Origin of the sequence: Frigidibacter sp. MR17.14, from assembly GCF_037095735.1 — a bacterium.
GTDB lineage: Bacteria > Pseudomonadota > Alphaproteobacteria > Rhodobacterales > Rhodobacteraceae > Frigidibacter.
Map to the genome: position 1 here is coordinate 56,859 of NZ_JBAWKD010000003.1, position 52,162 is coordinate 109,020.

The 52,162-nt window shown below is 69.8% G+C and carries 48 protein-coding genes and 1 pseudogene (1 of these 49 running past the window's edge); 28 read left to right on the top strand and 21 right to left on the bottom strand.

What is annotated here, in order from left to right; all coding sequences use genetic code 11:
• Nucleotides 1-338, bottom strand: partial view of a cytochrome-c peroxidase gene (locus V8J36_RS08875; RefSeq protein ID WP_336466937.1) — the beginning only. It extends 844 nt beyond the left edge of the window; the window shows 338 of its 1,182 coding nt (coding positions 1-338); it begins with the start codon at nucleotides 336-338; the stop codon falls past the left edge of the window.
• A gap of 67 nt (nucleotides 339-405) precedes the next feature.
• The gene (locus V8J36_RS08880) at nucleotides 406-1,446 is read right to left on the bottom strand and encodes an ATP-binding protein (RefSeq protein ID WP_442902480.1); all 1,041 of its coding nucleotides are present in this window, start codon (nucleotides 1,444-1,446) and stop codon (nucleotides 406-408) included.
• Nucleotides 1,447-1,648: 202 nt separating this feature from the next.
• Here V8J36_RS08880 and V8J36_RS08885 point away from each other — a divergent pair, with 202 nt between their 5' ends.
• Nucleotides 1,649-2,044 carry a hypothetical protein gene (locus tag V8J36_RS08885; protein WP_336466939.1) on the top strand — a complete coding sequence of 132 codons (396 nt, stop codon included), beginning with the start codon at nucleotides 1,649-1,651 and terminating at the stop codon, nucleotides 2,042-2,044.
• Nucleotides 2,045-2,129: 85 nt separating this feature from the next.
• On the opposite strand, the gene V8J36_RS08890 is transcribed toward V8J36_RS08885, so the two are convergent.
• Both V8J36_RS08890 and gmk read right to left on the bottom strand, forming a co-directional pair.
• The gene (locus V8J36_RS08890) at nucleotides 2,130-2,648 is read right to left on the bottom strand and encodes a gamma carbonic anhydrase family protein (protein WP_336466940.1); all 519 of its coding nucleotides are present in this window, start codon (nucleotides 2,646-2,648) and stop codon (nucleotides 2,130-2,132) included.
• Nucleotides 2,649-2,695: 47 nt separating this feature from the next.
• Nucleotides 2,696-3,361, bottom strand: a complete 666-nt coding sequence (gene gmk / locus V8J36_RS08895) for a guanylate kinase (RefSeq protein ID WP_336467545.1) — start codon at nucleotides 3,359-3,361, stop codon at nucleotides 2,696-2,698.
• Nucleotides 3,362-3,735: 374 nt separating this feature from the next.
• Between gmk and V8J36_RS08900 the strand changes: the two genes are divergently transcribed.
• Nucleotides 3,736-4,401, top strand: coding sequence for a PAS domain-containing protein (locus V8J36_RS08900; protein ID WP_336466941.1), 666 nt, complete (start codon nucleotides 3,736-3,738; stop codon nucleotides 4,399-4,401).
• A 103-nt stretch (nucleotides 4,402-4,504) separates the two neighbouring features.
• Here the strand turns inward: V8J36_RS08900 and V8J36_RS08905 are convergent, their stop codons facing one another.
• Nucleotides 4,505-5,875: a class II 3-deoxy-7-phosphoheptulonate synthase gene (locus V8J36_RS08905; RefSeq protein WP_336466942.1), complete on the bottom strand. Its 1,371-nt coding sequence runs from the start codon at nucleotides 5,873-5,875 to the stop codon at nucleotides 4,505-4,507.
• Between the two features lie 353 nt (nucleotides 5,876-6,228).
• Here V8J36_RS08905 and V8J36_RS08910 point away from each other — a divergent pair, with 353 nt between their 5' ends.
• The 4 genes and pseudogenes from V8J36_RS08910 to uvrA all read left to right on the top strand — a co-directional run bounded on the left by V8J36_RS08910 (nucleotide 6,229) and on the right by uvrA (nucleotide 10,648).
• Nucleotides 6,229-7,164 carry a GlxA family transcriptional regulator gene (locus V8J36_RS08910; protein ID WP_442902481.1) on the top strand — a complete coding sequence of 312 codons (936 nt, stop codon included), beginning with the start codon at nucleotides 6,229-6,231 and terminating at the stop codon, nucleotides 7,162-7,164.
• A 34-nt stretch (nucleotides 7,165-7,198) separates the two neighbouring features.
• Complete coding sequence (locus tag V8J36_RS08915; RefSeq protein ID WP_336466944.1) at nucleotides 7,199-7,348, top strand: hypothetical protein; 150 nt, start codon at nucleotides 7,199-7,201, stop codon at nucleotides 7,346-7,348.
• A 47-nt stretch (nucleotides 7,349-7,395) separates the two neighbouring features.
• Nucleotides 7,396-7,656, top strand: a pseudogene (locus V8J36_RS08920) (amidohydrolase family protein); the annotation flags it as partial.
• Between the two features lie 118 nt (nucleotides 7,657-7,774).
• Nucleotides 7,775-10,648, top strand: a complete 2,874-nt coding sequence (uvrA, locus tag V8J36_RS08925; protein WP_336466945.1) for an excinuclease ABC subunit UvrA — start codon at nucleotides 7,775-7,777, stop codon at nucleotides 10,646-10,648.
• An 81-nt stretch (nucleotides 10,649-10,729) separates the two neighbouring features.
• Here the strand turns inward: uvrA and V8J36_RS08930 are convergent, their stop codons facing one another.
• Together V8J36_RS08930 and V8J36_RS08935 are read right to left on the bottom strand one after the other, a co-directional pair.
• A complete protein-coding gene (locus V8J36_RS08930) occupies nucleotides 10,730-11,146 on the bottom strand; it encodes a hypothetical protein (protein WP_336466946.1) in 417 nt (138 codons plus the stop codon).
• A gap of 102 nt (nucleotides 11,147-11,248) precedes the next feature.
• Nucleotides 11,249-12,811 carry a helicase HerA-like domain-containing protein gene (locus tag V8J36_RS08935; RefSeq protein WP_336466947.1) on the bottom strand — a complete coding sequence of 521 codons (1,563 nt, stop codon included), beginning with the start codon at nucleotides 12,809-12,811 and terminating at the stop codon, nucleotides 11,249-11,251.
• 497 nt (nucleotides 12,812-13,308) lie between these two features.
• Here V8J36_RS08935 and V8J36_RS08940 point away from each other — a divergent pair, with 497 nt between their 5' ends.
• Nucleotides 13,309-13,959, top strand: a complete 651-nt coding sequence (locus tag V8J36_RS08940) for an invasion associated locus B family protein (protein WP_336466948.1) — start codon at nucleotides 13,309-13,311, stop codon at nucleotides 13,957-13,959.
• A gap of 75 nt (nucleotides 13,960-14,034) precedes the next feature.
• Here the strand turns inward: V8J36_RS08940 and V8J36_RS08945 are convergent, their stop codons facing one another.
• Genes V8J36_RS08945 through V8J36_RS08960 form a run of 4 tightly spaced genes read right to left on the bottom strand, consistent with a single transcriptional unit; the run spans nucleotide 14,035 to nucleotide 18,265 of the window.
• The gene (locus tag V8J36_RS08945) at nucleotides 14,035-15,243 is read right to left on the bottom strand and encodes a beta-ketoacyl-[acyl-carrier-protein] synthase family protein (protein ID WP_336466949.1); all 1,209 of its coding nucleotides are present in this window, start codon (nucleotides 15,241-15,243) and stop codon (nucleotides 14,035-14,037) included.
• Between the two features lie 2 nt (nucleotides 15,244-15,245).
• On the bottom strand, nucleotides 15,246-15,506 hold the full coding sequence (locus tag V8J36_RS08950; protein WP_336466950.1) for an acyl carrier protein: 261 nt from the start codon (nucleotides 15,504-15,506) through the stop codon (nucleotides 15,246-15,248).
• A gap of 35 nt (nucleotides 15,507-15,541) precedes the next feature.
• Nucleotides 15,542-16,645: a UDP-3-O-(3-hydroxymyristoyl)glucosamine N-acyltransferase gene (gene lpxD, locus V8J36_RS08955; protein ID WP_336466951.1), complete on the bottom strand. Its 1,104-nt coding sequence runs from the start codon at nucleotides 16,643-16,645 to the stop codon at nucleotides 15,542-15,544.
• A gap of 60 nt (nucleotides 16,646-16,705) precedes the next feature.
• On the bottom strand, nucleotides 16,706-18,265 hold the full coding sequence (locus V8J36_RS08960) for a L,D-transpeptidase family protein (RefSeq protein WP_336467546.1): 1,560 nt from the start codon (nucleotides 18,263-18,265) through the stop codon (nucleotides 16,706-16,708).
• A 535-nt stretch (nucleotides 18,266-18,800) separates the two neighbouring features.
• On the opposite strand from V8J36_RS08960, the gene V8J36_RS08965 reads away from it, so the two are divergent.
• Both V8J36_RS08965 and rocF read left to right on the top strand, forming a co-directional pair.
• Nucleotides 18,801-19,370 (top strand): YcbK family protein, encoded by a 570-nt coding sequence (locus V8J36_RS08965; protein ID WP_336466952.1) that lies wholly within the window; start codon nucleotides 18,801-18,803, stop codon nucleotides 19,368-19,370.
• A 159-nt stretch (nucleotides 19,371-19,529) separates the two neighbouring features.
• The gene (gene rocF / locus V8J36_RS08970) at nucleotides 19,530-20,459 is read left to right on the top strand and encodes an arginase (RefSeq protein WP_336466953.1); all 930 of its coding nucleotides are present in this window, start codon (nucleotides 19,530-19,532) and stop codon (nucleotides 20,457-20,459) included.
• Nucleotides 20,460-20,473: 14 nt separating this feature from the next.
• On the opposite strand, the gene V8J36_RS08975 is transcribed toward rocF, so the two are convergent.
• The gene (locus V8J36_RS08975) at nucleotides 20,474-22,087 is read right to left on the bottom strand and encodes a GMC family oxidoreductase (RefSeq protein ID WP_336466954.1); all 1,614 of its coding nucleotides are present in this window, start codon (nucleotides 22,085-22,087) and stop codon (nucleotides 20,474-20,476) included.
• Nucleotides 22,088-22,296: 209 nt separating this feature from the next.
• Between V8J36_RS08975 and V8J36_RS08980 the strand changes: the two genes are divergently transcribed.
• The 4 genes from V8J36_RS08980 to V8J36_RS08995 all read left to right on the top strand — a co-directional run bounded on the left by V8J36_RS08980 (nucleotide 22,297) and on the right by V8J36_RS08995 (nucleotide 26,787).
• Nucleotides 22,297-23,289: a GlxA family transcriptional regulator gene (locus V8J36_RS08980; RefSeq protein ID WP_336466955.1), complete on the top strand. Its 993-nt coding sequence runs from the start codon at nucleotides 22,297-22,299 to the stop codon at nucleotides 23,287-23,289.
• 272 nt (nucleotides 23,290-23,561) lie between these two features.
• Complete coding sequence (locus tag V8J36_RS08985; RefSeq protein WP_336466956.1) at nucleotides 23,562-24,668, top strand: TRAP transporter substrate-binding protein; 1,107 nt, start codon at nucleotides 23,562-23,564, stop codon at nucleotides 24,666-24,668.
• 224 nt (nucleotides 24,669-24,892) lie between these two features.
• Nucleotides 24,893-26,056, top strand: coding sequence for a hypothetical protein (locus tag V8J36_RS08990; RefSeq protein WP_336466957.1), 1,164 nt, complete (start codon nucleotides 24,893-24,895; stop codon nucleotides 26,054-26,056).
• A gap of 110 nt (nucleotides 26,057-26,166) precedes the next feature.
• Nucleotides 26,167-26,787 carry a thiamine phosphate synthase gene (locus tag V8J36_RS08995; protein WP_336466958.1) on the top strand — a complete coding sequence of 207 codons (621 nt, stop codon included), beginning with the start codon at nucleotides 26,167-26,169 and terminating at the stop codon, nucleotides 26,785-26,787.
• Between the two features lie 60 nt (nucleotides 26,788-26,847).
• Here the strand turns inward: V8J36_RS08995 and V8J36_RS09000 are convergent, their stop codons facing one another.
• From V8J36_RS09000 to V8J36_RS09010, 3 genes are all read right to left on the bottom strand, one after another.
• Nucleotides 26,848-27,567: a Hint domain-containing protein gene (locus V8J36_RS09000; RefSeq protein ID WP_336466959.1), complete on the bottom strand. Its 720-nt coding sequence runs from the start codon at nucleotides 27,565-27,567 to the stop codon at nucleotides 26,848-26,850.
• 250 nt (nucleotides 27,568-27,817) lie between these two features.
• Nucleotides 27,818-28,099, bottom strand: coding sequence for a hypothetical protein (locus V8J36_RS09005; protein ID WP_336466960.1), 282 nt, complete (start codon nucleotides 28,097-28,099; stop codon nucleotides 27,818-27,820).
• Nucleotides 28,092-30,896 carry a glutamine-synthetase adenylyltransferase gene (locus V8J36_RS09010; RefSeq protein ID WP_336466961.1) on the bottom strand — a complete coding sequence of 935 codons (2,805 nt, stop codon included), beginning with the start codon at nucleotides 30,894-30,896 and terminating at the stop codon, nucleotides 28,092-28,094. The genes V8J36_RS09005 and V8J36_RS09010 overlap by 8 nt, the downstream gene beginning before the upstream one ends.
• A gap of 96 nt (nucleotides 30,897-30,992) precedes the next feature.
• Here V8J36_RS09010 and V8J36_RS09015 point away from each other — a divergent pair, with 96 nt between their 5' ends.
• From V8J36_RS09015 to V8J36_RS09060, 10 genes are all read left to right on the top strand, one after another.
• Nucleotides 30,993-31,469, top strand: coding sequence for a YbaK/EbsC family protein (locus tag V8J36_RS09015; protein WP_336466962.1), 477 nt, complete (start codon nucleotides 30,993-30,995; stop codon nucleotides 31,467-31,469).
• Between the two features lie 119 nt (nucleotides 31,470-31,588).
• Complete coding sequence (locus tag V8J36_RS09020) at nucleotides 31,589-32,035, top strand: DUF2852 domain-containing protein (protein WP_336466963.1); 447 nt, start codon at nucleotides 31,589-31,591, stop codon at nucleotides 32,033-32,035.
• Nucleotides 32,036-32,105: 70 nt separating this feature from the next.
• The gene (locus V8J36_RS09025; RefSeq protein ID WP_336466964.1) at nucleotides 32,106-32,567 is read left to right on the top strand and encodes an RDD family protein; all 462 of its coding nucleotides are present in this window, start codon (nucleotides 32,106-32,108) and stop codon (nucleotides 32,565-32,567) included.
• A gap of 154 nt (nucleotides 32,568-32,721) precedes the next feature.
• Nucleotides 32,722-33,558, top strand: coding sequence for an arginyltransferase (locus tag V8J36_RS09030; RefSeq protein ID WP_336466965.1), 837 nt, complete (start codon nucleotides 32,722-32,724; stop codon nucleotides 33,556-33,558).
• 136 nt (nucleotides 33,559-33,694) lie between these two features.
• A complete protein-coding gene (locus V8J36_RS09035; RefSeq protein WP_336466966.1) occupies nucleotides 33,695-34,621 on the top strand; it encodes a calcium/sodium antiporter in 927 nt (308 codons plus the stop codon).
• Between the two features lie 298 nt (nucleotides 34,622-34,919).
• Nucleotides 34,920-36,674: an acetolactate synthase 3 large subunit gene (locus tag V8J36_RS09040; RefSeq protein ID WP_336466967.1), complete on the top strand. Its 1,755-nt coding sequence runs from the start codon at nucleotides 34,920-34,922 to the stop codon at nucleotides 36,672-36,674.
• Between the two features lie 100 nt (nucleotides 36,675-36,774).
• Complete coding sequence (gene ilvN, locus V8J36_RS09045) at nucleotides 36,775-37,335, top strand: acetolactate synthase small subunit (RefSeq protein ID WP_336466968.1); 561 nt, start codon at nucleotides 36,775-36,777, stop codon at nucleotides 37,333-37,335.
• A 193-nt stretch (nucleotides 37,336-37,528) separates the two neighbouring features.
• Entirely contained in the window at nucleotides 37,529-38,029 is a 501-nt protein-coding gene (locus V8J36_RS09050) for a PRC-barrel domain-containing protein (protein WP_336466969.1), read from the top strand.
• A 125-nt stretch (nucleotides 38,030-38,154) separates the two neighbouring features.
• The gene (locus V8J36_RS09055) at nucleotides 38,155-38,397 is read left to right on the top strand and encodes a hypothetical protein (protein ID WP_336466970.1); all 243 of its coding nucleotides are present in this window, start codon (nucleotides 38,155-38,157) and stop codon (nucleotides 38,395-38,397) included.
• Entirely contained in the window at nucleotides 38,394-38,657 is a 264-nt protein-coding gene (locus V8J36_RS09060) for a hypothetical protein (RefSeq protein WP_336466971.1), read from the top strand. Before V8J36_RS09055 ends, V8J36_RS09060 begins: the two co-directional genes overlap by 4 nt.
• Here the strand turns inward: V8J36_RS09060 and V8J36_RS09065 are convergent.
• Nucleotides 38,654-38,890, bottom strand: a complete 237-nt coding sequence (locus V8J36_RS09065) for a hypothetical protein (RefSeq protein WP_336466972.1) — start codon at nucleotides 38,888-38,890, stop codon at nucleotides 38,654-38,656. The genes V8J36_RS09060 and V8J36_RS09065 overlap by 4 nt on opposite strands.
• Nucleotides 38,891-38,952: 62 nt before the next feature.
• Complete coding sequence (locus tag V8J36_RS09070; RefSeq protein ID WP_336466973.1) at nucleotides 38,953-39,291, bottom strand: DUF779 domain-containing protein; 339 nt, start codon at nucleotides 39,289-39,291, stop codon at nucleotides 38,953-38,955.
• 148 nt (nucleotides 39,292-39,439) lie between these two features.
• Here V8J36_RS09070 and V8J36_RS09075 point away from each other — a divergent pair, with 148 nt between their 5' ends.
• The gene (locus V8J36_RS09075) at nucleotides 39,440-41,290 is read left to right on the top strand and encodes an ABC-F family ATP-binding cassette domain-containing protein (RefSeq protein WP_336466974.1); all 1,851 of its coding nucleotides are present in this window, start codon (nucleotides 39,440-39,442) and stop codon (nucleotides 41,288-41,290) included.
• A gap of 19 nt (nucleotides 41,291-41,309) precedes the next feature.
• Here V8J36_RS09075 and xth read toward each other — a convergent pair whose 3' ends face one another.
• The 3 genes from xth to V8J36_RS09090 form a co-directional block, all read right to left on the bottom strand.
• Nucleotides 41,310-42,092 (bottom strand): exodeoxyribonuclease III, encoded by a 783-nt coding sequence (xth, locus tag V8J36_RS09080; RefSeq protein ID WP_336466975.1) that lies wholly within the window; start codon nucleotides 42,090-42,092, stop codon nucleotides 41,310-41,312.
• A gap of 205 nt (nucleotides 42,093-42,297) precedes the next feature.
• The gene (locus tag V8J36_RS09085) at nucleotides 42,298-43,566 is read right to left on the bottom strand and encodes a hemolysin family protein (RefSeq protein WP_336466976.1); all 1,269 of its coding nucleotides are present in this window, start codon (nucleotides 43,564-43,566) and stop codon (nucleotides 42,298-42,300) included.
• A gap of 127 nt (nucleotides 43,567-43,693) precedes the next feature.
• Nucleotides 43,694-44,038: a HesB/IscA family protein gene (locus V8J36_RS09090; RefSeq protein WP_336466977.1), complete on the bottom strand. Its 345-nt coding sequence runs from the start codon at nucleotides 44,036-44,038 to the stop codon at nucleotides 43,694-43,696.
• A gap of 143 nt (nucleotides 44,039-44,181) precedes the next feature.
• Here V8J36_RS09090 and V8J36_RS09095 point away from each other — a divergent pair, with 143 nt between their 5' ends.
• Together V8J36_RS09095 and V8J36_RS09100 are read left to right on the top strand one after the other, a co-directional pair.
• Nucleotides 44,182-45,396: a deoxyguanosinetriphosphate triphosphohydrolase gene (locus V8J36_RS09095; RefSeq protein ID WP_336466978.1), complete on the top strand. Its 1,215-nt coding sequence runs from the start codon at nucleotides 44,182-44,184 to the stop codon at nucleotides 45,394-45,396.
• Nucleotides 45,397-45,606: 210 nt separating this feature from the next.
• Nucleotides 45,607-47,553, top strand: a complete 1,947-nt coding sequence (locus tag V8J36_RS09100; protein ID WP_336466979.1) for a cation:proton antiporter — start codon at nucleotides 45,607-45,609, stop codon at nucleotides 47,551-47,553.
• Between the two features lie 62 nt (nucleotides 47,554-47,615).
• On the opposite strand, the gene V8J36_RS09105 is transcribed toward V8J36_RS09100, so the two are convergent.
• The gene (locus tag V8J36_RS09105) at nucleotides 47,616-48,488 is read right to left on the bottom strand and encodes an NAD(P)-dependent oxidoreductase (protein WP_336466980.1); all 873 of its coding nucleotides are present in this window, start codon (nucleotides 48,486-48,488) and stop codon (nucleotides 47,616-47,618) included.
• 122 nt (nucleotides 48,489-48,610) lie between these two features.
• Between V8J36_RS09105 and V8J36_RS09110 the strand changes: the two genes are divergently transcribed.
• Nucleotides 48,611-51,076, top strand: a complete 2,466-nt coding sequence (locus tag V8J36_RS09110; RefSeq protein ID WP_336466981.1) for a penicillin acylase family protein — start codon at nucleotides 48,611-48,613, stop codon at nucleotides 51,074-51,076.
• On the top strand, nucleotides 51,073-52,131 hold the full coding sequence (locus V8J36_RS09115; protein ID WP_336466982.1) for a lysine-2,3-aminomutase-like protein: 1,059 nt from the start codon (nucleotides 51,073-51,075) through the stop codon (nucleotides 52,129-52,131). The genes V8J36_RS09110 and V8J36_RS09115 overlap by 4 nt, the downstream gene beginning before the upstream one ends.
• Nucleotides 52,132-52,162: the final 31 nt, after the last annotated feature.

A 52,162-nucleotide genomic window follows, 5' to 3' on the forward strand; every position in this document is an offset into this window, starting at 1 on the left:
TGCGCATCCTTGTGGAATGGCGGTGCGAAAGCGGCGTAGGCGGCCGAGGGCGCGTTGCGGTCACCGATCGAGCGGCCGTCATCGCCAAGCGAGACCTGCCGCCCGACCACCGTTTCGCGCGGATCGGTAAAGGCCGAGGCCGGGTCGTGGCAGGTCGCGCAGCTTTGCGTGCGGTTCCGCGACAGGTCGGTGTCATGGAACAGCGCGCGCCCCAGCGCCTCGGGCGTGTCGAAGCCGGGCGTGTCCGCACCTCGCGTCTGCGCCGACGCCACGGCGGCAAGCGCCGCGATCGCGGCCCCGCCGATCACCGACCCAAGGATGCCAGCCCTGCCCCTCATGCGACGCCCCTTCCCCCGACTGGCGCGTCTTTTCGACGAAAACCGTCAGGCTTTCAAGCGTCGCGCGTCACATGTCCGGCAGGATGACGGTGAAGCGGCTGCCGATCCCGCGGGTGCTTTCGATCTTCAGCCGGCCGCGATGGCGGTTGAGGATGTGCTTGACGATGGCAAGGCCCAGCCCGGTGCCGCCCTTCTCGCGCGAGCGGTGGGCGTCGACGCGGTAGAAGCGTTCGGTCAGGCGCGGCAGGTGGATTGCTTCGATGCCCTCGCCGCGGTCGACGACGGCGAAGCAGACCGCCGGACCGCGCAGGCCGGGATCGCGGGCGTCGCGGGTGATCTCGATCGTCACCTTCCGGCCGGCGCCGCCGTATTTCACCGCATTCTCGATCAGGTTCGAGAAGACCTGCGACATCTGGTCGGAATCGGCGGGCAGCGCGATCGGGGCCTCGCCGCCCAGCACCTCGATCTCGACCCCCGCGGCCTCGGACACCGGGCGCAGGGCCGCGATGGCGGCGCGCAGCAGCGCGACAAGATCGATGCGCTCGCCCGGGCGCATGCGTTCCTCCTGCTCGACCCGGCTCAGCGACAGCAGGTCGCGCACCAGCCGGTTCATCCGCTGCGCCTCGCGGCCCATGATGCCAAGGAAGCGGTCGCGGGCGGCGGGATCGTTGCGGGCGGGGCCGGTCAGCGTCTCGATGAAGCCCATCAGCGCGGTCAGCGGCGTGCGCAGCTCGTGGCTGACATTGGCCACGAAGTCGCGGCGCATCTCCTCGACCTTCTCGATGTCGGTGGTGTCGGTCAGCGCGACCAGCGCCGCGCGCCGCCCCAGCCCCTCGACCGCGGACACCCGCACCAGATAGCTGATGTCCTGCAGCGCGCCGGTGCGCAGGATCCGCGTCTCGACCGGGCCACCGCCGGCCAGCACCGTGTCCAGCGCCTCCAGCAGCGCTGGCGTGCGGATCACCGTCACCAGTGGCCGCCCGGGCTCGATCGCGCCGAACAGCGCCTGCGCCGGCAGGTTCGCCCCCAGCAGGCGCTGGTCCTGCCCGACCAGCAGCAGGGGCATGGGAACGGCGGCCAGCAGGCTGTCGACGGGTTCGGCCATGATCTGTTGCTGCTCCGTTGTGCATCTGCCCGGTGGCGGACCTTGGCGGCCCGCGCCTGCGAAGTAAATGCAGAGAAACTGCAAAGCAGAGGTGACGAACCCCTATGTCGTGGTTTAACCTGAGCGCAGCCGCGGATGATGGGAGCGCCCGGGGCTGTTCACTTGAGTGCTAGTCCGGAAGGTGTGTTCCGGTTGGAGGGATGGGATGCCCGCGATCCGTCTGGATCTGTTGTCCGAAACCGTGGCGAGACCGGCGCAGGGAACGCCGCTGCTCGTCGGCGTGTCGCCATTTTTGCGGCGCGCGATCGAAGCCGATCTCGGGCGGGGCTGCCCGTCGGTCGGCTATCACGACCTGTGCGGCGATGTGCTGACCGGCTATGCGCCGCGGCTGGTGATCGCGCCGATGTTCGGCGCCGGCTACGACTGTGTCGAACTGGCGCGGCGGCTGTCGGACCTTGGCTATCGCGGCGCCCTGCGCGCGCTGGGCCCGGTGCTGCCGATGCCGCATCTGGTGCTGGCCGAGGTGGCCGAGGTGACGCAGGGCGAGATCGACTTCGACCTGATGCCGCTGCCGGTCACGGGGCCACGTCGGCTGAATTAGCTGGCCGGCGCGGCTCGGACGCGCGTCACAACGACGATCGGGACCCGGGGCAGACCCCGGGTCACGCAGAGGATTTGGCCCCGGATCAAACCGGGCGCATCCCGTCGCGGAAGCGGCGGGCGTTTGCCTGATACCGCGCCGCAAGGTGGCGCATCTGGGCCTGACGTTCGGCGTCAAGCTCGCGGATGATCTTGCCCGGGCTGCCCACGACCATGCTGCCCGGCGGGATCACCGCGTTTTCCTTCACCAGCGCCCCGGCCCCGATCAGCGAGCCCGCGCCGATCTTCGCGCCGTTCAGGATCAGCGCGCCCATGCCGATCAGGCAGCCGTCGCCGATCTCGCAGCCGTGCAGCATCGCCTTGTGTCCCACCGTCACGTCGCGGCCCACGATCAGCGGATACCCCGGGTCGGTGTGGCAGACCACGTTTTCCTGAAGGTTCGAGCCGCGGCCAAGGCGGATCTCCTCGTTGTCGCCGCGCAGCGTGCAGTGGAACCAGACCGAGGCCTCGGCCTCGATCACCACCTTACCGATCAGCGCGGCCTCGGCCGCCACCCAGGCGCTGTCGTCGATCTGCGGTGCGATGCCGTCCAGCGTGTAGATCATCCGTTCTCCTCCCCGGTCTTCATGTCTCGGTCTTCAAGTTTCGGTCTTCATGTCTCGGTCATCAGGTCGCGCACGAAGCCGCCCAGCCAGGGCTGGCGGTCGCGCCGCTCGCGCTCGGCTTGCAGAATCCCGATCAGCTGCCGCTCGGCCGTGTCGAGATCGCGGTTCACCAGCACGTAATCGTATTCCGCCCAGTGGCTGATCTCGTCGCGGCTCTTCGCCATCCGGGCCGAGATGACCTCGTCGCTGTCCTGGGCCCGGCCGCGCAGGCGGCGCTCGAGCTCCGCCAGCGAGGGCGGCAGGATGAAGACCGAAACCACGTCGCGCCCCAGCGCAGAAGAACGGATCTGCTGGCCGCCCTGCCAGTCGACGTCGAAGAGCGTGTCGCGCCCCTCGGCCATCGCCGCCTCGACCGGGCCGCGCGGGCTGCCGTAGAGGTTCCCGAACACCTCGGCATGTTCCAGCATCTGGCCCTCGGCCACCATGGTCTGGAACTGCTCGCGCGAGCGGAAGAAGTATTCGCGCCCCTCGACCTCGCCCGGACGCGGGGCACGGGTGGTCGCCGAGACCGAGAATCGCAGGCTGGGATCCCAGTCCATCAGCCGGCGCGAGAGCGTCGATTTGCCGGCGCCCGAGGGCGAGGACAGAATCAGAAGCAGCCCCTTGCGCCGCCCCTCGGGGGCCGTCTGCGGTTTGTGGCTGTCGAGCGTCATGATCCTGCCTGTCTCTTGGTCGTTTCCGCCCTGCTTCGCGGCAGGGACGGCCAGCGTCAAGCCCGTATCCTGCGAGAAAAAACTGCTGTTGCACCAACAAAGATGCAAAGGCCCGGCAGGATTAACCAGTTGAAAACTTTCTGCACGCGAGCGCCCCATTTCCGACTATATTAACCGGCAGTTAAGTGTTCCGAAGCGATGGTTAACGCGGGGGAACTTAGCTCCGGGACGACAGGCTTCGGGCACCGTGGAATGGGTGTCACGACCGGCTCGGTTTTGTGTGACGACAGCGCTGCCGCTGTCGGGGTGTCGGTAATCGTGGCGGACGGATTCCGCGCGTGCGGGTTATGGAAAAGATGACGAAAAAATTAGGCATGATCGAGAACGTTCGCTCCTACTGGCGCAGCCTCTGCGGCGACAGGCCCGTCCCGGCCCGGTCCGAGGTTGATCCCCGCGCGCTGCAGGGCGCGCTCGACAATGCTTTCATCCTGGAGCGGATCGCTCCTTCGGTTGCGCGGTTCCGCGTGGCCGGCGCCCATCTGACCGACCTGATCGGCATGGAGGTCCGCGGCATGCCGCTGACCGCCCTCTTCGCCCCGCGCGCCCGCCAGCAGGTGACGATGCGGCTGGAAGAGGCCTTCAGCCGCCCCGCGATCCTCGACCTGACGCTGGCGGCCGAAACCGGCTTCGGCAAGCCTGAGATGACCGGCCACCTGATGGTGCTGCCGCTGGCCAGCGACCTTGGCGACGTGTCGCGCGCGCTGGGCGTGTTCTGGTCCGAAGGCACGATCGGCCGCACCCCGCGCCGGTTCGAGGTGACCTCGGAACGCCTCACGCTCTGCCAGGGCGATGCCACGCTTTCGACCGGGCAATACACCTCGGTCCCCGGCTTCTCGGAGCCGCGCTTCGACTTCCTCGCGGCCCTCGGCTCGAACCGAAAGCGCGAGCCGGCGCCGGAAACCATGGTCGAGCCCGCGCCGCTGCTGCCCGCCACCCCCGAAGAGCGCCGCGCGATGTTCCGCGTCGTCGGGTCCGACTGATCCCAAACGGAACAGGGCGCGACCTTCGCCGCGCCCTGCCCCGATCCAGTTCTGCGCGCCGCGGCCCCCGGGACCGCGGCGTTGTCGTCTCCGCCCGCTTCGGTCAGAAGCCCGCGGCGCGGCTCAGCCGGCGGCGGTCGTTCAGCTCCTCGGCGACGAGGAAGGCCAGTTCCAGCGCCTGGCTGGCGTTCAGCCGCGGATCGCAGGCGGTGTGGTAGCGGTCCGAGAGGTTCTCGTCCGTCACCGCGCGCACGCCGCCGGTGCATTCGGTCACGTCCTTGCCGGTCATCTCGAAATGCACGCCGCCGGGGATCGTGCCCTCGGCCTTGTGGATCTGGAAGAACTCGCGGACTTCGCGCAGCACGCTTTCGAACGGCCGGGTCTTGTAGCCCGAGGCCGCCTTGATCGTGTTGCCGTGCATCGGGTCGCAGGACCACAGGACCTTGGCGCCCTCGGCCTCGACGGTGCGGATCAGCCGCGGCAGGTGGTCGCCCACCTTGCCGGCGCCGAAGCGCGCGATCAGCGTCAGCCGGCCCGGCTCGTTCTCCGGGTTCAGCTTGGCCATCAGCACCTTCAGATCCTCGGCCGTGGTCGAGGGGCCGCATTTCAGCCCGATCGGGTTCTGCACGCCGCGGCAGAACTCGACATGCGCGCCGTCGGTCTGACGGGTGCGGTCGCCGATCCAGATCATGTGGCCAGAGCCTGCGACCGGAACGCCGGTGGTCGAGTCGATCCGGCACAGCGCCTCTTCATACTCCAGCAGCAGGGCTTCGTGGCTGGTGTAGAAGTCGACCGAGCTCAGCTCGTGCGCCGTGGCCGAGGTCACGCCGGCCGCGGTCATGAAGTCGAGCGCATCCTCGATCCGCTGGGCGATGTTGCGGTAGTTCGCGGCGGCCGGCTCTTCGATGAAGCCCGCCATCCAGCTTTGCACCCGGTGGATGTCGGCATAGCCGCCGGTCGAGAAGGCGCGCAGCAGGTTCAGCGAGGCCGCAGCCTGGGTATAGGCCTGCAGCATCCGGTTCGGATCGGGGATCCGCGCCTCGGGCGTGCCCTCGAAGCCGTTGATGATATCGCCGCGGTAACTCGGCAGCTCGATCCCGCCGACCATCTCGGTGGGGGCAGAGCGCGGCTTGGCGAACTGGCCCGCCATCCGGCCGACCTTGACCACCGGCACCTTGGCGCCCCAGGTCAGCACGATCGCCATCTGCAGCATCACCTTGAAGGTGTCGCGGATGTTGTCGGCGCTGAATTCCTGGAAGCTTTCGGCGCAGTCGCCGCCCTGCAGCAGGAAGGCTTCGCCCTTCGCGGCAGCGCCGAGAGCTGCCTTCAGTTTGCGCGCCTCGCCGGCGAAGACGAGCGGCGGATACTTGGACAATTGTGCCTCGACGGCCGCGACCGCCGAGGCGTCGGGATAGTCGGGCATCTGGATCCGCGGCTTCGCGCGCCAGTCCGATTTCTTCCAGGCCTTGGTCATAGGGGTCCCTCCTTGAGGCACGCGCAAGCAGGCGCGGCACCGCCGGGCTTATAGCTCTGCCGGGCCCGCCTGCCTAGCCGTCAATGTGTCCGGCCGGACCCGCCCCGCGGAACCGAAACATGCCCCGAAAACTCCGCTTGCGGCGCATCGGATTCCCTGCTTCTGTGCCTTCCGAAACGACATATCTGGGTCGCAAAATGGCCACCGGACGCCTGGCACCGCCGCCTTCCCGCCTGCAAGCCCCGCGCCCCGCCGAAGGGCGCCGCCCTGCCCCGGCCAAGGCCGAGGCCGGCCGCCGCGGCAAGGACGCCCCGCCGCGGCGCTTCGTCTTCCTGCTGCTCGACCGCTTCACGATGCTGAGCTTCGCCGGCGCGATCGAGCCGCTGCGCATCGCCAACCGCATCGCCGGCAAACCGATCTACGAATGGAAGCTGGCGGGCGAAGGCGGGATCGAGGCGACCTGCTCGAACGGGGCCTCGTTCAAGCTGGACATGGGGCTTGAGGAGATCGAGCGCGACGACACCGTGCTGGTCTGCGGCGGCATCGACGTGGCCGAGGCGACTTCGAAGCCGATCCTGAACTGGCTGCGCCGCGAGGCACGGCGCGGGGCGGCGATCGGCGGGCTCTGCACCGGGGCCTGGGCGGTCGCCAAGGCCGGGCTGCTGGACGGCAAGCGCGCCACGATCCACTGGGAGAACCAGGACAGCTTCCTTGAGGAATTCGAGGAGGTGCGGCTGACCAAGTCGGTCTTCGTCGTCGACGGCAATCGGCTGACCACCGCGGGCGGCACCGCCTCGATCGACCTGATGCTGAAGCTGATCGCCGAGGACCATGGCGAGGACATCGCCAACACCGTCGCCGACCAGCTGATCTATTCCTCGATCCGCACCGACCAGGACACCCAGCGCCTGTCGATCCCGACCCGGATCGGCGTCCGCCACCCGAAGCTGAGCCAGGTCATCCAAATGATGGAGCAGGCGATCGAAGAGCCGATCAGCCCCGCCGATCTGGCCGAGGACGTGGGCATGTCGACGCGGCAGCTGGAACGGCTGTTCCGCCGCTATCTCAACCGCAGTCCCAAGCGCTACTACATGGACCTGCGGCTGTCGAAGGCGCGCAACCTGCTGATGCAGACCGACATGAGCGTGATCAACGTGGCGCTGGCCTGCGGCTTCGCCAGCCCCTCGCATTTCTCGAAATGCTACCGGGCGCATTACGCCACCACCCCCTACCGCGAACGCGGCAGCCACGGCAGCCATCCCGCCGCCCCGCAGCGCCTGTCGATCTGACCGGCGCGGGCCTTTGCCCCGCGAAAGGCTCGCCATGCCCGAAGCCGCACCCGAGGCCCGCCCGGAGCCTCGGCCAGAACCTCGCATCGGCAGCCACCTGCACGTCTTCGACCCGGCGCGCTTCCCCTGTGACCCGGCCTCGCCCTACAAGCCCGCCGGGGCCGAGATCGGCACCCCGGCCTAGATCGCCCGGCTGCTGGCGTCCCATGACATGCGCCACGCGCTGCTGGTGCTTGGGTGAAGATGCCGGGCCAATCGAAGTTCTCGGCCCACGAGGCGCCCTATCCCGACACCGCGCCCTATTTCCAAGCACGGCTGGCCGCCTTCGGGCCCGGACGCTGCCTGTGGGGCTCTGACTGGCCGCATCTGCGCGCCCCCGCCCGCATCGGCTACGGCCCCCTGATCGCGCTGTCGCGGCCGCTGCTGCCCGATCCCGCCGACCGCCGCGCGGTGCTCTGGGAAACGCCGCGCCGGCTCCTCGGCTTCGACTGACGCCCACTGGTGGATCTGTTTACCCTTTGTTCGCATTTCGGGGTTGGAGACTCGGCCGCCCTGTCCTACATCTTGCCGGTCCCGCCGCCTTCCCCCCGGCGGGCCGATGGGGTGCGACATGGCAGAGCAGAAGTTCATCGAGGTCCGCGGTGCGCGCGAGCACAACCTCAAGGGCGTCGATGTCGACATCCCGCGCGACCAGTTCGTGGTGATCACCGGGCTTTCGGGCTCGGGCAAATCCTCGCTGGCCTTCGACACGATCTATGCGGAAGGCCAGCGCCGCTATGTCGAAAGCCTGTCGGCCTATGCCCGGCAGTTCCTCGACATGATGGGCAAGCCGGATGTCGACCACATCTCGGGGCTGAGCCCCGCGATCTCGATCGAGCAGAAGACCACGTCGAAGAACCCGCGCTCGACGGTGGGGACCGTCACCGAGATCTACGACTACATGCGCCTGCTTTGGGCGCGCGCCGGCACGCCCTATTCGCCCGCGACCGGCCTGCCGATCGAGGCGCAGCAGGTGCAGGACATGGTCGACCGCACCATGGCCCTGCCCGAAGGCACCCGCGCCTATCTGCTGGCGCCGATCGTGCGCGACCGCAAGGGCGAGTACCGAAAGGAGATCGCCGAGCTTCGCAAGCAGGGCTACCAGCGCCTGAAGGTCGACGGCGCCTTCTACGAGATCGACGAGGTCCCGGCGCTGGACAAGAAGTTCCGCCATGACATCGACGTGGTCGTCGACCGGATCGTGGTGCGCGAGGGGCTGGAAACGCGGCTAGCGGATTCGTTCCGCACCGCGCTGGATCTGGCCGAGGGCATCGCGCTGCTCGAGCTTGCGGCCCCCGCCGACGCGCCCGAGGGCTGGGAAGCCGAACGCATCACCTTCTCGGAAAAATTCGCCTGCCCGGTGTCCGGCTTCACGATTCCGGAAATCGAGCCGCGGCTGTTCTCGTTCAACGCCCCCTTCGGCGCCTGCCCGGTCTGCGACGGGCTGGGGATGGAGCTGTTCTTCGATGAACGCCTCGTGGTCCCCGACAGCGCGCTGAAGCTGCCCGAGGCGATCGCGCCCTGGGGCAAGTCGAAAAGCCCGTTCCAGACCCAGACCATCGACGCGCTGTCCAAGCACTACGGCTTCGAGCGCAAGGCGAAGTGGAAAGACCTCTCGCCCGAGGTGCAGGACCTGATCCTGCACGGCTCGAAGGGGGAAGAGATCAAGTTCCGCTTCGACGAGGGCGGCCGGGTCTACGAGGTCTCGCGCAGTTTCGAGGGCATCATGCCCAACCTCGAACGCCGCTACCGCGAGACCGACAGTGCCTGGTCGCGCGAAGAGATGGAGCGCTATCAGAACAACCGCCCCTGCCATGCCTGTTCGGGCTACCGCCTGAAGCCCGAGGCGCTGGCAGTGAAGATCGGCGGGCTGCATGTCGGCCAGGTGGTCGAGATGTCGATCCGCGAGGCGCATGACTGGGTCGGCACCGTGCCCGCGGCCCTGTCGCACCAGAAGAACGAGATCGCCCGCGCGATCCTGAAGGAAATCCGCGAACGCCTTGGCTTCCTTGTGAATGTCGGGCTCGATTACCTGACGCTGTCGCGCGCGGCCGGCACGCTTTCCGGCGGCGAAAGCCAGCGGATCCGGCTGGCCTCGCAGATCGGATCCGGGCTGACGGGGGTGCTCTACGTGCTCGATGAGCCCTCGATCGGGCTGCACCAGCGCGACAACGACCGCCTGTTGACGACGCTGAAGAACCTGCGCGATCAGGGCAACACCGTGCTGGTGGTGGAACATGACGAGGATGCGATCCGGCATGCGGATTACGTCTTCGACATCGGCCCCGGCGCCGGGGTGCATGGCGGACAGGTCGTCAGCCACGGCACGCCCGATCAGGTCCAGGCCGACCCCGCCTCGCTCACCGGGCAGTATCTGGCCGGCACGCGCGAGATCGCGGTGCCGAAGGTCCGGCGCAAGGGGAACGGCAAAAAGCTGGTCGTCGAAGGGGCTTGCGGCAACAACCTCAAGAACGTGACCGCCGAGTTCCCGCTGGGCAAGTTCGTCTGCGTCGCCGGCGTCTCGGGCGGCGGCAAGTCGACGCTGACCATCGAGACGCTCTACAAGACCGCGGCGATGCGCCTGAACGGCGCGCGCGAGACGCCCGCGCCCTGCGACACGATCAAGGGGTTCGAGCATCTCGACAAGGTCATCGACATCGACCAGCGCCCGATCGGCCGCACCCCGCGCTCGAACCCCGCGACCTATACCGGCGCCTTCGGACCGATCCGCGACTGGTTCGCGGGCCTGCCCGAGGCGCAGGCCCGCGGCTACAAGCCCGGGCGCTTCTCGTTCAACGTGAAGGGCGGCCGCTGCGAGGCCTGCCAGGGCGACGGCGTCATCAAGATCGAGATGCACTTCCTGCCCGACGTCTATGTCGAATGCGAGACCTGCAAGGGCAAGCGCTACAATCGCGAAACGCTGGAAATCAAGTTCAAGAACAAGAGCATATCAGATGTTCTTGATATGACGGTCGAAGATGCGCAGGGCTTCTTCTCTGCCGTGCCCTCGATCCGCGAGAAGATGGACGCGCTGGTCCATGTGGGCCTTGGCTACATCAAGGTCGGCCAGCAGGCGACGACGCTGTCGGGCGGCGAGGCGCAGCGGGTGAAGCTGTCGAAGGAACTCAGCCGGCGCGCGACGGGCCGAACGCTCTACATCCTCGACGAGCCGACGACCGGCCTGCATTTCGAGGATGTCCGCAAGCTGCTGGAAGTGCTGCATGAACTGGTCGAACAGGGCAACACCGTCATCGTGATCGAGCACAACCTCGACGTCATCAAGACCGCCGACTGGATCATCGACATCGGCCCCGAGGGCGGCGATGGCGGCGGCGAGATCGTGGCCGCCGGCACCCCGGAAGCAGTGGCCGAGGCAGAGCGCAGCCATACCGGGCGCTACCTGAAGCCGATGCTGAAGATCAAGAAGAAGGTCGCCGCGGAATAGGCTGACCTGAAAAAATAAAAACGGGGCGGCGGCCAGTGGCCCCGCCCCGTCCTGCGCCGTCCGGTACCCTCCCCGATACGGTCAGCGCAGCAGCCGGTTGGCGCTGGTGTCGACGACCTCGATCACCTTCAGGCTCGCGGCATCGACGCGGTAGGTGTCGCCCTCGACCCGGTAATAGCGCCAGTTGCCGTTCACCGCCGGCAGGCCGTAGCGCGGCGGGTCCATCAGGATGTTGTGCTTGTAGACCGGGAAGTCGTCGCCGATCTGGAAGGCCGGCAGGTGCTTCTGGCTGGCCGGGACCACGATGCGCTTGGGGCCAAGGCTGGCCGCGGGCTTGGCATCGTCGGGCGAGATCGTCGCCAGCGTCAGCTTGCAATGGTCGCGCATCAGGGCTTCGGCCGAGCCGCCCTGGCAACCGGTGTTGGCCAGGGCGAGGCCGGGCAGAGCGGCGGGTGCAAGAACGAGGGCCGCGAAGGCGGCCTTACGCAGAAGGGACATCGTCGGCTCCCGTGTGACGGTGGCTGGGTTGCCGGGTCAACCCGCCAGATCGTTAACGGTTCCGTGAAAACGCGCGTTTCCGCCGATTGCGCCTGCGCAGCCTCAGCGGGACTTGAAGAGGCTGCCGAGGATCCCACGCACGATCGTCCGCCCGGCCTGGCTGCCGATCTGGCGCGCAAGGCTTTTGCCGAAGGTCTCGACGATGCTGTCCGACCGGCTCGACCGCGAACCGGCACGCGAGGTCGAGCGCCCAACCGCCTTGCCCTCGTATCGGCGGGCCTTCGCGAATTCGCGTTCCTCCTCCTTGGCGCGGGCCTCGCGTTCCTCGGCCTCTTCGGCGGCGCGGGCGGCCGCGGCGGCGCGGTCGCGCAGCATCTCGAAGGCCGAGACCCGGTCGACGCTGCGCCCGTAGGTCGCCTGCAGCCCGGTCGCGGTGATGGCGGCGGCGCGTTCCTCGGGGGTGATGGTGCCCAGACGGCTCATCGGGGGGCGGATCAGCGTGCGCTGGGCCATGCCCGGCGCGCCCTTGGCCTCGAGGAACGAGGTCACCGCCTCGCCGGTGCCGACCTCTCGGATCGCGGTCTCGGTGTCGAAGGCGGGGTTGGCGCGGTAGTTCTGCGCGGCCTTCGACAGCGCCTTCTGGTCCTTGGCGGTGAAGGCGCGCAGCGCGTGCTGCACCCGGTTGCCGAGCTGGCCAAGGATATCGTCGGGCACGTCCTCGGGGTTCTGGGTGACGAAATAGATGCCGACGCCTTTCGAGCGGATCAGGCGCGCAACCTGTTCGACCTTGTCGGTCAGCGCCTTGGGGGCGTCGTCGAACAGCAGATGCGCCTCGTCGAAGAAGAACACGAGCCGGGGGCGGTCGGGATCGCCGACCTCGGGCAGCTCTTCGAACAGCTCGGACAGCAGCCACAGCAGGAAGGTCGCGTAGAGCCGGGGCGCGCCCATCAGCTTTTCGGCGGCCAGGATGTTGATCTGGCCGCGCCCGCCCGTGCCGGTGCGCATCATGTCGCCAAGCGCCAGCGCGGGTTCCCCGAACAGCCGGTCGCCGCCCTGCCCGTCCAGCACCAGCAGCTGGCGCTGGATCGCGCCGACCGAGGCCGGCGAGATGTTGCCGTAGCGCAGGCCGATCTCTTTCGCATGCTCGCCTACGAAGGTCAGCATCGCCTGCAGATCCTTGAGGTCGAGAAGCGCCAGCCCCTCTTCGTCGGCGATGCGGAAGGCGATGTTCAGCACCCCTTCCTGCGCATCGGTCAGGTCCATCAGCCGCGACAGCAGCAGCGGCCCCATCTCGGACACCGTGGTGCGCACCGGGTGGCCAAGCTCTCCCCAGATGTCCCAGAAGGCGACCGGGAAGGCGTCATAGGTCAGATCGTAGCCGATCTGCGCGGCGCGCTCGCTGAAGGGTGCGTGCAGCTTGCCGGTGGCCGAGCCCGGCATCGCCAGCCCGGCGAGATCGCCCTTCACATCGGCCAGCACCACCGGCACGCCGGCCAGCGAGAAGCCCTCGGCCAGGGTCTGCAGGGTGACGGTCTTGCCGGTGCCGGTCGCGCCGGCCACCAGCCCGTGGCGGTTGCCGTATTTCAGCAGGAGCCGCTGCGCCTCGGCATGGCCGGCGCCGCCGCCGCCCACGAAGATCGTGCCCTCATCGACCGCTGCCGCCATGTCCGCCTCCTGCAGGTCCGTGATGTACCGACGCGTTTCCACCGCTGCCACAATAGCTTGTTAATGCCTCGCTGCCAGTCTGGCATTGCGGAGCGCCCGCATGCGCTGCGGGGCTTCGCTCTCTTCCTCCCTGTCCAACTCGCCGCGTCCGATCCTCGGGCGCGGCCTTTTCCCGCCGGTCGCCAAAATAGGGAAAATATTCCCTTGTGCGGCGCATTCTTCGCGTTCATCGGCTGTTGACGCAGGCGTCATGAAACCTTAGCGTCCCGATCAATGACTAAGTCGGCCAGTCCGACGGGGAGAAAAGACCGCTCGAAGGGGCCCCTCGCGGGGCCCTTTTCCTTTGGCGGATCGTGCCGCCATCCGGCGCCGAATGCCTTGATCGCGCGGGCCGGACACGGGCACGCGAGCGCCCCGGCGCGGCGCGTTTTCCCCCTGACACTCCCCCAACCCCATGCTAGACCCCGCCAGACTCTAGTCTGAGGAGACGGACCAGGATGACCGATTTCACCTTCGCGCGGTTCTCGACGGTGGCCGCCCTTGCGCTCGGCCTTGCGCTGCCGGTGAGCGGCTTCGCGCAGACCGCCGACGCCCCCGCGACCGCCGCCCCGGCAGCCCCCGCCGCCGACGCGCCCGCCGCTGCCCCCGCAGAGGGCCAGAAGGCCGATGGCCCGGGCACGACCTATATCGAGGCGACCCACGGCGACTGGCAGCAGCGCTGCATCCACACCGAGGACGGCACCGATCCCTGCCAGCTGTTCCAGCTGCTGAAGGACCAGAACGGCAACTCGGTGGCCGAGTTCAGCCTGTTCGGCCTGCCCAAGGGCCAGCAGGCGGTGGCCGGCGCCACGATCATGACCCCGCTCGAGACGCTGCTGACCGAGCAGGTCACGCTGCAGATCGACTCGTCCGAGGCCAAGCGCTATCCGTTCACCTTCTGCGCGCCGCAGGGCTGCGTGGCCCGCGTGGGCTTCACCCAGGCCGAGATCGACGCGATGAAGAAGGGCAACAAGGCGACGATCTCGATCTCGCCGCTGGCCGCCCCGAACCAGAAGGTCGCGCTGAACGTCTCGCTCAAGGGTTTCACCGCCGGGCTCGACGCGGTGAACGAGGCCAACAAGGACTCGATCCTGAAGCCGCGCAACTGACGCGTCTTCGATCAGCCAGACAGGCGAACGGCGGTCCCCCGGGGCCGCCGTTCCGCATTTCAGCGGTCAGGTCGTTCAGGCGCGACGCAGCGCGATCACGGCGTTCAGGCCCCCGAAGGCGAAGGCGTTCGACAGCGCCACCTCGACCCGTGCCTCGCGCGCGGTGTTGGGCACCACGTCCAGCGCGCATTCCGGGTCCGGCTCTTCATAGCCCAGCGTGGGGGCGATCACGCCCTCGGTCAGGGCCATCAGGCAGGCCAGAAGCTCGACCGCGCCGGTGCCGCCGATGCAATGGCCATGCGCCGACTTGGTGGACGAGATCATCAGCCGGTCGGCATGGGTGCCGAAGGCATGGGCGACGGCGGCGCTTTCGGTCTTGTCGTTGGCCGCGGTGCCGGTGCCATGCGCGTTGATGTAGCCCACGTCCGAGGGGTTCAGCTTCGCATCGCGCAGGCAGCCGATGATCGCGCGCTCGGCGCCCTGCTGGCTGGGCATCACGATGTCCGAGGCATCCGAGGACATGGCGAAGCCGATGACCTCGGCCAGGATCGTGGCACCGCGGGCGCGGGCGTGGTCGTAATCCTCGAAGACGAAGACCCCGGCGCCCTCGCCCTGCACCATGCCGTTGCGGTTGGCGCTGAACGGGCGGCAGGCGTCGCGCGACATGACGCGCAGGCCTTCCCAGGCCTTGATGCCGCCGAAGGTCAGCATCGCCTCGGATCCGCCGGTGATCATCACCTTGGCCATGCCCGAACGCACCATGTTGAAGGCCTGCCCCATCGCGTGGTTAGACGAGGCGCAGGCGGTCGAGACGGTGAAGGCCGGGCCGCGCAGGTTCCATTCCATCGAGACGTGGCTCGCGGCGGCGTTGTTCATCAGCTTCGGCACGACGAAGGGATGGACGCGGTTCTTGCCCTCTTCGTAGACCAGCCGGTAGTTCTCATCCCAAGTGTTCATGCCCCCGGCGGCGGTGCCAAGGACCACCCCGGTCTCGTAGCCGAGATTGCCGGAAAAGCTGAGCCCCGACTGCTCGATCGCCTGCCGCGCTGCGATCAGCGCGAACTGGGTGAAGCGGTCGTAAAGCGCGATCTGCTGGCGGTTGAAGCGGGTTTCGGGGTCATAGCCCGTCACCTGCCCGCCGATGCGGATCGACAGCCGCTCGACATCGCGGAAGGCCAGGGGGCCGATGCCGCAGCGGCCTTCGCGGAAGGCCTCGTAGGTTTCGGCGACGGTATGGCCCAGCGCATTGATCGTGCCGGCCCCGGTGATCGCGACGCGGGCCAAGGTCAGGCCCGCTGTTCGGCGATCAGCTTTTCGACCGCCGCGGTGATCGCGGCGACGGACGAAATGTCGAAGTCCGAGGCCGCCGGATCATTGGCGTTGAAGGGCACCGAGATGTCGAAGGCCTCTTCGATCGCGAAGATCGACTCGACGAGGCCGAGGCTGTCGATGCCAAGGCTTTCCAGCGTCGCCTCGGGCGTCACCTCGGCAGGGTCGAGAACCGCCTGCTCGGCGATGATGGCGATGATGCGGTCCTTGACGGTCATGGTCTTCTCCGGTCTTGCCGGCCGTTCGGGGCCGGTCAGTCCTTCTGGCTCAGCCTTGTAACAGCTTCTTTAAGCTCTGCCACTTGGGTGAAGAGACGCCCCAGCCGGCGGATGTTCTTCCAGGCCTCGACATGGGTTTCCATCTTCAGCGCGGGGCTGCCCAGCAGCACGCGGCCCGCGGGTGCATTGGTGAAGATCTTGGTGGCGCCGCCGCCGATCACGTCATCGCCGACGAAGATGTTGTCCGACACGCCGCATTGCCCGCCCAGCACCACGCGGTTGCCGATGCGCGCCGAACCGGCGATGCCCACCTGCCCGCAGAGCAGGCAATCCTGGCCGACCTCGACGTTGTGGCCGACATGCACGAGGTTGTCGAGCTTGGTGCCCCGCCCGATCTTCGTGGCCTTCACCGTGCCGCGGTCGATGGCGGCATTGGCGCCGATCTCGACATCGTCGCCGATCTCGACGGTGCCCAGCGAATGGATGCGCGTCCAGCTTTGCTGGCGGATCGCGTCGCGCTGGCCCAGCGTCTCGCGGATTTCCTCGACGCCCGATTTCTCGGGGGTGACGAAGCTGAAGCCGTCCGACCCGATCACCGCGCCGGGCTGGCAGATGAACCGGTCGCCGATGCGCACCCGCGCGCCGATCCGCGCGCCCTGCAGGATCAGCGCGTCCTCACCGATCCGCGCGCCCTCGGCGATCGAGGCATGGGCGGCGATGCGGGCATTGGCGCCGATGCTGACGCCCGCGCCGATCACCACGAAGGGGCCGATCGCAGCGCCTGCGCCGATCTGCGCCGAAGGGTCGATCACGGCCGAGGCATGGATGCCGGGGGCGATCATCGGGCCGGGGTCGAAGGCGCGAGTCAGACCCGCCATCGCCAGCCGCGGACGGGCGACGAAGACCGCGGCCTGAAGCCCCAGCGCCTGCCAGTCGGCGCCCTCCCACAGCACCGCGGCGCGGGCCTGTCCCTGCGCGAGGCCGGGGGCGTATTTCGGATCCATCGCCAGCGCGATCTGGTCGGCCCCGGCGGCCGAGGGTTCGGATGCCGAGGTGACCGCGATCGTGAGATCGCCTTCGGCCCGGGCGCCGAGCGCCTCGGCGATGGCGGCGACGGTGACGCGATGCGGTTGGGTCATTCAGGGCCTCCGGGGTCTGCGGGCGAAGGGCGTCTCCGCCCCCCGCGTCATCCTCGGGACTTAATCCTCTGCCGAGGCAAGGACCAGACCGGCCTCCTGCAGCTCGCGGAAAATCTCGGCGTCGCGGCCGTAGATGTCGTTTCGATATTCCATGTGGCCGCGCGGCGTGGGCCAGGCGGTGTAATAGACCAGATGCACCGGCACCGGCTTGTCCAGCGTCAGCGACTGCTCGCGCCCGCTGGACAGCGTGCGCTGGAACAGGCCCTCGGGGTCGTCGGTCTGCTTCGACAGCAGCTGATAGGCGAAATCGAAGGGCTGCTGCAGGCGGATGCAACCGTGGCTGAAAGCGCGGACTTCCTTCTGGAACAGCGACTTCGAGGGCGTGTCATGCAGGTAGATGTTCCACTTGTTCGGGAACATGAACTTCACGAGGCCCAGCGCATTGCCGTCCGAGGGCGGCTGGCGCATGGCGAAGGGGAAGTTGCGCGGGGTATAGGCCGCGAAATTCACCTGATCGCGCGGCACCACGCGGCCACGGCTGTCCACCAGATCAAGCTGCGCGGCCGCGTTCCGGTTGCGCTGCATCATCGGCAGGTATTCCTTGACCGTGATCGTCCGCGGCACGTGCCAGCTGGGGTTCACGACCATGTATTCCATCTGGTCCGAGAACTCGGGCGTGCGGCGGTCGTCCTGATCCATGCCGATCACCGCCACGGTGCGGAAGGTGACGCGGCCGTCGTCGACGATCTTGGCGGTGAAATCGGGCAGGTTGACCCAGATGTGACGCTCGCCCAGCTCGACGCCGTTCATCCAGCGTAGCCGCTCAAGCCCGGCGACCACGGCGCGCAGCCGCGTCTCGGGCCGGGCGTTGAGCTGGGCGATGGTGCCCGCCCCCGCGACCCCGTCGGGATCGAGGCCCATGTCGATCTGGAAGTCCTGCACCGCGCGGGTGACGTCGGCGTCATAGAGGCCGGTCGCGGTGCGGCTCAGGTAGCCCTCGGCGATCAGTCGGTCGCGCAACGCGACGACGGCGCGGCCGGTGTCGCCCGGATGCAGCGCGCCCTCGGGCACCGGCTGGCCCCAGCCACCGCGGGCGATCGCGGTTTCGAGGTCGAGCTTGGCCTTCATCAGCTGGGCATATTCCGGCATCTGCGGCGGCAGCGCGCGCAGGAAGGCCGCGGGGTCCGACTGGGAGAAGGCCGCGATCAGCTGCCCCTTGTCGCGGTGCGGGACGGCGCGGACGATCTGCTTGTCCACGCGCGAGGGCACGAGCGCCCCCGACCCCACGTCCGAGGCATAGGCGAGGAAGGCGCGGGCCATCGCGGCCTCGGCCCGGGCGCGGTCGCCTTCGGTGCGCACGGCGCCCAGGCGGTCGCGCAGCGCGGCCGCATCGTAGCGCGCGGCCGGCAGGCCATGCGCGGGCGCGCGGTCGAGCGCCGAGATCAGCGCCAGCCGGCGGGCGCCGTCCTCGGCCGCGGTGAACAGCGGCTGCCAGCCGTTCGCGGCGTAATACGCAGCCAGCGGGGCGTCGGCCTCGGCGCTCAGCGCATCGGCGAGGCTGCGGGCGAAGGGCGTGGCCGGGGTCGCGACGCCGACCGGCGCGGCCGAGGACGCGCTCATCGCGGCGGGAACCAGCGACTCGGGGGCAGCGGCGGGCGCGGCCGAGTCGGTCGTTTCGTCGGCGGCAACGGTCAGCGGCGGAACCCAGAGCTCGCTCGCCTGCAGCGGCAAGGCGGCGCAAACCGCCAGAAGGGCCACCGAAGCGGCCAGTCCACGCAGGGCGCGGCGCGTCAGGGGCGCGCAGACGGCCCCACGGCGCGTCACAGGCGCGCAACAGTTCACTCGGTCCGACATAGGCCCCTCGTCGCCATCGTTATGGGGATTTTCGTCCGATTTTCCCGTCTTTGCGCGGAAGTGTAAATCACGGCAGGGTGAGCGCATGTGACTGTGGCATGACAGCCACTCTGCCTGTTCCTTGAGCATCACCCCGGCCTCATGCGCGAATTTCTGCCGAGGCGTCCGGGCTTTCGTTAAGTGCAAGGTTTTCCACAGTTGGCACACATGCGAACCCGTGGCATAAAAACCGGGCACTTGGGGACAACTTCATCAGAAGGTCGCGACAAACGCGACCCCAGCGACGGGACAGGCGCACAGAATGACTCTTCTCAACTCGAACGGGATCTCGCGGCGCGGGCTTCTCGGGGTATTCGCGGCGACCACGCTGGTTGCGGCCCCGACCTACTCGAACGCCTTCGGGTTCCTGCGCGGCGCAGGCGATGTCCGCCGGATCCGCATGTACTCGGGCCGCACCGGCGAAAGCATCGACACGATCTACTGGGTCGATGGCCAGTACATCCCGGAAGTTCTGGGCGAGATCAATCACTTCATGCGCGATTGGCGGAACGACAAGGTCGTCAACTACGACGCCCGCAACCTCGACATCGCCGCGGCCTCGCACCGGCTGATGGACACCTCCGAACCCTACATGATGCTGTCGGGCTACCGCTCGCCAGAGACGAACGCGATGCTGCGCTCGCGCTCGCGCGGGGTTGCCAAGAACTCGCTGCACATGAAGGGCCAGGCCGCCGACCTGCGGCTGTCCTCGCGCTCGGTCGGGCAGATGTACAAGGCGGCGATGGCCTGTTCGGCCGGCGGCGTCGGCAAGTACAGCCGCTCGAATTTTGTGCATATGGACTGCGGCCCGGTCCGCACCTGGGGCGGCTGAGACCCGAACACGACAGTTCCAAAGACCGTGAAAGAGGCGCCGCTGTCCCCGGCGCCTCTTTTGCGTCCGGCAGCATCCCGCCGACCCCGCGGCAGCCTTTTCCCTGCCGGCCCTCCGCCCTATCGTCCCGCTGGATGACCCCGGCGTGAGGAGCCAGAGATGCCGCTGACCTGTCACCTGATCGGAGCCCCGGTCGACACCGGCCAGAAGCGCCCCGGCTGCCTGATGGGCCCCGCCGCCTATCGCACCGCGGGCCTCGCGCGCACCATCACCGAACTGGGCCACGGCTGCGTCGATCGTGGCGATGCGGCGCTGCCGCCGCTGCGTGCGGTGACCAGCCCGAACCCCGCCGTTCATTCCCTTGCGGAAACGGTTGGTTGGACCGAGGCGCTGTCGGCCATGGGTCAGGCGGCGCTGTCCGAAGGCGGCTTCCCGATCTTCATGGGCGGCGATCACTCGCTGTCGCTGGGCTCGGTCGCCGGGGTCGCGGCCCATGCCCGCGCGGTGGGCCGGCCGCTGTTCCTGCTGTGGCTCGACGCGCATTCCGACTTTCACACGCCGCTGACCACCCAGTCCGGCAACCTGCACGGCACGCCCGTCGCCTATATCGCCGGGCGCGAGGGGTTCGAGGCCTTCCCGCCCTTCCCCGAGCCGATCCCGACCCGCCGCATCAGCCTTTACGGCATCCGCTCGGTCGACCCGGCCGAGCATGCGGCGCTGCAGCAGACCGAGATCGACATCAACGACATGCGGGTGCTGGACGAGTTCGGGATCGTGGCGCCGCTGCGCGAGTTCCTCGATGCCGTGGTGGCCGAGAACGGGATGCTGCATGTCTCGCTGGATGTCGATTTCCTCGACCCCTCGGTGGCGCCGGCGGTGGGCACGACGGTGCCGGGCGGGGCCACCTTCCGCGAGGCGCATCTGGTGATGGAGCTTCTGCACGAGTCGGGGCTGGTGACCTCGCTCGACCTCGTCGAGCTTAACCCGTTCCTCGACGAGCGCGGGCGCACGGCGGTGCTGATGGTCGAGCTGGTGGCGAGCCTTCTGGGCCGCAAGGTCTTCGACCGGCCGACGCGCGGGTTCCTGTAAGGCAGGCCCGCGGTCTAGCCGCGATCGGCGCGGATCAACTCGGCCCCGATCCAGCCGGTCAGGATCGAGGGCGCGTTGGTGTTGCCGCCGATCAGCGTCGGGAAGGTCGAGGCGTCGCAGACCCTGAGCCCCGCGATGCCGTGGACGCGCAGGCGGTTGTCGACCACCGAGGTCTTCGGGTCCGCGCCGATCCGGGCGGTGCAGCTGGCATGATAGACCGTGCCCGAGCGCTGACGGAAATCGGCGATCAGGTCGGCGTCCGAGGTGATGGCGGGTCCGGGGCGCAGTTCCTCGGCGATCAGCCGGGCGAGCGGCGGCTGCGCGGCGATGGTGCGCAGCATCTTCACCGCGGCCAGCATCTCGGCCACGTCGGCCTCGGTCGAGAAGGCGTTGACGGTGATCCGCGGCGCGGCGAAGGGATCGGCCGAGCGCAGGGTGATCGCCCCGCGCGAGGTGGGCCGGCAGTTCGACAGTCCCAGCGACAGGCCGGGGAACGGGTCGGGCGTCAGCACCGGACGCTCGCCCGCCCGCGGCAGCAGGGTCGAGAAGGCCTGCATGTAAAGCTGCATGTTCGGGCGCGCGAGCCGCGGGTCGGTGCGGAAGAAGCCGCCGCCTTGGTTGATCGAGGCCGCGAGCGGCCCGCGCCCGGTTAGCAGCCATTGCGCGCCGACCAGCGCCTTGCCCCACCACGGCCGCAGCACCTCGTTCAGCGTCGGCACCGTCATCCGCCAGGTGTAGTTGATCCCCTGGTGGTCGCAGAGGTTCTTGCCCACCGCCGGCAGGTCGGCCAGCACCGGCAGGCCAAGCGATGTCAGCGCCTCGGCCGGCCCGATCCCCGAGAGCATCAGCAGCTGCGGGCTTTGCACCGCGCCGGCCGAAAGGATCACCTCGCGCCCCGTCCGAGCCGTCTGCAGCTGCCCCTTGCGGCGGTATTCGACGCCCACCGCGCGCCGCCCCTCGAACAGCACCCGGGTTACCTGCGCGCCGGTGACGACGGTGACCCCGCCCCGCGCCATCGCCGGGCGCAGGAAGGCCCGCGCGCTGGACATCCGGCGGCCGGATTTCACGGTCAGCTGGTAGATACCGGCGCCCTCCTGATCGGCGCCGTTGAAGTCCGGGTTAAAGGTGAGTCGCGCGGATTGGCATGCGTCGAGATATGCCTGAGTCAAATGGTGAAGATTTCGGCGGTTCGCGGAGATGTGAAGCGGTCCGCCAACCCCGCGCCATGCGTCGCCGCCGGCCTCGTTGTCCTCGATCGCGCGGTAGGCTTCGAGGGCCGCCGCGGGGCCCCAGGCCGGGCCGGCGACGCCCTCCCAATCGGCGTAATCCGAGGCATGGCCGCGGATCCAGACCATGGCGTTGATCGAGCTCGAACCGCCCAGAACCTTGCCCCGCGGCCAGTGGTCCGCTTGGTCCGCAAGGCCCGGATCCGGCTCTGCCCGGAAGCACCAGTTCACTGTCGGGTCATAGAAAAGCTTCCCGTAACCCAATGGCATCGCAACAAAAAGTCGGCGGTCGCTGCCGCCTGCCTCCAGCAGCAGCACCCGCGCGCGGCCGCCCTCGCTCAGCCGGTTGGCCAGCACGCAACCGGCCGATCCCGCGCCGACGATGACGTAGTCCCACTGCATGTTCCGCCCCTTCGACCATCCCGCATCCGGCGGCGCCGAGCCCCGCCCGCGATCCGGTCACACCACCATCCGGGACCCGAAACGGCGCTTCCGTTTCCGACACTTCCATGGCGCAAACCAACCTCGGCATCGGCGGGACCCGGCGCAAAATGCAACAGTCGATTCCGCCGCGGGTTGAAGCGCTTCCGCGGGACGGCTAGCAAATGCGCATGCCCGCGCTCCATCCCCATCTCTCTCAGGCGCAGGGACCGTTTCGCGTTGCGATTCTGGTGCTGCCCGGAACCCCCGCGCTTGCGCTCGGGGGCTTAGCGGACCCGCTTGCGGCCCGCGACGACATGACCGTTCAGGTCGTGACACCGAATGGCCGGCCGGTGCGGCTGGCCTCGGGCGGCGAGCTCGTCTCGCGCGTGAGCCTCAAGGAGGCCGAAGGCGACTGCCTGATCGTGCTGGCCGCGCCCGACGGCGATCCGCGCGACCATGCCCGCTCGATCGCCCGCGCCTCGGCCCGGTTCCCGATCCTGGGCGCCGTCGGCGGCGGCATCGCCTTCCTTGCGCAGGCCGGCCTGCTTGAGGGGCGGACAGTCACCTGCCCGATCGACCCCGAGGGCCAGCCGATGCCCTTCACCGCCCCGGCCCGCCTGCGCTTCGCCGAGACCGCGATCCGGCTCGACGGCGACCGGGTCACCGCGGCGGCGCCCGGCTCGGCCGCCTCGCTGGCGCTGGCGCTGGTCGAGGCGCGGGCGGGGCGCGACGCGGCGGCCGGGCTGGCACGGTCGATGGGCCTCGAGTCCCCGCCCGAGACGCTGCCCGACCCGGCCGGCGAAAGCGAGGCACCGCGGCCCGAGGCCGCCGATCCCCGCGTCGCCGCCGCGATCGCGCGGATGCGCGCCTCGATCGCCAACCCGCCCTCGGCCGCAGAGATCGCACGCGACCTGAACCTGTCGCCGCGCCGGCTGGAAGGGCTGTTCCGGGCCGAGTTCGGCACGGGCCCGGGTGGCTACGGGCTGAACCTGCGGCTGGACGCGGCGCGCGCGATGCTGCTGGAAACGCGGCTGGCGGTGGCCGAGGTGGCGCATGCCACCGGCTTCTCGTCGGCGGGCACGCTGGCGCGGGCGTTCCGTGGCCGGTTCAGCCAGAGCCCGTCCGAACTGCGTCGTGTGACAATTAGCGAAACGAATCACGGGCTTGCCCGCCGGCCTTGATGCGGATGCAGCATTGGGCGGGCCCCCTCGCCCAATCGCTGTGCAAACCGCCGGCGGAGGCGCCCAAAGCCGCCGCACATCCGCCGCAGGCGCGCGAAGTGACCCGGCGTCACCTTTGCCCCGGCGCGTGTTTTGTCGGCTAAGCGCCTGCCCCGACACGTCTTTGCTGGACAGAACGCGAGGGCGCGTGCCATGCAGGGCGCAGTCGCCCGGGAGGAGGTCGTGACGACCGCGGGCTGGCGTTGGCATGTTTTGTGGGAGGGAAACCCAAAATGGATCGTCGTTCATTCCTGACGAAGGCTTCGATCGGTGGCGCCGGCGTGGCCGCGGCCTCGGTGCTCGCGGCGCCCGCGATCGCGCAGGCGAACCCGAAGGTCACCTGGCGCCTGACCTCGTCGTTCCCGAAATCGCTCGACACGATCTACGGCGGTGCGGACACGCTGTCGAAATACATCTCCGAAGCCACCGACGGCAATTTCCAGATCCAGGTCTTCGCCGCTGGCGAGATCGTTCCCGGTCTGCAGGCTGCCGACGCGGTGAGCCAGGGCACGGTCGAGGCCTGCCACACCGTCGCCTACTACTTCTGGGGCAAGGATCCGACCTACGCGCTGGGCGCGGCAGTCCCCTTCTCGCTCTCGGCGCGCGGCAAGTCGGCCTGGGACTACCACGGCGGCGGCATCGATCTGTACAATGAGTTCCTGGCGACCCAGGGCCTGTTCGGCCTGCCGGGCGGCAACACCGGCGTGCAGATGGGTGGCTGGTTCCGCAAGGAGATCAACACCGTCGCCGACATGAAGGGCCTGAAGATGCGGGTCGGCGGCTTTGCCGGCAAGGTGATGGAGAAGCTCGGCGTCGTGCCGCAGCAGATCGCCGGCGGCGACATCTATCCGTCGCTGGAAAAGGGCACCATCGACGCCGCGGAATGGGTCGGCCCCTATGACGACGAGAAGCTCGGCTTCTTCAAGGTCGCGCCCTACTACTACTACCCCGGCTGGTGGGAAGGCGGCCCGACCGTCCACTTCTTCTTCAACAAGGCGAAGTACGACGAGCTGCCGAAGGGCTATCAGGCGCTGCTGCGCACCGCCGCCCAGGCGACCGACCACGACATGCTGTCGAAGTACGACTACAAGAACCCGGCCGCGATCAAGTCGCTGGTGGCCCAGGGCACCCAGCTGCGTCCGTTCTCGCCCGAGATCCTGAGCGCCTGCTTCGACGCGGCGAACGAGGTCTATGCCGAGATGGAAGCCTCGAACGCGAACTTCAAGAAGATCTGGGACTCGATCAAGGCGTTCCGCTCGGAGAACTACACCTGGGCGCAGATCGCCGAGTACAACTATGACACCTTCATGATGGTGCAGCAGAACGCCGGCAAGCTCTGAGTTTTCTGCCTCATCGCTGACCGATCCGTCCGACCCCGGCGCACCCGCGCCGGGGTCGGCGCTTTTTTGCTGGAACCGAACCTTGGGTTGAACGGTTTTCCGCCGAGGTGGTCAGGACGTGGCTGCGGTGCGGCGTCCCGGCTGGTAGGATTTCGGAAAGTGGACGCCGGAACCGGCGCGAGGCTGCGTAGAACTTCCGTCCGGTCCTGCGAAAGGTCAGTGGAATGAAGGAAGACATCGGCGTCGGGGACCAGCTTTTCAGCGCCGACTGGGAAGACCGCCTTGCGGCGGCACGGGTCGCACGGGCCCGGGCGATGGACGGCAAGCCGCCGGCCCCGCCCCTGCGCGCGCGTCCATCCGCGGAGGCTGCAGACGAGGCAGCACCGACCCGCACCCCGCCCGGCGCCCTGAACATCGCGCCGCTTGGGTGCCCGGGGGTGGGTCGCGCAGGTCCGGCGCTGGCCACTGCCGCCCCGCCGTCTGCCCCTGCCGCCGCCGCGATCGATCGGCAGGCCGCGCGTCAGGCCGCAGCCCGCAACGTCGATGAGGCGCGGCTGGCCAAGCTGCGCAGCGCCCTGCGCGCCGATGCGCCGGTTGCCGCGCCGACAGAGCCCGCGCGCCCGCCTGCCGTGGCCGATCCTGCCGGCGCTGCGTCGACGACGGAACCGTCGCGACCCGATCCCGCCGCCATCGAGCCGACCGCCGACGCGCAGGATGCGCCGTTCGACCCGCTGGCAGGTGCCGCCCCGGCCCCGGCTCTGGGGCCCGCGCCGCCGCGCTATGGCGATGCCGAGCCGCGCCCGGCACGGGCCCCTGTCCGCCGTCCGGCGCTGCGTCGCGACATGGTCGGCTTCGCGCTGGCCTGCCTGGTCGGGCTGTCGGTCGGCATCGCGGCGACGGCCTGGATCTTCGGAGGCGGCGACACCGCCCCGGCCGAGGCGAACGCGGTGCGCGCTTTGCCGGTGACTGAGGGCACGGCCGAGGCGCCGCGCCCCGGGGATCCGCCGGCAAGCACGGGGGTGTTCCCGCGGTTGGCGACGGCGCCGCGCGATGCGGCCGGTTTCCCGGTGCCCCGTCACGCCGACCCGTTCGAGTTCGCCGAGGGCGGGCCCGAGGCGGCGCGCGGCCTGTCGCCGGACCTGTTCCTTGCGGCGATGAGCGACAGCGGCAGCCCCGCGCAGCTGGCGCTGCTGCACCCCTTGGCAGATGTCACCACGCCCCTGCCGATCAAGGCGGCCTCGCCGCCGCCGTTGCGCCCGACGCCCGAGCAGATCCGCGCCGCGCAGGCGGCACGGGCGCAGGCGCAGGCCAGCTATCGGCGCGCGCAGGAACCCTCGCTTGAACGGGCGGTGCGGGCGGCGCTGCGCTTCCTGCGCACAGGAGGCTGAACCGGGGACTGACCGGCGCGGCATGGGGCTGGAAAGGGCCGGGCCGGGAAGATGGTGGCCAAGGCCGCGGATCTGGGCTATGGAGCCGCGATCCCAGCACTGGACCCGACATGGCCTCCGAAGACCGCCCGCAGATCTACCTGATCACCCCGCCCGCCTTCGAGCTGGAGACCTTCCCCGACACGCTCGCCCGCGTCCTCGACAGCGTCGAGATCGCCTGCCTGCGCCTGAGCCTCGCGACCCGCGACGAGGACCGGCTGCTGCGCGCGGCCGATGCCTGCCGTCTGGTGGCGCATGAGCGCGACGTGCCGATCGTCATCGACACCCATGTGAAGTTCGTGGAACGGCTGGGCCTTGACGGGGTGCACCTGACCGACGGCGCGCGCTCGGTCCGCACCGCCCGCAAGGAGCTGGGCGAGGATGCGATCGTCGGGGCCTATTGCGCCGCCTCGCGCCACGACGGGATGACCGCCGGAGAGCTGGGCGCCGATTACGTGGCCTTCGGGCCGGCGGGCGCCACCGCCCTAGGCACCGGCACCCGCGCCGAGCTCGAGCTGTTCGCCTGGTGGTCCGAGATGATCGAGGTGCCGGTGGTGGCCGAGGGCGCGCTGGACGCCGCGACGCTGGCCGAACTGGCCGGGGTCACCGATTTCGTCGGCATCGGCGAAGAGATCTGGGCCGCGGCCGATCCGGTGGCGGCGCTGAAGGCGCTGGAAGCCGCGCTTGGCTGAGCCCGGCGCCTGCGCGGCGCGCGGCGGCCGGGCGCGGCGCAGGGCACCGGTCTGGCCGCCTCAGGCGACCAGCAGCCGGGCTTCGTGGCGTTTGAGGCCGCGGCGCGCCGCCGGATAGACTTCTGCCGCGGGGCGCTCTGCCAGTTCCGGGAAGATCGCGAGGATCTCGTCGCGCTGTGCGGCATCCATCGCCTCGGCCACCCAGTCGCCCGGCTGGAAGCTTTCCGACCAGACGCCATCGACCATGATCACCTGATGACGCTCGAACATCAGGTGCAGGTAGGTCACCGCCAGCACCGGCTGACGCTCGACCCCGGGCAGCGCGGTCAGATGGCGCGCGGCGACCAGAACCTCGGGCTCGCCGAAGAGGCGGTCGGCGCGGTCGCCGGTGCACAGCATCCGGTGCTGAGGGCTGACCACGATGTCATTGGCGGGAAGTCCGTCGCCAAGGCTGCCGGCGGCGAAGCGGATCGGCATCAGGTCCGGCGTCGCCCCCAGCCGGTCGGGGCCAAGGAAGTTCTGCCCGATCCAGACCAGCGGCTGCAGCCCGTCGTCGCGGGTCGCGACCCGGTCGCCGGGGCGCAGCGCCTCGATCGGCAGGGTTCCGCGGCCGGTGGTGACCAGCGAGCCGGGCGTGAAGCAGGGCACCGGGCAGCCGCCGTCGCCGGGGCCGCGCGCCAGCGCCTGCGGGGTGATGCGGCCGGCCTGATCGCGCCAGCCCTCGCCATCCCAGAAACGCGCACCGTCCCACCAGCGGCCAGAGAAGAAGCGCAGGGTCATCTCGACCTCCCTTTCCGGTTGTGTCCGGACATGCAGACGGCACGACGGCATGGCGGGCCTGACCCGGATGGTGGACCTGACACCCGCCTTGGGGAAGGGAAACAGTCTGTTGAAACAGAGATTTGGCGCGGATCGGCCGATCTCCGCGCGTGGTGTCGGAATTAGCGCCCGGCAATTGTGCGGAGTGCAATGGGTTTCGCGTTCCGCGATGCCGGCGCCGCGCGCGGGGGGCGATTCCCGCGGCGTCCCGTCAGTTGCGGCGGCGGCGTCCCATGGCACCCCCGCGCCGCGCCCCGGCCGCTGCGGCGACCGGCGCCTCGGCCGCAAGCAGCGCCGACATCGGGTGACCGGCCTCTGCCTCGCCGTGGCGGGCAAGCAGCCGTGCCATCGCCGCGCCGGCGTCGGTGCCCGCCGGCAGCGACAGCGCCCAGTCGAGGAAGATCGACCGGCATTCGGCCTCGCCGATGTGCTCGATGCGGTAGCTTTCGCGGATCAGCCCCTTCGGGTCGTCCCGGTCGGCCGGTTCAGCCATCTGCATCCTCCCCCGTGCCAAGGCGCCGCTCGATGATCGCCGCCGCCTCTGCCGCCCGAGAAGACAGCGCCTCGGTCAGTTCCGCAAGATCCTGCGTGCCCGTCTCGCGCAGAAGGACGGCGCGGGCGCCCTCGCCGGCCTCGGCGGGTTCGATCCGCTCGCCCGCGACAAGACGCGTCGCGGCACGGAACTGCCATTGCAGCCGCGCGGCGGCCAGCAGCGCGGCCTCTTCCCCCGCGTCGATCAGCCCGGCCCGCCGTCCGGCGCGCAACTGGCCCGCAAGGCTGCGCGCGGGATCGCCGGTGCGCAGCGCCAGCGACTGGGCGAACAGCTCGATGTCCTGCAGCCGCCCGGCGCCCGATTTCACGTCGGGTCCGTCGCGACCGCGCACCGCGAAGATCCGGGCACGCATGTCCTGCACGTCCTGCGCGATGGCCGGGTTGGCCGACTTCTCGGTCAGGATCCGGCGGCGGATCGCCTCGAAGGCGGCGGCCAGCGGCGGCGGGCCGGCGATCACCTTGGCGCGGGTCAGGGCCAGATGCTCCCAGGTCCAGGCCTCGGTCAGCTGATAGCTTTCGAAGGACGCGATCGAGGTCGCGACCGGCCCCTGCCGCCCCGAGGGGCGCAGGCGCATGTCGACCTCGTAGAGCCGCCCCCGCGGCATCATCGCGGAGAGTGCCGTGACAAGGCCCTGCGTGAGCCGCGCGTAATAGGCGCGGGCGGCCAGAGGCTTCGGCCCCGCCGAGGCCTCGACCCCGGCCGCGTCGTAGATCACGATCAGGTCGAGGTCCGAGGCGGAATTGAGCCGCCCGATCCCGAGGCTGCCCATGCCCACCACCGCCGCGCCAAGGCCCGGCGGCGGCCCGTGGCGGCGGGCGATCTCGGCGGTGACGCGCGGCCAGAGCGCGTTCAGCACCGCCGCCGCCAGATCGGCATATTGCACGCCCGCCTCGTCGCAGCCGATCAGGCCGCGCAGGTGGTGGACGCCGATCCGGAAATGCCACTCGCGCTGCCAGACGCGGGCCTGATCCAGCGCCGCCTCGTAATCCGCGACCGGCGCGATCAGCGAGGCGAGGTCCGAGGCCAGCGCCGCCTGCCCCGGCCAGGGCGCGAAGAAGCCGCCGCCGATCACCGCGTCGAGCACGGCCGAATGGCGCGACAGATACTGCGCCAGCGTCGGCGCGGTGGCGCAGATGTCGACGATCAGGTCGACCAGCGAGGGGTTCGCCACGAACATCGAAAAGAGCTGCACCCCCGCCGGCAGCCCGGCAAGGAAGCCGTCAAACTGGCGCAGCGCCTCGGCCGGGTCGGCGGCGCGGCCCATGCGCGACAGCAGGTCCGGCTCGATCCGGCGGAACATGTCGCGCGCCCGCTCCGAGCGCAGCGCGGGATAGGAGGGCCAGCGGCGGGTGATCTCTGCCGCGCCCGCGGGGACCGGGCCCGAGGCCTCGGGGCGCGCGGGTTCGGGGGCGAAGAAGGCGTCGATCAGCCCCTCGACCCGGCGCAGGCGGTCGAGGATCTGCGCCCGCCACTGGCCGGTATCGGCCTCGCCGGACAGCCGTGCCAGCCGGTCGAAGGCCTCTGGCGCGTGGGGCAGCGAATGGGTCTGCGCGTCGCCCACCATCTGCAGGCGGTGCTCGGTCTCGCGGTGGGCACGGTAGTGGTCGGAAAGCTCGGTCGCGACCTCGCGCGGGATCCAGCCGCGCCCCGCCAGCGCATTGAGGCCGCCCAGCGTCGTGCGGTCGCGAAGGCCCGGATCGCGGCCGCCGGCGATCAGCTGGCGGGTCTGGGTGAAGAACTCGATCTCGCGGATGCCGCCGCGGCCGAGCTTCATGTTGTGATCCTCGAGCACCAGGGGCCCGCCGAGCCCCTTGTGATCGCGGATCTTCAGCCGAAGGTCGTGGATGTCACGGATCGCCGCGAAGTCGAGGTGCCGGCGCCAGACGAAGGGTTTCAGCCGGTCGAGGAAGCGCTCGCCCGCCGCCAGATCGCCGCCGCAGGGGCGCGCCTTGATATAGGCCGCGCGCTCCCAGCTGCGGCCCTCGGCCTCGTAATACTGTTCGGCCGCGCCGCAGGCGATGACGACCGGGGTGACGGCGGCATCGGGCCGCAGGCGCAGGTCGGTGCGGAAGACATAGCCGCCTGCCGTCACGTCCGACAGCCATCCGGTCAGCTTGCGCACCACGCGGATGAAGGCCGCCCGCGCCTCGGGCCGGTCGGCGGGGTCGTAACGGTCGTCGTCGTAGAGGAAGATCAGGTCGATGTCCGAGGAATAGTTCAGCTCGCCCGCGCCCATCTTGCCCATCGCCAGTGCGAAGAGCCCGGCCGGGTCGCCCTCGGCCTCGCGGGCGATCCCCGGGATCTTGCCGCGGCGGATCTCGGCCGCGACCAAAGTGCGCAGGCTCAGGTCCACCGCCCGGTCGGCCAGCGCGGTCAGCGCGCCGGTCACGCGTTCCAGCGGCCAGACGCCGCCCAGATCCGCCAGCCCCGCGATCAGCGCCGTGCGCCGCTTGGCCTCGCGCAGCGCCTCGGGCAGCTGCTCGGCCGCGACGGCGCCAAGCGCGCCCAAGGTGTCGGACAGCGCCTGTTCGGGACTGTCCTGCAGGGCGCCGGCCAGCCAGCCCGCCTCGCGCGCGACGAGCCCCGCGAGATAGGGCGAGGATCCCGCGGCCCCCGCGACCAGATCGCCGAGCGGCCCGTCGCCAAGGCCCGTGGCCACACGCGCGTCGCGGCCCCGGTCGGGATCGAAGGGAAGCGGCATCCGCGTCAGGCGGGCAGAGAAGGAAAACGGTGTCATGGCGTGACGATATCCCGGCCCGCGGGGCACGGCCATCGCGACTTGCGGCGGCGGCGCGGATCGTGACACTCGGCCCCGAACAGCAGGGAGCGGGACATGAGCAAAAGCCTGAAGCGGGTCGAGACGGCGCTGGAAGCCGCGGGGCTGGCGGTCGAGATCCTCGAGTTTCCCGAAAGCACCCGCACCGCGCAGCAGGCCGCCGATGCCGCGGGCTGCGAGATCGACCAGATCGCGAAGTCGATCATCTTCCGCGGGCAGGACAGCGGCCGGGTGATCCTGTTCGTGACCGCCGGCGGCAACCGCGTCTGCCCCGAGCGCGCGACCGCGATCGCCGGCGAGCCCCTGGGCAAGGCCGATGCCGCCGAGATCCGCGCCGCCACCGGCTTCGCCATCGGCGGCGTCGCGCCATTTGGGCACCTGACGCCCTGCCCCAGCTACCTCGATCCGCGGCTGATGGCCTTCGAGCGCGTCTGGGCCGCCGCCGGCACGCCGCGCCACATCTTCGCCATCGCCCCCGCGGCGCTGCAGCAGGCCTCGGGCGCGGTTCTCGCCGATTTCACCCTGCCGGGATGACCCCCGGAGGGTCCATGTGAAAACATTTCACATAGCCTCTTGATCGCTGCGCCGGGTTGGCCATATTCGATCATGTGAACACGCTTCACATGACGCAACCGACCACCCGGAGGACCCTGATGACCACCCCGACCCTCGCCCAGACCGGAGCCTATGCCGGCCCGCTGTCCTGGCTTCGGCGAGCGGAGGGCTGGCTCGACGATCGCGGCAGACCTGCCTGGATCGCGGCCATGATCCTCGGCTTCGTCTTCTGCTGGCCCGCCGGGCTGGCCCTTCTTGGCTACATGATCTGGAGCAAACGCATGTTCGGCTGTTCGCGCCGCCGCGAAGGCGGCTTCTCGAAATCCTTCGCCCCCACGCGCTTCCGCTCGTCGGGCAACAGCGCCTTCGACGCCTACAAGGCCGACACGATCGACCGGCTCGAGCGCGAGCAGGAAGAGTTCGAGGGCTTCCTGCGCCGCCTGCGCGAGAGCAAGGACAAGGCCGAGTTCGACCAGTACATGGACGAGCGTGCCCGTGCCGCCCGCGACGAGGGCCAAGCCGAGAGCCAGCCCCCGGCCGCCTGAACCGCGACGCTGGCCCCCCGGCAGACCCGGGGGGCTTTTTCCTGCCCTCCCGCATCCCATATAGCGAGCCATGAGCACCGACACCCTCTCGCCCGATCCGTTCTGGGGCCTGCCCGACCCGGGCGCCGAGCCCGAGTTCTATGCCAACGTGCCCGTGAAGCGGCTGTTCGCCTGGGTGGTGGACGTGATCCTGATCGGCCTGCTGACGCTGGTCGCGATCCCGTTCACGGCCTTCACCGCGCTGTTCTTCCTGCCGGTGGTCTTCCTGTGCCTGGGCTTCGTCTATCGCTGGATCACCATCGCCAACCGCTCGGCGACCTGGGGGATGCGGCTGATGGGGATCGAGCTGCGCGACCGCACCGGGCGGCGCTTCGACAGCGGCATGGCCCTGATCCACACGCTGGGCTATTCGCTGACCGTGGCCTTCGTGATCCCGCAGATCCTGTCGGCGGTGATGATGGCGACGACCGCGCGCGGTCAGGGCCTGCATGACATCGTTCTGGGCACCACGGCCATCAACAAACCGGCCTGATCGCCCGCTTTGCGGGCGTTCCTGCCGCTGTTGACGGGGGCGCGACAAATCCGCTTGGCGGATCTGTGACGGCTTGGTAACGTGCCGCCAATCCGACCAATTCTCTCCCCTTATCCGCCCCCGTCCACGTTCCGCCGAGAACAGCCGAGCAGTCATGCGCCACACGCTTCCGATCGCGCCGCAGTTCTACGTCACCGCTCCGCAGCCCTGCCCCTATCTCGACGGGCGGGCCGAGCGGAAGCTGTTCACCGCGCTGCAGGGCGACGGTGCCGGCAAGCTCAACGACTCGCTGTCGAAACAGGGCTTCCGGCGGTCGCAGAACGTGCTCTATCGCCCCTCTTGCGCCGATTGCGCGGCCTGCCTGTCGGCCCGGATCCGGGTCGCGGATTTCGAGCCGTCGAAGACCCAGCGCCGGGTGATGAAGAAGAACGACGACCTGCGGCGCGAGGCGACCAGCCCTTGGGCGACCGAGGATCAGTACGCGCTCTTCCGCCGCTATCTCGACCATCGCCACGCCGATGGCGGCATGGCCGACATGGACATCTTCGAATTCGCCGCGATGATCGAGGAGACGCCGGTCAAGACCCGCGTCATCGAATATTCCGCGCCCCCCGCCGAGGGCGAGCGCCGGCGGCGCCTGACCGCGGTCTGCCTGACCGACGTGCTCGATGACGGGCTGAGCATGGTCTACAGCTTCTATGAACCTGAACGGATCAAGGGCTCGCTCGGCACCTATGTGATCCTCGACCATGTCGAGTTGGCCCGTCAGGTCGGCCTTCCTTACGTCTACCTCGGCTATTGGGTGCCGGGCAGCCGCAAGATGGGCTACAAGGCCAACTTCGGCGCGCTAGAGATCTACAAGGGCGGCGACTGGCAGCCGATCGGCGACCCGGCCGAACATTCGGCCGAGACCCATCCGCTGTCCGTCGATCCCATTGCCGAGCAGGTCGCGCGGATCTCTCTGCCCGACACGCGGCCGGTGAAGGGCTGAACCCTTCCCTTTCGGCTTGGCCCAAATACTCATTCCTCACGCCCAGCACCCGCCTGCCCTGCGGCATCCGGGCGCGGTTGAAATCCCCGGACCTGCCCCCGATCTCTGAGCGAACGCAATCAGATCAGGGTGATACGTGACCTACCTCCTTCTTGCCGCGGGCCTCGTCGGACTGTTCTTCGGCGGCGAATTCCTGGTGAAGGGGGCGGTGGGCATCGCCCGGCGCTTCGGCCTCTCGCCGCTGGTCATCGGGCTGACCGTCGTAGGGTTCGGCACCTCCAGCCCCGAGCTACTGGTCTCGTTGCAGGCGGCCTTCTCGGGCAGCCCGGCCATCGCGCTGGGCAATGTCGTGGGCTCGAACATCGCCAACATCCTGCTGATCCTTGGCGTGACCGCCGCCATCGCGCCCGTCGCGATGGGTTTCGCGCGCCTGCGCCGCGACCTGGCGGTGATGCTGGGCTCGACCCTTGCGCTGTGGCTGGCGATCACCGGCGGCACGCTGGGCCGGATCGAAGCGGCCGCGCTGCTTGCGGCGCTGGCTGTCTATCTGTGGGTCGCGCTGCGAAGCCCGGACCCCGAGGCGGCGGAAGAGGCCGCAGAGGACGCGCCCGCCCCCACGCTCGGCCGCTCGCTTCTGGTGACGCTGGCGGGCTTCGCGGTGCTGCTGGTCTCGGCCCGGCTGCTTGTCACCTCGGCCACCACCATCGCCCGCGACCTCGGCTTCTCGGAAGCGGTGATCGGCCTCACCGTCGTCGCGGTCGGCACCTCGCTGCCGGAGCTTGCGACCTCGGTCGTCGCCGCCCTGCGCCGGCAGGGCGACATCGCGATCGGCAACGTGCTTGGCTCGAACATCTTCAACATCCTGTGCATCCTCGGGATCACCGGACTGATCGCGCCGATGCCGGTCGATCCGCGCTTCGTCAGCCTCGACATGCCGATCGCCGCGGGCGTGGCGCTGGCAGTGTTGGCGCTGAGCTGGGGCCTGGGGCGGCTGGGCCGGGCCGGGGGAATCGCGCTTCTGGCCGGCTATGGCGGCTACATCGCCAGCATGGCCGCCGCGTGATTGCGCCAATCCGCCAATCCGCGAAACAAATGCAAAGATTTTCGCCCGCGCGAGACAGATAAGGTGCATTTCTGGCCTTGACGCCCCCCGGCGGCCTTCCTAATGTCCGCGCCACTGGCAATGAGGGCTGACGGCGATGACCGGCATTCTTGTAATCGTAGGACCAAGGCGCATGGGCCGGTAACGGCAGACCATCTTGGTTCCCCATGCGCCCCCGTCCCGACGGGGGTTTTTTATTGCCGTAACGGAGGATCGCGTGCGGGCCGAAGCGCCCGGCGCACCAGAGGAGAGACGAAGCATGCAACGGCAGATGACCGGCGCGAGAATGGTGGTTCAGGCGCTCAAGGATCAGGGCGTCGAGGTGGTCTTCGGCTACCCGGGCGGCGCCGTGCTTCCGATCTATGACGAGATCTTCCAGCAGAACGACATTCAGCACATCCTGGTCCGCCACGAACAGGGCGCGGTCCACATGGCCGAAGGCTATGCCCGCTCGACCGGCAAGCCGGGCGTCGTGCTGGTGACCTCGGGCCCCGGGGCGACCAATGCGGTGACCGGGCTGACCGATGCGCTGATGGACTCGATCCCGCTGGTGGTCCTGTCGGGTCAGGCGCCGACCTTCATGATCGGCACCGATGCCTTCCAGGAAGCCGACACCGTCGGCATCACCCGCCCCTGCACCAAGCACAACTGGCTGGTCACCGACACCGACAAGCTGGCGGCGGCGATCCACGAAGGCTTCCATGTCGCGATGTCGGGCCGTCCGGGCCCGGTGCTGATCGACATCCCAAAGGACGTCCAGTTCGCGACCGGCACCTATTCTGACCCCAAGCAGGTCCGCCCCTCGCGCTACCAGCCGAAGGTCAAGGGCGACATCGAGGCGATCACCAAGCTGGTCGAGCTGATCGAGCAGGCCGAGCGCCCGGTGTTCTACACCGGCGGCGGCGTCATCAACTCGGGCGTCGGCGCGAGCCAGCTGCTGCGCGAGCTGGTCGATGCGACCGGCTTCCCGATCACCTCGACGCTGATGGGTCTGGGCGCCTATCCGGCGAGCGGGAAGAACTGGCTGGGCATGCTGGGGATGCACGGGCTTTACGAGGCGAACCTCGCGATGCACGGCTGCGACCTGCTGATCAACATCGGCGCCCGCTTCGACGACCGCATCACCGGCCGCGTCGCCGACTTCTCGCCGAAGTCGGTCAAGGTCCATGTCGACATCGACCCCTCGTCGATCAACAAGGTGATCCGCGTCGACCTGCCGATCGTGGGCGACGTCGGCCATGTGCTGGAGGACCTGCTGAAGGTCTGGAAGGCGCGCGGGCGAAAGGTCAACCGCGAGAAGCTGGAAGGCTGGTGGGGCCAGATCCACGGCTGGAAGGCGCGCAACTGCCTTGCCTACAAGAACTCGGCCAAGACCATCAAGCCGCAGTACGCGCTGGAGCGGCTCGAGGCGCTGACCCGCGGCCGCGACCGCTACATCACCACCGAGGTCGGCCAGCACCAGATGTGGGCCGCGCAGTTCCTGCATTTCGACGCGCCGAACCGCTGGATGACCTCTGGCGGGCTCGGAACCATGGGCTATGGGCTGCCGGCCTCGATCGGGGTGCAGATCGCGCATCCCGAGGCGCTGGTGATCAACGTCGCGGGCGAGGCCTCGTGGCTGATGAACATGCAGGAGATGGGCACCGCGGTGCAGTTCCGCGCGCCGGTGAAGCAGTTCATCCTGAACAACGAGCGGCTGGGCATGGTGCGCCAGTGGCAGGACCTGCTGCATGGCGGGCGCTTCTCGCATTCCTGGTCGGAGAGCCTGCCCGATTTCGTGAAGCTGGCCGAGGCCTTCGGCTGCAAGGGCATCCGCTGCGACGATCCGGCGAAGCTCGATGACGCGATCGTCGAGATGCTGGACTACGACGGGCCGGTGATCTTCGACTGCCTCGTCGAGAAGCACGAGAACTGCCTGCCGATGATCCCGTCGGGCAAGCCGCACAACGAGATGATCCTGGGCGAGGTCACCGAGAGCGACGCGATCTCGGGCAAGGGTGCGGCGCTGGTCTGAGGACCGCGCGAGTGGCGAGCGCCGGGGGCTGTCAGCCCCCGGACCCCCGAGGATATTTGGGCCAATGCGAAAGAGCGGCCCGTGAAGGAAGTCGGACGCGATGAATGCGCTGAACATCAAGAAGGGCTCGTCGAGCCATTCGGCCTATGACCTGAAGAACCCCCATGCCGACGTGTCGGAAAGCCACACGCTGGCGGTGATCGTCGACAACGAGGCGGGCGTGCTCGCCCGCGTGATCGGGTTGTTTTCAGGTCGGGGCTACAACATCGAAAGCCTCACAGTGGCCGAGATCGACCACAAGGGGCATCGTTCGCGCATCACGGTGGTGACGCGCGGCACGCCGGGCGTGATCGAGCAGATCAAGGCGCAGCTGGGCCGGCTGGTGCCGGTGCACGAGGTGCATGACCTGACGGTCGAGGGGCCGGCGGTCGAACGCGAGCTGGCGCTGTTCAAGGTGGTGGGCGCGGGCGAGAAGCGGATCGAGGCGCTGCGGCTGGCCGAGATCTTCCGCGCCAATGTCGTCGACTCGACGCTGGAGAGCTTCGTCTTCGAGATCACCGGCGCGCCCGACAAGATTGACGCCTTCGCCGAGCTGATGCGCCCGCTGGGCCTGACCGACGTGGCGCGGACCGGGGTCGCGGCCCTGGCGCGCGGGGTCTGAGGGCAAGGTCCGACGGCGGGTTCCCGCCGGTTTCGGCCGGCGGGGCGCGCGGCATCCTGCGCTGCAGCGAAAACCCTTCGCTGCGCGCGAACCTTTTCGCGACAGGGGCGTTGGCCGGAGACGTCTTCGACGGCACTGTCCCCCGATCCAGGGCGCCCCTCGGGGCCCCGAAAACCGCGAAAGGACCGACCGAATGCACGATCTCGCCCGCGCGCTGAGCCTGTCGCTCGTGCTCGTGATGCCTGCGACGGCGCTGATGGCGCTGCCCCCGGTGACTGCCCCGGCGCCGGCGGTCGAGCGCCCGGCCCCCGAGGCGCTGAAACAGATGGAGCTGCGCGACAGCGACGGCGCCTCGCTGGGCCGGATCACCGACGTGGTGCGCGCCGGTTCCGAGGCGGATGGCGTCAGCCACGTTCTGGTGGCGCTGGGCGGTTTCATGGGCATGGGCGCGCACACCGTCGCCGTGCCCTATTCCGAGCTGCGCCTGCGCGAGGACCGCAAGACCGGTGCCGATTTCGCCGTGTTGCCCTGGACGGAGGAACAGCTGCGCTCGGTCCCGCCCTACAACCCCGCGGACCCGGCTTCACTGGGGCTGGTCGGGGCCGAGGCCGCGGGCAATGACGTGGGCATGACCGGCACCGCGCAACCTAATCCCGAGGATCCCTTGCCCGAGATCACCCCGGCGCAGAGCTGATCCATCAAAGGGGCACGGGAACATCCCTGCCCGCCGCCGCGTTGGTCCGCGGGCGGCCTGGGGTCGCCGTGACGATCGCCGTCCGCGGCAGGTCGTCGAGGGAAGGCCATCGAGGGAGGAGCCAGATGTCCGCACCGAACACCAATCTCGACACCCAGAAACGCCGCCACATCGGCCCGATCCTTGGCATGCTGGCCGTCGTGGTCTTTGCCGTGGGCCTGCTGGTCTGGTGGCTGGCCGACGAAAGTGCCGAGGCGCCGGGTCCCGACCCGGAAGCGGCCGCCGGCACCGCTGCCCCCGCCGACACCGGCGCCGCGCAGCAGCAGCCCGCACAGCAGCAGCCCGCACAGGGGGGAGGCAGCAATTGATAGAGGCTTTCGAGCGGGGCGCGACCCAGCGGCTGGTCGAGCTGGAGGGCATGCTGCTGGCCCAGCGCAAGCTGCTGGTGCAACTCGCCGCCGGCTCCGACCGGCGCGCGGACCTCTCCAGCTGGCTTGCCGAAAGGGGCGCCTTCCAGGGCAATGACGAGGACCCGGGCCTGGTGCCCGATGAGGCCTTCGCGCTGCAGGCGGCCATCGCCGAGGAATTCCGCCGCCTGTCGGAGGCGCTGGCCGCCGAACCGGGCTAGCGGTCGGCTGCGGCGCCGCCATCCCCGGAACCGGCCGGAGGCTCCGTCCCGAGCCCGGTGACCCCCGGCACGGTCACCCCGATGCGCTGCTGGGCGAAAAACATGAGCGCCGCGCAGACCGCGCCGGCGGCAAGGACCGCGATGATCGCCACAAGGACGCTGCGGCGCAACTTTCGCGCGCGCACGGGCGCGGCGCCGGGTTGCAGCCGAACGGGATGGGCCTTGGCCGCCATTCTCATCTCCTGCAGTTCCGTGTCGGGGACGGAACGGTCCCGCCGGCGCGGCGGTTCCCGGGTCAGAGGCTGCAGGCGGTGCTGCGGGCGATGAAACGCCGGCCGCGGCCGTTGTCGAGGCTGAAGACCCCGCCCCGCCCGGGCCCCGCGTCCAGCGTCAGGAGCTGCCCGGCCCAGATCGGGGCCTGCGCGCCGGAAACCCAGATGCCCGCGCCCGCGACCTCACCCAGCTTCACGTCGCCCGCGCCCAGCCGGAATTCGCCCGCCGGATAGCACATCGGCTGGGTGCCGTCGCAGCAGCCGCCCGAAACATGGAACAGCACCTCGCCGGCCTCGGCCCGGATCTCGTCCAGAAGTGCGCGTGCCTCTGCCGTCGCCTCGACCAGTGTTGCCTTTGTCATCCTGCCTGCTCCCTCACCGCCTGCCCGTTCAGCGCCCGCCTGCCAGCATGGCCCCGAGCGCGGCGCGGTCAATGCGACCTTGGGCGCGTGCGGCCTTGCCGCGTCCGACCCGTTGACGCCGCCCGCGGCTTCGGGCAGGCAGTCGGCCATGCTCAAGATCGCCGACATCACCTATTCCGTCGAAGGCCGCCCCCTGTTCGAGGGCGCTTCCGCAACGATTCCGACCGGTCACAAGGTGGGCCTCGTCGGCCAGAACGGCGCGGGCAAGACCACGCTGTTCCGGCTGATCCGGGGCGAGATCGCGCTGGAAGGCGGCACGATCACCATCCCCGCCCGCGCCAAGATCGGCGGCGTGGCGCAGGAGGTGCCCTCGTCCTCGGACACGCTGCTGGCCACGGTGCTGGCCGCCGACACCGAACGCGCGAGCCTGATGGCCGAGGCCGAGACCGCGACCGATCCGGGCCGCATCGCCGAGATCCAGACCCGGCTGGCCGACATCGACGCCTGGTCGGCCGAGGGCCGCGCAAGCGCGATCCTGCGCGGGCTTGGGTTCGAGGCCGAGGACATCCTCCGCCCCTGCTCGGATTTCTCGGGTGGCTGGCGGATGCGGGTGGCGCTGGCGGGGGTGCTCTTCGCGCAGCCCGACTACCTGCTGCTGGACGAACCGACCAACTACCTCGACCTCGAGGGCGCGCTGTGGCTGGAAAGCTATCTGGCGAAATATCCGCACACGGTGCTGATCATCAGCCACGACCGCGGCCTGCTGAACCGGGCGGTGGGGGCGATCCTGCATCTGGACAGCCGCAAGCTGACGCTGTGGAACGGGCCCTATGACCAGTTCGCCCGCCAGCGCGCCGAGCAGCGGCTGGTGCAGGTGGCCGAGGCGAAGAAGCAGGAGGCGCGGCGCGCCCACCTGCAAAGCTTCGTCGACCGGTTCAAGGCCAAGGCCTCGAAGGCGCGGCAGGCGCAGAGCCGGGTGAAGCAGCTTGAGAAGATGGTGTCGATCACCGCGCCCGAGGATGCGGCGAAACATGTCTTCAACTTCCCCGCGCCCGAGGAGCTGTCGCCGCCGATCGTGAATCTGGAAGGCGCGGTCGTGGGCTATGACGGGCGGGCGGTGCTGAAGGGGCTGGACCTGCGCATCGACCAGGACGACCGCATCGCGCTTCTGGGCAAGAACGGCGAGGGCAAGTCGACGCTGTCGAAGCTGCTCGCCGGCAAGCTGGAACCGATGGCGGGGCGCGTCCTGCGCTCTGGCAAGCTGCGCATCGGCTATTTCGCCCAGCACCAGGTCGACGAGCTGCATCTGGACGAGACGCCGATCCAGCATGTCCAGCGCGTGCGCCCGGGAGAGGCGCCGCCGCGGCTGCGCGCGCGGCTGGCGGGCTTCGGGCTGGGCGCGGATCAGGCCGAGACCGCCGTGGGCCGGCTGTCGGGCGGGCAGAAGGCGCGGCTGTCGCTGCTGCTGGCCACGATCGAGGCGCCGCATATCCTGATCCTCGACGAGCCGACCAACCACCTCGACATCGAGAGCCGCGAGGCGCTGATCGAGGCGCTGACCGACTATTCCGGCGCAGTGATCCTCGTCAGCCACGACATGCACCTGCTGAGCCTCGTCGCGGACCGTCTGTGGCTGGTGAAGGGCGGCGCGGTGAAGCCCTATGAGGAGGATCTCGAGGCCTATCGCGCGCTGCTGCTGCAGTCGGACGCGCCCTCGAAGGCCGAAAAGGCGAAGCCCGAGAAGAAGCGCGCGACCCGCGACGAGATCCTGGCGCTGAAGGCCGAGGTCCGGAAATGCGAAGAGCGCGTCAACAAGATCGAGGACATGCGCGGCAAGCTTGCGACGAAGCTCGCCGATCCCGAGCTTTACGAGGCCTCGCGCGCCGGCGAGATCGAGGTCTGGCAGAAGAAATACGCCGAGGTCATGGACGGGCTCGACCGGGCCGAGGCGATGTGGCTGGCCGCGCAGGAGAAGCTCGAGGCCGCCGAGGCGGGCTGAGGCCCGCCTTCGACAGGGCTCAGGCCTCGAGTTCGATCCAGACCGGCACGTGATCCGAAGGCTTTTCGCGGCCCCGCACCTCGCGGTCGATCCCGGCATCGGCCAGCAGGTCGGCGGCCTGCGGCGTCAGCAGCAGGTGGTCGATGCGGATGCCGTTGTTCTTCTCCCAGGCGCCGGCCTGGTAGTCCCAGAACGAGTAATGGCCGGGGCGCGGCTCGCGCGCGCGGAAGGCGTCGGTCAGGCCGAGGTTTACCATCCGGCGGAACGCCTCGCGGGTTTCGGGCAGGTAGAGCGCGTCGGTCACCCAGGCCTCGGGCCGCGCGGCATCGGCGGGCGTCGGGATCACGTTGTAGTCGCCCGCGAAAATCGCGGCCTCTTCCCCCGCCAGCACCTCGGCCACACGGGCCTGCATCCGCGCCATCCAGGCCAGCTTGTAGTCGTATTTCGGCCCCGGCGCCGGGTTGCCGTTCGGCAGGTAGAGCCCCGCGAGCCGGACCGGGCGATGATCGCCCGCGATCACCGCCTCGATCCAGCGCGACTGCTCGTCGCTGTCATCGCCGGGCAGTCCGCGGCGGATGTCCTCGATCGGCAGCCGCGAGAGCAGCGCCACGCCGTTGAACCCCTTCTGGCCATGGGTTTCGACCCGGTAGCCGAGCGCCTCGATCGCCTCGCGCGGGAAGCCCTCGTCGACCGACTTGATCTCTTGCAGCACCGCCACGTCGGGACTGGCCTCGGTCAGCCAGGCGGTCAGCGCCTCGATCCGCGCCTTGACGCCATTGATGTTGAAGGTGGCGATCTTCATGGGCGGGCACTCCGTTGGGTGCCCTTTCGTAGGCGGGCGCGCTTTCCGGGGCAAGGGTGAAGGGGGCGATGAAGGGGGCGCTGCCCCCGTCGCGGCGGGGCCGCGACTCCCCCGGGATATTTGCGCCAATGCGAAAGCGGCAAGAGGGGGCTCTGCCCCCGCCCGTGCCGGGCTCCCCCGGAGTATTTGGGCCAAGCCGAAGCGGTCAGGGGGCGCGGGAGACCAGGAGCTTGTCGATGCGCATCGCGTCGAGGTCGATCACCTCGAAGCGCCAGCCCTCGGCGGTGATGCTTTCGCCAAGCGCCGGGATCCGGCCCATGCGGTCGAGCACGAAGCCCGCGACGGTGTCGTAATCGCCGTCGGGGCGCGGGAGGCCGGCGCGGTCGGCGAATTCGTCGATCGGCATCCAGCCCGCGACGAGCCACGAGCCATCCTCGCGCTCGGCCCAGGCGGGTTCGTCCTCTTCGCCGTCGCTGAAGACGCCGGCAATGGCTTCGAGCACGTCCATCGCGGTGATGATGCCCTCGAAGTGGCCGTATTCGTCGTAGACCAGCGCCATGTGGCCGCGGCTGCCCTTCAGGCGCTCGATCACCGTGCCGGCGTCGGTCGCGTCGAGCACCACCGGGGCCTCGCGGATCAGCTCGCGCAGCGGGCCATCCTCGGGTCGCCAGCCGAGCAGCTCGCGCACGGCGATCACGCCGATGATCTCGTCCTCGCCGCCCTCGCGCACCGGCAGGCGGTTGCGCCGGGTGCTGCGCGCCTGCTCGAGCACGCCCTCGGGATCGGCGTCGAGGTCGAGAACCTCGACCTCGCGGCGCGGGGTCATCAGGGCGCGGGCGGTGCGGTCGGCCACCCGCATCACGCCCTGGATCATCTCGCGCTCGCCCTTGGCGAAGACGCCGGCGCTGTCGGCCTCGGCCAGCGTCATCTTCACCTCTTCATCGGTCATCTTCGCCTCGGACTCGCCATGCTGGCCCAGCAGGCGCAGCACGGTCCGGCCCGAGACGTCGAGGAACCAGACGATCGGCGTGGTCACAAGCGCGATGGTCCGCATCGCGGGGGCGACGCGGGCGGCGACGGATTCGGGGTTCTTCAGCGCGATCTGCTTCGGGACCAGTTCGCCCAGGATCAGCGAGAGATAGGTGATGACCGCGACCACGGCGCCGACGCCGATCGTATTGGCGGCGGCATTCGACATCCCCCCGGCCTCGAGCGCATTGGCGAGCCGCGCGCCCAGCGTCGCGCCCGAGAAAGCGCCCGACAGCACGCCCACCAGCGTGATGCCGATCTGCACCGTCGAGAGGAACCGCCCCGGATTGTCGAGCAGCGCAAGCGCCACCGCCGCGCCGCTGCGGCCCTGGTCGGCCAGCACCTTGAGCCGCGCGGGACGCGACGAGACGATGGCAAGCTCGGACATGGCGAGCGCCCCGTTCGTGAGCGTCAGCAGGATGACGATGGCAATCTCTAGATACATGGCCCGCCCTCCCAGGCGGAGGGGAGGGTCAGGTCAGGGGCAAGCGCAGCGCCACGAGCGCTGCGCGTTCGTCGTTCAGGCTCGGGCGGCGGCGCGTCTTCGGCCGTCTCGGGCGGGCAAGCGGTGGTCACAGCGAGAAGCTGGTCCCGCAGCCGCAGGAGGAGGTGGCGTTCGGATTCTCGATCACGAAGCGCGCCCCGATCAGTTCCTCGGTGAAGTCGATCACCGCGTTCTGCAGGAAGGGCAGCGACACCGGGTCGACCAGCACCTTCTGCACGCCCTCGGCGGTGGCGCCTTCCAGCACCAGGTCGTCCGCGGCGGGATCGTCGAGGCGGATGTCATACTGGAAGCCCGAGCAGCCGCCGCCCTCGACCGCGACGCGCAGGGCCTTGCCCTCGCCGGTGGCGGCGTTGATCTCGGCCAGCCGCGCGAAGGCGCGGGGTGTGACTTTCGGGGGCAGCGCGAGGTCCATGGGGCAAAAGCCGTATCATTCCGGTGACAAACCCCATATAGGCTCGGCGCGAGTGGCCCGCAAGGACGCCGGTGAACCGGCGCGTTTACCCCCGGGCCTTGGGACGAGCCTGCCGGAGTCCCCGGCGAACCTGTGGATCTGACGTGCCGAACACGGCCCCCCCCTTCCTGGCGCCCTATGCCTGCCAGCCCGACCGCAGCCGCGGCCGGCTGCATGGCGAGCAGATGTCGACCTTCCGCTCGCCCTTCCAGCGCGATCGCGACCGGATCATCCATTCCTCGGCCTTCCGGCGGCTGAAGCACAAGACGCAGGTCTTCGTCGAGCACGAGGGCGACTATTACCGCACCCGCCTGACCCACACGATCGAGGTGGCGCAGGTCGCGCGCACCATTGCAGGCCATCTCGGGCTGAACACCGACCTGGCCGAGGCGGTGGCGCTGGCCCATGACCTTGGGCATCCGCCCTTCGGCCATACCGGCGAGGATGCGCTGGCCGAGCTGATGGCGCCCTACGGCGGCTTCGATCACAACGCGCAGGCGCTGCGGATCGTGACCCGGCTGGAAAAGCACTACGCGGGCTTCGACGGGCTGAACCTGACCTGGGAAACGCTCGAGGGCATGGCCAAGCACAACGGTCCCGTCACCGGGCCGCATGCCTCGGGCTCGCATTCGGTCAAGGAGGGCGAACCCCTGCCCTATGCGCTGGCCGATGTGAACGCGGCCTGGGACCTGGACCTGGGCAGCTTCGCCTCGGCCGAGGCGCAGGTGGCGGCGGTCGCGGATGACGTGGCCTACAATCACCACGACCTGCATGACGGGCTGCGCGCCGGGCTGTTCACCGAGGCCGACCTGATGGAACTGCCGGTGACCGGTCCCTGCTTCGAAGAGGTCGACCGGCTCTGGCCCGGGCTCGATCCCGCGCGGCGGCGGCACGAGGCGCTGCGCCGGGTGTTCGGCGTGATGGTCGAGGACGTGATCGCCGTGGCGCAGAACCGGCTGGCCTCGGCGCGGCCCCAGTCGGTCGAGGAGATCCGGGCGATGGAGGGGACGATCATCCGCTTCTCGAAACCGCTCTACCAGAACCTGAAGGCGATCAAGAGCTTCCTCTTCGCCCGCATGTACCGCGCCCCCAGCGTCGTGGTCGAGCGCAAGCGGGTCACGGCGATGATCAACGACCTGTTCCCGCTGTTCCTCGACGATCCGCACCTGCTGCCCGAGGACTGGCAGGCCGACATCCGCGAGGCCCGCGGCGACCGGACGCTGATCGCGCGGGTGGTGCTGGATTACGTGGCGGGCATGACCGACCGCTTCGCGATCCAGGAGCACGAGCGCTTCTTCGGTGCCCGCCCGGCGGCCTGAACTTCGCTGCGCAGCGAAACGCAAGGCTTCGCTGCGCAGCAAGGGCGACCCGACAAGGACTTGCCGCAGGGCAGCATGACCGACCGCGCAGCGCGAGGCACCGCGCCCGTTTCCGCACCGCAGAAAATCACGTCTGCCTGAAACCTCGCGGCCTGCGCCGCGTTTGCCGGGATGCCGTGACGGATGCGGCGGGCAGGCGGGGAACGGCGGATGATGGATCTTGGCGGCGCGGGCATCGGCCCGATCCTCGCCTTCGCGCTGGTGGGGGCGCTTGGCGTCGGCTCGCAATGGCTGGCCTGGCGGCTTCGGCTGCCGGGGATCGTGGTGATGCTGGTCGCGGGGCTGCTGATCGGCCCGGCGCTGGGACTGTTCGACCCGCAGCGCGACATCGGCGACCTGACCGAGCCGATGATCCAGCTTGCCGTCGCGGTGATCCTGTTCGAGGGCGGCCTGACGCTGGACCTGCGCCGGCTGGGCGATGCGAAGGACGGGGTGCGCCGGCTGGTGCTGATCGGTGCGCCGCTGGGCTGGCTTCTGTCGGCGCTCGCGCTGCATTACGGCGCGGGACTGGGCTGGGAGACCTCGGCCGTCTTCGGCGGCATCATGATCGTCACCGGCCCGACGGTGATCGCGCCGCTGCTGCGTCAGGCGAGGATCGCGCGGCGGCCGGCGAACCTGCTGCAGTGGGAGGCGATCGTCAACGACCCGATCGGCGCGCTGGCGGCGGTGCTGGCCTTCGAGATCGTCACCGCGCTTGCGACCGGCGAGACGCTAGCCATGGCGCTGGCCGCGATGGCCGCGGGCATCGTGGTGGCGGCGGTGGTGGGGCTTGGCGCGGGCTGGGGGCTGGTGCGGGCCTTCCGCAAGGGCTGGGTGCCGGAATACATGAAGGTGCCGGTGCTGTTCGTCACGCTGCTGGCGACCTTCGCGCTGTCGAACGAGGTGCTGCATGAAAGTGGCCTGCTGACCGTCACGCTGATGGGCTTCCTGATCGCCAACGCCGATCTGCCCAGCCATGACGAGATCCGCCGCTTCAAGGAACAGGCGACGCTGCTTCTGGTCTCGGGCGTGTTCATCCTGCTGGCGGCGGGGCTCGATGTGGGCGCGCTGGGCATGCTCGACTGGCGGGCGGCGGTCTTCGTGGCGCTGGTGGTGCTGCTGGCGCGCCCGCTGACGGTGATGACCGCGCTGGCCGGCAGCCGGGTGCCGCGGCGCGAGCGCTGGCTGCTGGCGCTGACCGGCCCGCGCGGCGTGGTGCTGGTGGCGGTGGCGGGGCTCTTCGGGCAGCGGCTGGTCGCGGCCGGGGTCGAGGACGGCGCGGTGCTGCCGCCCTTGGCCTTCGTGCTGGTGGTGGTGACGGTGGTGCTGCACGGCTTTGCGTTGAAGCCGCTGGCCCGCCGTCTGGGCCTGACCGGGGCCGAGGTTCCGGGCGTCATCGTCATCGGGGCCGGGCCCTTCGGGCGCGGGCTGGCCGAGACGCTGGGCAAGGCCGAGATGCCGGTGCTGATCGCTGATCCCGACCTCGGGCGGCTGGCCTCGGCGCGGCGCGCGGGCCTGCCGGCCTTCTACGGCGACATCCTGTCCGAGGCGGCCGAGGACCGGGTGGAACTGCTGAACTTCGAAAGCATCGTCGCGGTGACCGGGAACGACGCCTACAACAGCCTTGTCGCCGCCGGGCTCGGCCCCGAGTTCGGCCGCGAGAAGGTCTGGCAGGTGGCCGGCGCCCGTGACGGCTCGGCCCGCCATGCCCGCCCGGCCCAGCTGAGCGGTCTCGGCTTTGCCGGGGGGCGGACGCTCGAGGAACTCGAGGCGCTGCTGGACGAGGGCGCCCGCTTCCGCCTGACCCGCCTGACCGAGGCCTATGGGCTGGAGGACTGGCATGCGAAGCGGCCGAACGCCCTGCCGCTGGCGGTGATCGACGCCCGCGGCCGGTTCTCGATGGTGGCCGAGCCCGAGAAGCTCGAGGCAGGCCCCGGCGACCGGATCCTGTCGCTGCTGCCCCCCGGTGCCGAAGAGGACCGGCCCGAGGCCGAGACCAGCGCGCTGCGCCACGACGCCGAGCGTGTTTCGGCCCGGGCCGAGGCGGACCGCGCCGCGGACCGCCGGGCCGATTGCGTGGACGAGGCCCTGCCGGACGGTCTGAAGCCAGAGGGCTGACGTCAGAGAGCTGAAGCCAGAAGGCCTGACCACGAAGGGCCGAGCCCGCCCGGGGGCCGGACTCAGCCCGCCGCGCGCAGCCGCGCGAACAGCGCCGAGGTGTCCCAGCGCCCGCCGCCCATCTTCTGGACGTCCTTGTAGAACTGGTCGACCAGCGCGGTCACCGGCAGCGAGGCCCCGACCTCGTCGGCGGTCGCAAGGCAGATCCCGAGATCCTTGCGCATCCAGTCGACCGCGAAGCCGTGGTCGAACTTGCCCGCGGCCATGGTCTTGTGGCGGTTCACCATCTGCCAGCTGCCGGCGGCGCCCTGGCTGATCACCTCGACCACCGCCTCGATGTCGAGCCCGGCCTTTTCGGCAAGGTGCAGCGATTCCGACAGGCCCTGCACCAGTCCCGCGATGGCGATCTGGTTGCACATCTTGGTCATCTGCCCCTGACCGCTGTCGCCCATCCGGCGGCAGATCTTCGCATAGGCGGCGATGACCGGCTCGGCCCGGGCATAGTCGTCCTCGGCCCCGCCGCACATGATCGACAGCGCGCCGTTCTCGGCCCCCGCCTGCCCGCCCGAGACCGGCGCATCGACGAAGCCGAGCCCGAGGCTCGCCGCGGTGTCCGCCAGCTCGCACGTCACCATGGCCGAGACCGTGGTGTGGTCGACGAAGAGCGCGCCCTTGCCCATCCCTGCGAAGGCCCCGTCCTCGCCCAGGCAGACCGACCTCAAATCATCGTCATTGCCGACGCAGGCCAGCACGATGTCCGCGCCCGCCGCGGCCTTCGCCGGCGTCGGGGCGAAGGCGCCGCCGTGCTTCGCGACCCAGGCCTCAGCCTTGGCGGGCGAACGGTTGTAGACCGTGACCTCGTGCCCCGCCGCCTGAAGGTGCCCGGCCATCGGAAAGCCCATCACGCCCAGGCCCAGAAATGCCAGCTTTGCCATCGTGTTTCCTCTTTCGATTGCGGACCGGGGCGTTTGCGCTTAATCACCCGCCCCATGCCCGGCCTTCATCCGCGGCGATACGACCCCGCAACGCTCCCGCCGTCAACCTTGCGATCCTGCCGATGCTGACTGTCTTCCGCTGGCTCCTGAGGATTGTGAGCGGGCTCATCCTGCTCACCGTCCTGGGCGCCCTGCTCGTCTACTACTTCGCCGCCGGCTCGCTGCCGGATTATGACGAGCACCCGCAGGTCGCCGGGATCTCGGCGCCGGTCGAGATCGTGCGCGATACCGGCGACGTGCCGCATATCTTCGGCAAGACCGATGCCGACGTGTTCTTCGCGCTGGGCTATTCCCATGCGCAGGACCGGCTGTGGCAGATGACGCTTCTGCGCCGCACCGCGCAGGGGCGCCTGTCCGAGATCTTTGGCCCGCGCACGCTGCGCACGGACGAGCTGATGCGCCGGCTTGACCTTTACGGGCTGGCGACCCGCGCGGTGGCCGCGCAGGACGACAAGACCCGCGAGGCGCTGGACGCCTATTCCCGCGGCGTCAACGCCTGGATCGGCGAAGTGAACGAAGAGGCCCGCGGCCGCGGCGCGCCCGAGTTCTTCGTCTTCCCGCCCGAGATCGCCACCTGGCAGCCGGCGGACAGCCTCGCGATCCTCAAGCTGATGGGGGTGCAGCTGTCCTCGGCGCTGCAATCCGAGGTGATGCGCGCGCGCCTGTCGCTGCTGGATCAGGACTGGCCCCGCGACCTGATGCCCGCCGCCCCCGGACAGGGCACCATCGCGCTGCCCGACTACGCGCAGGCGGTGCCCGGCGTGCCAGCCTCGACCGCGCCGCTGCGCAAGGCCGATGCGGGCGAGATGTCGCCGGTGGGTCCGCGCGACATGGCTGGCGCCTCGAACGCCTGGGCGGCGGCGCCCGACCGCTCGGCCGCCGGCGGCTCGCTGCTGGCGAACGATCCGCACCTTGGCTTCACCGCGCCCTCGATCTGGTATCTGGCGCGGCTGGAGCTGCAGTCGGGCGGCGTGATCGGCGCGACCCTGCCGGGGGTGCCGGCGGTGATCCTCGGGCGGAACGCGGGCCTGGGCTGGGGGCTGACCACGGCCTATGCCGACGATCAGGACCTGATGATCGAGGAACTGAACCCGGCCGAGCCCACCGAATACCGCACGCCCGAGGGCTGGAAGGCCTTCGAAAGCCGCCGCTCGATCGTGCAGGTCAAGGATCAGGCGCCGGTCACCCTGACGCTGCGCTGGACCGACAACGGCCCGGTGCTGCCCGGCAGCCATTTCGACATCGGCTCGGTCACGCCCGCGGGCCATGTCGCCGCGCTGAGCTGGACGCTGCTGGCCGAGGGCGACACCTCGATGACCGCCGCGATCCGGCTGATGGAGGCGCATGACGTCGAGGAGGGCATCGCCGCGGGCGAGCTGTTCGTGGCCCCCGCGCAGAACCTGACGCTGGCCGATCAGAAGGGCATCGCCATGGTGACGATCGGCCGCCTGCCCGCACGGAGCCCGAACCACGACACCCGCGGCATGATGCCCGCGATGGGCTGGAAGGCCGAGAACCGCTGGACCGGCACCCTGCCCTATGACCAGAACCCGCGGGTGGTGAACCCCGAAGGCGGCATCCTCGGCAACACCAACAACAAGACCGTCGACCGGCCGTTCCCGAACCATGTCTCGTTCGACTGGGGCGACACCCAGCGCATCCAGCGCTGGACCCGGCTGATGCAGGAGCGCGAGGTGCATTCGCGCGAAAGCTTCATCGCGGCGCAGCTCGACACCACCTCGCCCGCGGCGCGGACCCTGCTGCCGCTGGTCGGCGCGAATCTGTGGTACACCGGCGAGGCCGCGCCTGCCGGCACGCCCGAGGCCCGACGCCAGCGCGCGCTGTCGCTGTTGGCCGACTGGAACGGCGAGATGAGCGAGCATCAGCCCGAGCCGCTGATCTATGCCGCCTGGATGCGGGCGCTGCAGGACCGGCTGATCCGCGACGAGTTGGGGCCGCTGGCCGACAGCTTCACCCATCTCGAGCCGCTGTTCATCGAACGGGTGTTCCGAAACATCGACGGCGCCGGCCACTGGTGCGACGTGCTCCAAAGTGCCCCGACCGAGACCTGCACCGACATCGCCCGCATGGCGCTGGACGATGCGCTGGTCTGGCTGTCGGATCGCTATGGGCCCAACGTGGAAAGCTGGCGCTGGGGCGATGCGCACCAGGCGGCGCAGGATCACCCGGTCTTCGGCGAGGTGCCGGTGCTGAAGTGGTTCGTGAACATCCGCCAGTCGACCTCGGGCGGCGACTTCACGCTGAACCGCGGCCTGACCAGGGGCGAGGGGCCGGACCCGTTCCTGAACGTGCACGGCGCGGGCTATCGCGGGATCTACAATTTCGCCGACCCCGACAGCTCGGTCTTCATCATCTCGACCGGCCAGTCGGGCCACCCGCTGTCGCGCCATTACGACGACCTGTCGGAGCTGTGGCGGCAGGGCGAATACCTGCCGATGTCGCTCGACCCGGCGCTGGCGCGGGCGGCGGCGACCGGCGTGACGGTGCTGGAGCCCGAGGCGCCATGACCCGGCCCGGGCCCGTCGCCAACCCTGTCGCCTGGACGCGGCCCGAGGACCTGATCGCCGCGGGCCTGGCGCCGCCCGGCGCGCGCGCGCTGCTGGAACGGCTCGACGAGACCTTCCGCATCCGCGTGCCCCCGGCGTTGCAGGCGGCGCTGGTCTCGCCGGAGGATCCCGTGGGGCGTCAGGTGCTGCCGACCGCCGCGGAGCTGGAGGTGGGCCCGGCGGCGCTGCACGACCCGATCGGCGACCGCGCCCATGCCCCGGTCGAGGGGCTGACGCATCGCTATCCCGACCGGGTGATCCTGCACCTGACCCAGACCTGCGCGGTCTATTGCCGCTTCTGCTTCCGCCGAGAGACCGTCGGCGCGACCGGCCACCTGCCCGAACCCGCGCTGGCCGCGGCGCTGGACTATGTCGCCCGCACGCCGGCGATCCGCGAGGTGATCCTGACCGGGGGCGATCCGCTGGTCCTGTCCCCACGCCGGATCGCCGCGGTGGCCGCGCGCGTGGCGGAGATCGCCTCGGTCGATGCGCTGCGGGTTCATACGCGGATCCCGGTGGTGGCGCCCGAGCGGATCGACGCGGCGATGATCGCCGCGCTGAAGGCGCATCCGGCGCCGCGGATCGTGATCCACACCAACCACGCGCAGGAACTGACGCCTGACGCCCGTGCGGCGATCGGGCGGCTGGTCGCGGCGGGCATCCCGCTGCTGTCGCAATCGGTCCTGCTGCGTGGCGTGAACGACAGCGCCGCAGCGCTCGACGAGCTGTGGCGGGCGCTGGGGCGGCTGGGGGTCACGCCCTATTACCTGCACCACTGCGATCTCGCCCGCGGGGCCGAGCATTTCCGCACCACCATCGCCGAAGGGCGTGCCCTGATCGCGAGCCTGCGCGGCCGGATCCCCGGGCATCTTCTGGCGCGCTACGTGCTGGATATTCCCGGCGGCTTCGGGAAGGTGCCGCTGGATGCGGACCACGCACAGGAGGTGGCGCCGGGACAGTGGCGGATCACCGACGTGTCGGGCGGGGTCCACGACTACGCCGATCCGCTGCGCTAGCGGAGGGGACGGAAGGGGGGGGCTGCCCCCC

Coding starts and splice junctions, on each gene's coding strand:
- V8J36_RS08985 (WP_336466956.1), top strand. CDS start 23,562: ATGGATCGTCGTTCATTCCTGACGAAGGCTTCGATCGGTGGCGCCGGC.
- V8J36_RS09055 (WP_336466970.1), top strand. CDS start 38,155: ATGTCCGCACCGAACACCAATCTCGACACCCAGAAACGCCGCCACATC.
- V8J36_RS08910 (WP_442902481.1), top strand. CDS start 6,229: ATGCTGAGCTTCGCCGGCGCGATCGAGCCGCTGCGCATCGCCAACCGC.
- V8J36_RS09115 (WP_336466982.1), top strand. CDS start 51,073: ATGACCCGGCCCGGGCCCGTCGCCAACCCTGTCGCCTGGACGCGGCCC.
- V8J36_RS09105 (WP_336466980.1), bottom strand. CDS start 48,488: ATGGCAAAGCTGGCATTTCTGGGCCTGGGCGTGATGGGCTTTCCGATG.
- V8J36_RS08995 (WP_336466958.1), top strand. CDS start 26,167: ATGGCCTCCGAAGACCGCCCGCAGATCTACCTGATCACCCCGCCCGCC.
- V8J36_RS09000 (WP_336466959.1), bottom strand. CDS start 27,567: ATGACCCTGCGCTTCTTCTCTGGCCGCTGGTGGGACGGTGCGCGTTTC.
- V8J36_RS09040 (WP_336466967.1), top strand. CDS start 34,920: ATGCAACGGCAGATGACCGGCGCGAGAATGGTGGTTCAGGCGCTCAAG.
- uvrA (WP_336466945.1), top strand. CDS start 7,775: ATGGCAGAGCAGAAGTTCATCGAGGTCCGCGGTGCGCGCGAGCACAAC.
- V8J36_RS08905 (WP_336466942.1), bottom strand. CDS start 5,875: ATGACCAAGGCCTGGAAGAAATCGGACTGGCGCGCGAAGCCGCGGATC.
- ilvN (WP_336466968.1), top strand. CDS start 36,775: ATGAATGCGCTGAACATCAAGAAGGGCTCGTCGAGCCATTCGGCCTAT.
- V8J36_RS09100 (WP_336466979.1), top strand. CDS start 45,607: ATGATGGATCTTGGCGGCGCGGGCATCGGCCCGATCCTCGCCTTCGCG.
- V8J36_RS08890 (WP_336466940.1), bottom strand. CDS start 2,648: ATGATCTACACGCTGGACGGCATCGCACCGCAGATCGACGACAGCGCC.
- V8J36_RS08940 (WP_336466948.1), top strand. CDS start 13,309: ATGACCGATTTCACCTTCGCGCGGTTCTCGACGGTGGCCGCCCTTGCG.
- V8J36_RS09070 (WP_336466973.1), bottom strand. CDS start 39,291: ATGACAAAGGCAACACTGGTCGAGGCGACGGCAGAGGCACGCGCACTT.
- V8J36_RS08915 (WP_336466944.1), top strand. CDS start 7,199: ATGCCCGAAGCCGCACCCGAGGCCCGCCCGGAGCCTCGGCCAGAACCT.
- V8J36_RS09085 (WP_336466976.1), bottom strand. CDS start 43,566: ATGTATCTAGAGATTGCCATCGTCATCCTGCTGACGCTCACGAACGGG.
- V8J36_RS08885 (WP_336466939.1), top strand. CDS start 1,649: ATGCCCGCGATCCGTCTGGATCTGTTGTCCGAAACCGTGGCGAGACCG.
- lpxD (WP_336466951.1), bottom strand. CDS start 16,645: ATGACCCAACCGCATCGCGTCACCGTCGCCGCCATCGCCGAGGCGCTC.
- V8J36_RS09050 (WP_336466969.1), top strand. CDS start 37,529: ATGCACGATCTCGCCCGCGCGCTGAGCCTGTCGCTCGTGCTCGTGATG.
- V8J36_RS08900 (WP_336466941.1), top strand. CDS start 3,736: ATGATCGAGAACGTTCGCTCCTACTGGCGCAGCCTCTGCGGCGACAGG.
- V8J36_RS08935 (WP_336466947.1), bottom strand. CDS start 12,811: ATGGCGGCAGCGGTCGATGAGGGCACGATCTTCGTGGGCGGCGGCGGC.
- V8J36_RS08980 (WP_336466955.1), top strand. CDS start 22,297: ATGCCCGCGCTCCATCCCCATCTCTCTCAGGCGCAGGGACCGTTTCGC.
- V8J36_RS09090 (WP_336466977.1), bottom strand. CDS start 44,038: ATGGACCTCGCGCTGCCCCCGAAAGTCACACCCCGCGCCTTCGCGCGG.
- V8J36_RS09025 (WP_336466964.1), top strand. CDS start 32,106: ATGAGCACCGACACCCTCTCGCCCGATCCGTTCTGGGGCCTGCCCGAC.
- V8J36_RS09075 (WP_336466974.1), top strand. CDS start 39,440: ATGCTCAAGATCGCCGACATCACCTATTCCGTCGAAGGCCGCCCCCTG.
- V8J36_RS09030 (WP_336466965.1), top strand. CDS start 32,722: ATGCGCCACACGCTTCCGATCGCGCCGCAGTTCTACGTCACCGCTCCG.
- V8J36_RS09065 (WP_336466972.1), bottom strand. CDS start 38,890: ATGGCGGCCAAGGCCCATCCCGTTCGGCTGCAACCCGGCGCCGCGCCC.
- V8J36_RS08950 (WP_336466950.1), bottom strand. CDS start 15,506: ATGACCGTCAAGGACCGCATCATCGCCATCATCGCCGAGCAGGCGGTT.
- V8J36_RS09015 (WP_336466962.1), top strand. CDS start 30,993: ATGAGCAAAAGCCTGAAGCGGGTCGAGACGGCGCTGGAAGCCGCGGGG.
- gmk (WP_336467545.1), bottom strand. CDS start 3,361: ATGACGCTCGACAGCCACAAACCGCAGACGGCCCCCGAGGGGCGGCGC.
- V8J36_RS08930 (WP_336466946.1), bottom strand. CDS start 11,146: ATGTCCCTTCTGCGTAAGGCCGCCTTCGCGGCCCTCGTTCTTGCACCC.
- V8J36_RS08975 (WP_336466954.1), bottom strand. CDS start 22,087: ATGCAGTGGGACTACGTCATCGTCGGCGCGGGATCGGCCGGTTGCGTG.
- V8J36_RS08965 (WP_336466952.1), top strand. CDS start 18,801: ATGACTCTTCTCAACTCGAACGGGATCTCGCGGCGCGGGCTTCTCGGG.
- V8J36_RS08960 (WP_336467546.1), bottom strand. CDS start 18,265: ATGAGCGCGTCCTCGGCCGCGCCGGTCGGCGTCGCGACCCCGGCCACG.
- V8J36_RS09005 (WP_336466960.1), bottom strand. CDS start 28,099: ATGGCTGAACCGGCCGACCGGGACGACCCGAAGGGGCTGATCCGCGAA.
- V8J36_RS09020 (WP_336466963.1), top strand. CDS start 31,589: ATGACCACCCCGACCCTCGCCCAGACCGGAGCCTATGCCGGCCCGCTG.
- rocF (WP_336466953.1), top strand. CDS start 19,530: ATGCCGCTGACCTGTCACCTGATCGGAGCCCCGGTCGACACCGGCCAG.
- xth (WP_336466975.1), bottom strand. CDS start 42,092: ATGAAGATCGCCACCTTCAACATCAATGGCGTCAAGGCGCGGATCGAG.
- V8J36_RS09110 (WP_336466981.1), top strand. CDS start 48,611: ATGCTGACTGTCTTCCGCTGGCTCCTGAGGATTGTGAGCGGGCTCATC.
- V8J36_RS08990 (WP_336466957.1), top strand. CDS start 24,893: ATGAAGGAAGACATCGGCGTCGGGGACCAGCTTTTCAGCGCCGACTGG.
- V8J36_RS09010 (WP_336466961.1), bottom strand. CDS start 30,896: ATGACACCGTTTTCCTTCTCTGCCCGCCTGACGCGGATGCCGCTTCCC.